The organism is Yinghuangia sp. YIM S10712, from assembly GCF_051388935.1.
In the GTDB taxonomy this organism is placed as follows: domain Bacteria; phylum Actinomycetota; class Actinomycetes; order Streptomycetales; family Streptomycetaceae; genus Yinghuangia.
The window spans coordinates 347,237-388,992 of sequence record NZ_JBPKBI010000002.1 but is presented as its reverse complement, the minus strand read 5'-3'; the positions used below and the strand labels follow the sequence as shown (position 1 = coordinate 388,992).

Here is a 41,756-nt window from a genome sequence, read left to right as displayed (position 1 = left end):
CCCCCCCCCCCCCCCCCGGCCGCGGGCTCCTCGGCACGCGAACTCCCACCTTGCACGGCGTGGCAGAATGCACGCTCCCAGACGGATGGCCCGGTCCGTCCGGTACGCGGTGTGTTGCACCGTGTGTGCACCGGTGTCATCGAGGAGTGGGCGCGTGGCGATAGAAGGCATGGCGGCGTTGTTGAGACACTCCCGACCAGACGTCGCCGCCCGGGTCCTGGAGCGCTGCGCGCCGGGCACGCGGCGACGGCTGCTCGGGCGGCTGTCCGACATCACGCCGCTGATCGACCGGATCCTCACCGACGGCGACCACCGCGACCACGTCGCCCTGGCCGGCGACGACCGGGTGCCCCGCCGCGTCCTGGAGCGCTTCGTCGCACTCGGCTCGGCCGAGGTGAACCGTCGCGTCTTCACCAACTCGCGCGCCGACACCCGCCTGCGCCGCCGCATCCTGGTCGAGGGCCCCGAACTGCACCCGGCGCTGTACGAGGAACTGCTCACCACCCGGGCCCGCCCCTATGTGCTGGCCCTTGCGTACGCCCGCGACGTCGAACTGGTCCGGCACAGCTTGTCGATCCTGGGCGAGCTCCCCAACAAGCCCCACGTCGAACACGCACGGCTCCGGGCGTTCGCCTCGCTGTGGCGGCTCGCGGGGGCCGACGCGGTACGCGTGGCGCTGGGCATCGGCCGGTATCGCACGCGCGTCATCGGTCCGGTCGTACGCGCCGCGCTGGAGTCGGACGACGGGTTGGCGGTGCTGGAGGCGGCGGTCTCGCCGGGACCGGACACCGACGAACTCATCCGGTCGCTACGCGCGGACGGCCTGCGGCGCAACGAGGTCCGCCATGTGCTCGGGACCGTTGCCGGAGCCCCCGACTGGAAGGCGGTCGCGGCCGCGCACCAGAGCACGCCGTTCAGCCCCGAGGTGTCGGCGGGGCTCGCGGGCGCGGAGGGGTGCCCGCTGGATGTCACGGTCCTGTTGGCCTCCTCGGCCTCCCACTCCACCCTTCCGTTGGAACAGGCCCTGATCAACGGCGTGGTGACGGCCGGTCGGTTCGTCGACGAGGGTCGTCCCGCGTGGCACGTCCTGAGCGCGGTGGACCGTTTCCGCATGCGCTTGGAGGGCGGCACCGTCTTCGAGCAACCGTTGGACAAGCTCCGCCGTCTGCTTCCCGACGACGTCGACGGCTGGCTCCGCCTGGCCGCCCTCGGCCCCGAGTACCCCGGAACGATCCGCGAACTCGTCGAGGCCGCAAGGGAGTCGGACGTGGCCGGGCCTCACCCGCCGACCGACTCTGCTTCCGAACGCCCGTTCGCACCGCTTCTCAACCTGGCTCCCCCGCAACTGCGCGCACGCATCGCGTCGGCACTCGGCACGTCGGACGAACCACGCGACGCCCTCACGGCCCGGCACTCGTCATCCCCGGCCGACCCGATCCCCGAGGCGGCACTGCGGCGGCTCTTGGCGAAGCGCCTCGTCGGCCCCGACGAAATCCTGCGCGACACCCGGCCCGCGGCCGTCGCACTCGCCGTCGCCGGCGCCTTTGCCGGAGACCTCGCACACAAGCACCTGGCCGACGACGCCGACGCCTGGACCGCCGCGGTGACCCTGCTGCCCGGCTTCACCGGAACCGCGACGGAGCTCTTGGAAACGGCCGCCGCGATGACGGCGTGACGTTCGCACCGCTTCGGCTGTCGCCCGTCAGGCGACCGGCACCGAGAGCCGGGCGATCGCGTCGTCGTCGCACGTGGCCCAGAAGGCCCCGACGACGTCTTCGAGGTGGTCCATGGACTCCGCGCGGAACAGGACGTCCTGGTAGTGGGTGATGTCGTACGTCGTGGTGCCCATCGCGGCCAGGTCGAGGGGCCTGATGTCCATGTCCCGGAACGCGCGGATCTCGCCGTACGAGGAGAGGATCCCGGCGCCGTAGGCCTTCAGCTCGCCGCCTTCGGCCATGACGCCGAATTCGAGGGTGAACCAGAAGACCTTGGAGACGAACTCCAGCGCGTCACGGCTCTCCACCCGGCGTGCGGCCTCGCCGGCCAGGCGGTAGAGGGCGGCGAAGCGGTCGCTCGCCAGGGCGTTGGCGTGGCCGATGACCTCGTGGACGACATCCGGCTCGGGGGTGTAGAGCGGCACACTGTGGTGCCGGATGTACTGCGTCGAATGGAAGTACGAGTCGGCCAGGGTGCCGTAGAACTCGCGCAGCTCCACAAGCCCGGCGGCGGGCAGGTAGCGGAAGCCGGTGAGCGGCGCCAGCCGGTCGCTGACCTCCTGGAGCTGGGGGATGTGGTCCGCGGGCAGGGAAAGGCGCTCGCATCCGCGGAGGTATTCGGCGACGGCGAGCTCCGCATGCGCCACCGCCAGCTCGGCGGAGACGATCCGCCAGACCTCGTGCTCCTCGGGCGTGTAGTCGACCTCGGGGATCGGCTCGCCGGGCGTGTGCCGCAGCGCGAGCTCGGCGATCCGGTTGCGCCGTTCGCGGTACACGGGGTCGGCGAAACCGGGGTGGCTCCGCGACAGCTCGACCTCGATGCTGCCGTCGGCCTTCCGGGTGACCGGGGCCAGATACTGCGCTTCCTCGAACATCGCCGCCTCCTCCGGGGCCGACTGGACCGGTCGACGAGGGAGACCGCGCACACACCGCGCACGGCCGCGCGACGGTGGCCGCCCGGCCCACTTTGCCCAGTATGCGCCGCCAAGCCGTGGGTGACGGCTCGTGCGGCAGCGGCCCCGGACACTGCGGTACGCCTGCGAGGGATCGCCTCGACTCTGTCCGAGGCATACCCGGCTGACGGTTTGCGAGCCATGCCCGAGACCAACGGTCGTACGGACCCGGAACGGCGGGACGGGGGGCTCAAGGCCGCGACGACCCGGCGACGGCCGGGGCCTGCGGTCGGCGGCGGGTGGTCCGCGAAGCCCGCGGTCGCAACGGGGACGACCGGGCCCGCCGGCCGCGCTTGCAAGGCGAACGGCGGGCGGGCCCGGAGGAGCGCGAGGGTCAGGCAAGAGCCTCCGTCGGGGCGAGACGGGCTGCCCGTACCGCCGGATAGAGCCCGGCCACCACGCCGATCACCAGGGTCGCGGCGACCCCTCCGGCCATCGCCCAGGGCGGGACCACGGTGGGCCAGCCCTGGTGCGTTGCGTATCCCGTCGTGGCAGCCATGCCGAGAAAGACTCCGCCGACGCCGCCCAGCAGCGAAAGCAGCAGCGACTCGGCGAGGAACTGCACGCGGATGTGCCCCCGGGTGGCGCCGAGGGCGCGGCGCAGGCCGATCTCGGCGCGGCGTTCCAAGACCGAGATGACCATGGTGTTGGCCACGCCCACCCCGCCGACCAGGAGGGCGGTCGCGCCCAGGCCGAGAAACAGGCCGTTGAGCGTGTCGTCGGTGGCTTCCTGCGCGGCCAGGGCGTCGGACGGTCGGGAGACTTCGACTTCGTTCGGCTCCGCAGGGTTCGCGGTCGCGCCGAGGACGGCTTGGACGTCGAGGACAGCGGAGTCCTCCGTCCGCGTGTACACGGTGGTCGGGTGGCCGTCGAAGCCGAGCTCGCGTTCGGCCGCGGGCCAGCCGACCAGCGCGGCCGCGTCGAGCTCGGGTGCCAGCGGATTGGCGGCCAGGATGCCCACCACGGTGAACCACCGCTCGCCGAGCCACAGTTGCACCTGTGGCCCCGGGGTGTGGACGCCGAGCCGTTCCGCGGCCTTGGGGCCGAGGACGACCGCCGGATAGGTGTGCGTCGCGGCGTTGAGCCAGGTACCGCGCGTGACAACGGCGCCGACCGTGTCGAGGAGGTCGAGCCGGGCGGCGTACACCCCGATGCCGCCGGACTCCGCTTCCGGTATTCGGTCGCTGCGGTAGACCTTCGCTGCGGTCTTGCCGATCGCCGATGCGGCTTCGACGGGTCCGATCCGGCCGATCATGGCCACCGCGTCGGCCGGCAGGCTCGCCGCGGCCCCGCCCAGCGACTTGCCGGGCGAGACGGTGAGCAGGTCGGTGCCGAGCGCGTCGAGGCGGCGGTCCAAGTCCTCTCGCCCGGAGGCCGAGACGCCGATCACCGCGATCATCGCCGCGATGCCGATGGCGATCCCGAGGGCCGACAGGAAGACGCGCGTGGGGCGGGCGCGCAGCCCTGCGGCCCCGACTCGGGCCATGTCGGCCGCGCGCATGCGGGCCGGCCGCGGCGGGCTCGGCCGGGGACTCCGGCGTTTGCCGGGAAAGCGCCGTACGGTCACGAGTCCTCCTCGCGGCGGCCTGGATGCCGCGGACCGATCGCGTCGGGCCGTACGAACTGCCCGTTGCTCCGGTGGTGTTCGGGGTCTGTCACGGGCGTGTCCGGCCGCGCCGGGGCCTCCTGGGCGACTGCGGGGACCGGTGCGGCGCAGGCACTGTCGTACTCGATGCGGCCGTCCCTGAGCCGGACTTCGCGTGGCAGGGATGCGGCGATGTCGGGGTTGTGGGTGATGACGATCACCGCGGTGCCGGCTCGGTGCAGTTCGTACAGTGCCTCCATGACGACCGCGCCGGCATGCGAATCCAGCGCGCCGGTCGGCTCGTCGGCCAACAGCAGCGGCGGGTCGCCGAGAACCGCTCGGGCGATGGCGACGCGCTGCTTCTCACCTCCCGACAGTTGGTGTGTGTCGTGGCCGAGGCGATGCCCCAACCCCAGACGGTGCAGGACCTGTTCGGCGAGCGCTCGGCGCCGGCGCCGCGGTGTGCCCTGGTAGAGGAGGCCGTCGGCCACGGCGTCCAGGACCGGCCCGGGACCCAGATGGAACTGCTGGAAGACGAACCCGATCGTCGCGGCGCGCAGCGCGGCGAGTTCGCGGTCCCGCAGATCGTCGAGGTCGTGGCCCGCGACTCGGACTGTCCCGGAAGTCGGGCGGCTGAGCGTTCCCATGATGGTGAGCAGCGTGGACTTGCCGGACCCCGAGGGCCCGACGACGGCGGCCAACTCCCCCACGCGCACGGTCAAGTGGGCGTCACGCAGTGCGAGGACTCCGCCGTATTCCTTCGCGACGCCGACCAGTTCGACCAGCGGACGCGCCGTCATCGGGGTACTCCGACGGTGAGGCCCTCGGTGATCCCCGGCCCGGAGATTTCCACACGTCCGTTGACGAACATGCCCAAGGTGACCGCGCGGTAGTCGGGCCCCGTCGATCCCGGGGCGGAAGCAGCCGGGTCGACGACCTCGACCGCGTAGCCGCCTTCGCGCAGTGCCACGAGCGCGTTCACCGGCACCGCAAGGACTCCTTCACGGGTTTCGGCGACGAACGTGACCTCGACGGGCGCGGCCTGGTAGCGGCCCAGTTTCCCCTGGTCCGACACGGCCAGTTCGACCGGAAGTGTGGCCCCCTCGCTGTCCTGGGAAGCCGCTTGTGGACCCTGGCCGTCGGCGCCTCCGCCGACGGACGGCGCCGCGGTTGCGACGCTGCCCACCCTGGTCACCTCGGCGTCCACGGTGGTGCCGTCCGGCAGTTCGACGGTGGCCTTCGTCCCGGTGTCGACGAGGTCTTCGTACTGCACCTCCAACGCGACGGAGACGCCGCGCGCCGTCCCTGTCCAGTCGAGCACGGGGCCGGACGCGGCGCGGCCGAGAGTCGCGGTGACGCTGTCGACGCGCCGGGCTTCGGGTGCCACGACGGCGTCGCCCGGACCGATCGTCCCGGTTTCGGGGATGCCGAGGGCCTTCTGCCATGCGCGGACGGCGTCGGCGGTCGCGGAGGTGTAGGCGTCGTCCGCGGTGAAGCCCGTGTAGCCGAGGGCGACGAGATTGTTCTCGACGACCGCGACGTCCTGGCCTTCGTCTCCGGGGGCGAGTTCCCGGTACAGCGGTGTCGCGCCGTACAGCAGCGGCACAGGGCGCTCGTCGACGGCGTACACGGGTTGACCGCGCTGGACCAGGGCGCCGACGTCGGGCAGCCAGGTGAGGTGTCCGCCGCCAGGGGTGCCGGGCGCCGCCGGCGTGCCCGTAGCCGTCGCTCCCGTGCCGGGGTGTTCGACGGATGTCGCCGCGCCGTAGCCGAGGGTTCCCGGCACCGTCTGGGACCGCACGAGGCTCACTCGCTCGACCGACGCGGTCGCGGGCGGACCTGCGGGGGTGTGCCCACCGTCCGGCGGGTCGTCGCCGATGACGCCGATGACGCCGGTTGCGACCGCGCCGACCGCGCCCGTCCCGGCGAGCAGGGCGAGGGACACGAGAACGGCACGCAGCCGCCGCCGCGCGGTCATTCCGCCCCCTCGGGACGCAGCGGAGCGGTTTCCTGACACTTCTTCCACGCCTGGGCGAAGCCGGGCGCGCTGGTGGCGAACGAGCCCTTGTCGAATCCGTCCGGGCCCGGATCCTCGATCGCGATCCCGTTCTCGCGCATGCACTTCGCGAACGCGCGCATCGCATCGAGTTGCTTCTCGCTCGGCCCGTTGCGTTCCTTGAACGACTGCGGAGCCTTGTCCCGGCAGGCATCCATGGCCTTGCGCAGGGTTGTGGCGTCGGCGCTCCCGCGCATGTCGCCGATGTCGAGCTTGCCGGTGCCGGGATCCGGGTCCTGCATCGGGACGCCGTTGTCACGCATGCATCGCGCGAACTCCCGGGCACGGGCGGATTCGTCGGCCGCCGTCGCGGCGGATGCTCCGGACGCGCCGCCGTTCACGGTCGCGACTTCCGCGCTCTTGGCGTCACCGCCGCACGCTGTGGCCGGGCCGATGGCCAGCGCCACCGCCGAGGCCGCCGCGAAGCGCCGGATGAAGGCGATCCGGGTCCGGCGCGTGGTCGGTGTCGTCATCGCCGTCGTCCCCGTCACTGCCGTGTCGAACGCCGGGGATTGCGCATGTGATTCGGATGGCATGCATCGCTCCTTGGCCCGGTACGCCGGGGGCAGGCCCCCCGGTCGCACTGCGGCGATGCTCGCCCTCGGACCTCGACGCGATCTGCGGTGCGGCTCAAAGCACGCTGGGAATCAGCCGGGACGCAGGCGCTCAATCCGGCAGCGGCAGCAGCAGCCGGAAGGTGGCTCCGGATGTCCCTGATCGCGCGACGAGTTCGATGCGCCCGTCATGCGCTGCGGCGAGTGCCGCAGCGATGGCCAGTCCGAGCCCCGACCCTCCGCCCTCGGTGCGTGCCGATGGGACGCGGTGGAAGCGGTCGAAGATGCGCTCCGCGTGCTCCGGGGGGACTCCCGCCCCGCTGTCGGCGACTTCGACGACCGCGACCGGTGTATGCGGGTCCATGGTCGAACCGGCTGCCGAAGCCGCGGCGATGAGGTCTTCCGGTGCGGCGACGCCGACGCGGACGGTGATCGACGTGCCCGCCGGAGTGTGCCGTACGGAGTTCGCCAGGAGGTTCGACAGCACTTGGCGCAGGCGCAGTTCGTCGCCCGAGACGGTGACCGGTTCGAACATCGGACTGTCCGTGTCGAGCACGGTGAGCGCGACAGGCCTCCCCGGTTCGCGCAGGTGCAGGTCTCGGACGAGGTCGGCGGCGAGTTCGAGAAGATCGACGGGACTTCGGGTCAGATGGGGGTGTTCGTCGAGCCGGGCGAGTTGGAGCAGGTCGTCGACGAGGACGCCCATGCGGGCCGCCTCGGCCTCGATGCGCGCGAAGGCCTCGTCGGGCACACCGCGTCGGCGCTGGAGTTCCGCGAAGCCTCGGATCGTGGTGAGCGGCGTGCGCAGTTCGTGGGAAACGTCGGAGAGGAATCGGCGCAGGCGTTGCTCGGACGCGCGGCGTGCGGTGATCTCCTCCTCGACGCGGGAGAGCATCGCGTTCATGGCAAGCGCGAGACGCCCCGGTTCTGTGTGGGGGTCGGGGTCCGGAACACGGCGGGCGAAGTCGCCCCCCGCGATCTCGCCGGCGATGGCCTCCATCCGCGTGAGCGGCCGCAGCCCGACCCGGACCATGAGCAGCGCGACGACGCTGAGCAGGGAAAGGACGGCCGCCATGACGATCGCGTCGATCCAGAGCAGGCGTTCGTACGTTGCCTGGACGGACGCGAGTGAGACGGCGGTGACGATGAGGCGGCTACCGTCCGCTTCGGCTCGGACACGCATCCGCCAATCGTTGCCGTCGTCGCCGCCGACGGTGAACAGCGTGCCGACGCGGCGGACGAGTTCCGTGCGGTCCGGCAGCCTCGGCCCGGCGGTGGCGTCGGCCGGCAGCACGCGCGACGAGCCGTCGGCTTCGACGATGTAGATCCTCGACCGGCCGTCGAAACGGTCGGCGAACAGACCTTGGAGCGCCTCGCCGTCACCGTTCTTCGCAGCCGCCTCGCTGCTGAGGCGGTCGATGACCGACGTCACCACGACCGCCCCGGTGCCCGCGGCGTTGAGTTGCTGGTCGACCCGGTCCATGAGGTACGACTTGAGAAGCACGAGCCCCACGCCGTTCGCGACCAGCAGTGCGGCGGCGGTCAGCACGCACACCGTGGCGGCGAGGCGGAAACGCAGGGTCCGGTGCCGTATGGCGGTCATCACGCTCCCCCGCGCGGCAGACGCAGGGAATACCCGACGCCGCGGAGGGTGTGGATGAGCGGCGTGCCGGAGCTGTCGATCTTCTTGCGAAGGTAGTGGACGTAGCTCTCGACGATCCGCCCGTCGCCGCCGAAGTCGTAGCGCCACACGCGCTCAAGGATCTGCGACTTGCTCACCACCCGGCCGGCGTTCTCCATCAGGTAGCGCAGCAGCCGGAATTCGGTCGGAGAGAGATCGACGGCTCGGCCGGCGCGGCGTACTTCGTGGGTGGCCTCGCACAGTTCCAGGTCGGCGTAGCGCAGCACTTCGTCGTCCGCGGTGTCGGCCGGGGCGGCGGCCTGTGTGCGGCGCAGGATGGCACGGATGCGCAACACGACCTCCTCCAGGCTGAAGGGCTTGGTGACGTAGTCGTCGCCGCCTGCGGTGAGCCCGGCGATCCGGTCCTCGACGGCGTCGCGGGCCGTGAGGAAGAGCACCGGAACGTGGTGGCCCTCCGCGCGCAGACGCCTGGTGACCGCGAAGCCGTCGGGGCCGTCGAGCCCGACGTCGAGCACGACGACGTCGGGCATCTCCGCCGCGATCTCGGCGAGCGCGGCCGACCCGTCGGCCACGGCCCGCACGGCGAAGCCGAGCAGGCGGAAGGTCTGGGTGAGCAGGTCGCGGATGTTGGCTTCGTCGTCGACGACGAGGATGGACGCGGTCACGGGGTCATCATCGACCGGCAAGCTCAAAGAAACCTGAATGCGGCGTGGCCGGATGATTCCGGACGGCACCGGACACGTCCCAGCCGGGCCTGCCGCCGGAAGCCCGCAACGTCGTCGAACGCCGCATCGACACGCTCGAACACGTCCGCGGCACCGCCACCCGCGACGACGAAACAGCAACAAGCCGCGAAGCAGCTGTCACCCTCGCCGCCACACTCCTCTGGCTCCGACCAACTTGAGCACAGGACTAGACCTGCTGCTGCATGCGCGCGAGCTTGTCCACCTGGGCGCGCAGGAGTTCTTCGGGGATGGGCACCGTCGCGGTGTCCGGCAGGTTGAGGGTGGACGTGATGACCAGCGCCGAGCCCTTGCGCACGATCGCGTGCGGAACGCGCAGCATGCCGCCCGACGAGTCGACCGTCGCCAGCTCGAAGTACACCGTCGCGTCGCCGAGTTGGGGGCCCTGCCCAGGTGCGACGGCGACTGCGGTGGTGCTGCCGTCGTTCTCGACGATGCCGAAGGACGCGCAGCCCGGCAGTGCCGTCCTCACGGCTTCCAGCAGTGCCGCCGCACCGCCCTCCTCATATTGGTTGATCCCCAGGTGCGAGGCGCCTTCCTCCTCACCGGGCCCGAGCAGGCCGGCGTCCACCTGGCCGGTCGGGGCGACCTTCGCGGAACGGCCGGAGACCATGTCCATCACCGACTGGCACGCGGCCCGGTCCGCCTTGACGATCTCGTCGGCCGTGACCTCCTTGCCGCCGCCGACAAGCTCCCACCCCTGCGGGAGCTCTCCCTGGGTGAGCAGCGCGGCCCGGAGGCTCTTCTCGGAGAGCGCGTCGGGGGCGGTCTTCGGGCCGTCTCCGTCGTCGGAGCACGAAGTGGCGGCGAACAGTGCGGCCAGAGCCACGACGACGGCACCGCGGGCACGGCGGGACCGGGACAAGACGCGCATGAAGTTCCTCGGGCAGGCGGTGGGGACGCCGGTCAGCAGCGTACGACGGGACGGCGTCCGGCGTCGGAGCTCGGGACCGAGGCGCCGCGTGCGGCCCGTGCGCGGAGTGGGCGGGACGGCCGCGAGACAACCCCGCCCGCTTCAGGTCGGCCGCCTGGTTGGGCGACCGCTCAGCCCTTCTGCGCCTCGACGAGCTTGTCGAACTGGGTGCGGATCATGTCTTCGGGCGTCGAGAGAGGGTCGGTGCCCTCGTACACGAAGTCGATGGGCATGGCGCTCAACAGCGCCGAGCCGCTGCGCGTGACGTACCACGACGAGGTGGCCGGCTCACCGTCCATGCCGTAGAGGAACGTCACCGCGTCTTCCCCGAAGGGCAGGGCCGGACCCGCCTTGAAGACATAGTCGGTCCGCGTCCCGTCGGGCTCGGTCCCCGTGAACTGTGCGCACTTCGGCAATGCGGCGGTCGCCTTGGCGAGGAGCTCCGTCGCCTTGGCTTCGTCGAACTGCCCGATTTCCAGCCTGTGCACGGTGGCGGAGGAACCGTCCGTTTTGCTCACCGCAGCAATAGCCGTGCTTGTGGGCCGGGCAGTGAACAGATCAATCAGCGGCTGACATTCGGGTTTGTCGGTCTTCTCCCCCACGCCGTCTGCCTCGCCGTCCCCCTCGGGGTCTCCGGTCTTCACGTCCCAACCGGGGAGGTCCTGGGCGGTCACCAGCGCGGCCTTCAGCTCCGCCTCGGTGAGCGTCTTGCCGGACGGCGCCTTGTCCCCGCCCGCACTTCCGGTCGAGGCCGACGACGAGGCGGCAACGCTCCCGCCCTTGTCGTCGTCCGACCCGCACGCGGTGACAGCCACCATCAACGGCGCGATCACCGCGGTGGCCATCCGAATTCGGGTGTATCGCCCCACAGCACGCATGCAGAAAGCTTCCTTCGCCAGAAGTTTTCGACCGCCGTCCCCATCCCAGGCCCCCGCGGTCTGACAGGCGGTCAGAGTGACGCAAGGACGCGTGCATTGTCCATTCGATTCGCTGTGCGAATACCGGCGCTGTGTGGCCCCCCGACCACCGGCGACGCACGTTGACGCGGGTAACCGGCCACCGTCAGACTGACCCCACTCTGGGGGGGCCATGCACCTGGGTAGAACTGACGGGCCGACCGGAAACCGGTCCGACGACGCTCGCGAAGAGCGGCGTGAAACGATCGAAGCGCTGACCGAGGTCTCCGACCACCTCGACTTCGCGCTGCGTCTGATACGCCGCACGGTCGCGGACCGTGATCGGCTGACGCGCCTGACCGACCGCATCCGGACGGTCGAGGACCGCCTGCGCGACGACCGCTACTACCTCGCGGTCATCGGCGAGTTCTCCGCCGGGAAGAGCACGTTCATCAACGCCCTCCTAGGGCTCGACCTGCTCCCCACCTCCGCGCTGCGGACGACGGCCGCCGCCACGCGGATCACGCACGGGTCGGAGTTCACGCTCCAGGTGCGGTTCCGCAACGACGGGATCCGGTACGTCTATCCCTCCGGTTCCGCCGAAGGGCCCGACAGCCCGCTCGGGCGCATGCTGCTGCACCTCGCGCCGTACTTGCGGGTACCTCGCGCGACCGCGGACATCCTCTCGTTGCTGACCGCCGACGAGCGCATCGCGCCGCACCTGGAGTACCTCGAAGTGCGGCATCCCGCGACGCCGTTGCGCGACGGGCTCGTGATCATCGACACACCCGGGACCAACGCCGAGGTCGGGCACACCGAGATCACCGCGTCGGTGATGCGCGACGAGGCCGACCTGGCGGCCGTGTTGAGCCCGTCGGCGTCGCCGGCGTCGTCCTCGCTCACCGCGTTCCTCACCGACGCGCTCGATCCCGCACTGCTGCGCCGCTGCATCTTCCTCGTGACGAAGATGGACCACGTCGAGGACGACGAGCACGACGATCTCCTCAACCACGTGCGCCGCCGCTTCGCCCGCCTGCTCGGGCTCGACGACGTCGTGGTGGAGGGCGTCGCGGCGGACGCGGTCCTGCGCAGGGCGACCGGTCGGCCGCTGCTCGGGCCCGAACAGGAGTACTGGGCCGACGCCTTCCCCGCGACGCTCGCTTCCCTGCGCGACCAGATGCAGCGTCAGCGGATCATCGCCGTCTCCGACCACCTGCTGCGGCTGCTGGAGGGCCTGCTCGGGGAACTGGGCTCCGAACTGGAAGACGCGCGGCGCCGGCTGGCCGAGGAGGAGGCGGAGCTGCGTGCGGCGCGTATCCCCGACCTCGACGCGTTCACCCTGCGCCACGCGGCGCACGCGCGGACCCTGGTCGACGCGGGCGCCGAGAACGCGCGCCGGGCGACGGGGGTGATGGCCGCGCAGTGGCAGCAGTACACGCGCCGGGCGATCGACGCCGCGATCGACGCCGCGGCGACGCCGGACGACATGCGCCGGGTCATCCGTACCGATGTTCCCGAGCTGATACGCCGTGACCTGCCGCGTATCGGCGATGTCGTGCAGACCGCCGTGACCGCGGCACTCGCGGAGAGTGCCCGGGAGGCCGAGGCGGCCGTCGAAGCGGCGTTCGAGGCGGAGTACGCCAAGCTCGACCAGGAGGTGGTGCGCGTCGCGCGGTCGCGCATCACGGTCGTCAGCGGCACGCAGCTCGCCGACAACGCGCTGCTGGCGTACGAGTCGAACGTCTCCGGTGTCACACAACAGCTACGGGCGGTTCGCCAACAGGCAACGAGATCGGGTCCGATCGGGTCCGGAGTGGACCAGTGGTTCGCCTCGATGCCCCCGCCGACCGGCCCGCTGCGGGGCACGGTGCCGCCCCCTATGCCTCCCCCGTTGCCACGGCATTCCGGGCACTTCGGTCGGGGAATTCCGGACAGACCTCCTGCATATCCTCCCCAATCGCCTCCGACGATTCCGCCGCCTCCCACCCCACAGGCGCGTGGTGGTCTCGGTGGCTTCGCCGCGCGGATCGCCGACTCGATGGCGTCCACGGACATGAACGCGTTGCGGAACCACGCACGGGCCGAAATGCATCAGACACTCCAGACGGTCGCGAACGGCCTCGCGGGACAGATCAGCGAGGCCATCGAGACCGCCACCGAGAACTACGCGGAGACGGTCCGCGAGCACGTGGCGCAGTTTCGGGCCACGTACGCGGCCACCGTCGACGAGTTGGTCACGGAGCACCGCCGCCGGGAGGGAATCCTCGCGGCACGCAGGAACCTGCTGGAGGACGCCGGCAGGCAGACGGAACGGCGCCGCGCGACGGTCAACACGTTGCGCGAACGCCTCTCGACTCGGGGGGGAACCCGAATATGAACGAGCACTACGGCGACGACATGTACACCGAGGCCCCTGAGGACCTCGACCCTTCGTACGACACGACCCTCGGCGAGGAGACGGGCAGCGACGAGCTGCTGTGGGAGACGGAGTCGGCCGACGGCCAGACCCTGGACGCGGCGGGCGACCCCGCCCTCACCGACCCGCTCGACGTTCCGCCGGCGCCTGAACTCCCGGACTACACCGACCCGCTGGAGGTCCCGCAGGGCGGCGACATCCCGGTTCCGGCCGACTACACCGACCCGGCCACCTCGACCGAGGACCCCTACGCGGTTCCGACCGATGTGTCGGAAGACCCGTACGCGGTGCCCACGGACGTCGCCGAGGACCCCTACGCCGTGCCCACCGACGTCGCGGAGGACCCGTACGCGCCGGTCGACCCGAACGACCCGAACGTCGGCCTCGACCCGTCGGACCCGAACTACGACCACTACTACGCCGAGAACGGCCACACCTACGACGGCCCGTCCGACGTCCCGGCGGACGGCACGGTCGACCCGCTGGAGGTCCCGCAGGGCGGCGACCTCCCGGTTCCCGAGGACGACTACAACCCGGACACGTACGTGCCGACCGAGTACACGTACGAAGACCCGTTCGAGCAGCCGGGCTACGACCCGTCGTACGACCCGTACACCGACCCGGGCTACAACCCGTACGCCGAGGACGGCCCGTACTACGGCGACTACGACGTGGTCTACGACCCGTGCTGGGGCGACGTCGCGTACGACCCGTACAACGGCGTGTTCGTGCAGGTGGACGTCACGGTCCAGGGCGACGTGTACGTCGTCGGCGACCAGACTGCGGACGTGTACGTCACCAACGAGGGCGACACCTACGTCGACAACTCCACGACCTACGTGGACAACTCGACCACGTACGTCGACAACTCCGACACGACGGTCGAGTACACCGAGACGACCGTGGTCGGAGACGACAACACCTACTACGGCGGCTACGAGCCCGACTCCGTCGCGCCCTACGAGACGTACGGCCCGATGGACGTCGCGCACTACACCCCCGACTGGACCCCGGCCGACTTCGACGGCGTGGGCGACCCGCTGGGCGACGCCGCGTACTACCACGGTGTGCAGGACCTGGCGCACTCCCCGCTCGCCACCGAGGGCCAGATCATCGAGAAGCTCACCGGCGAGCCGTTCAACGAGGCCGCGCTGGCCGCCGAGGCCGAGAACGCCGGGTTCTTCGACCCGGTCTACGGCATGGACGGCGGCAGCGTCGGCAACCTGCTGGAGCTGCACGGCATCGAGACCGAGACGGTCTACGACGCCGACATGGACACGCTCCTGAACGCGCTGGAGAGCGGCGACCCCGTCATGGCGGTCGTGGACACCAACGAGACCGGTCTGCCGCTGCACGACGTGGTCACGGGCGTGCCGGTCGAGCAGAACCCGCCCGCGCTCTCCTCGGTGTGGGTCACCGGCGTGGACGTCCAGCCCGACGGCTCGGTCTACGTCCTCGTCAACGACCCGAGCTGGCCCGAGGGCCAGACCATGCCGGTCGAGATCTCGGACTTCGCCAACGCGTGGGCGGACAGCGGAAACCAGGCGGTCATCGCGCACCAGCCGGCGTAACCCGCCGACGGCGCAGTCGGTGCGCCGGTGCTCCCCGGTCGTGTCGGGGACCCGGCCGGCGCACCCATCGCCTCCCCCGCGGGCCGGCCGCCCGCCGGCTCCGCGTCTCCCATCCGCTGAGCAAAGAACAGACTTTCCCGAGAGGACAACCTCCGTGACCATCGACCGTGAGGCCGTCAACGCCCGCGTCGCCCAGAACCAGCCGCGCCACCAGACCGGTGTGGCCGGGCTGCTCGGCGGCATCCACCGCAGCCCCGAACTCCGCGGCTGGCTCAAGGGCGCGTCGCTCGCGCTGCCGCCCGTCGCCGAGCGCGTGGCCGGCACCTGGACCCTGACCTCGCTGATCGCCGTCGGCCGCCGCGAGCCGCAGGCGCCCGTCATCCACGTGACCCCTGCGTGGGGCGCGGTGCAGTGGGAGTGGCCGTCGCAGAAGGTGCTCCAGCACATCACGCTGGCCGAGCACCCCGCCGCCGCGGACATGCTGGCCAAGGCGGCCGGCCAGACGACCGGCTGGAACCTGTCCATGCAGGCCGAGGCGCTCGCCGCCCGCGCCCGCTTCTTCCAGACCCTGACCCGCTTTGTCTCCGAGCCGGGCGAGCGCGACCTGAAGCTGCTCACCCGCGCCTACGCCCAGGTGCTGCCGCGTGCGGCGTACGGCGTCTACCACGCCCTCGTCCCGAGCACCCGCACGTGGCTCCAGGTCGCACCCGGCCAGGCCGCAGCCGGTCGTGAGGCGCGCTCGCGTTCGACGGGTGCGGCGAGCTCGCGCAGCTCGTCGGCCGAGGCGGGCGTCGCCGGTCTACCCGGCCCGTCGAGGACCGCGACGCCGCGCCCGGCGGCGTCGGCGGCGGCCCCGGCCGGATCCGCACCGCAGGGGCCGAGGGCCCCGGGGGTCGGAGCCGGACCGTCCTCGGCGGGCGTTCATCCCCGGCGGGCCGCCGCGGCGGCACCTGCGACACCGGCCCGGCGTACCCCCGAACCGCGCCCCGGCAGCGGTCCGAGCCTGGTCAAGTCCGCCGGTGCCGCGCTCAGTTCACCGATCACCGACGCCCGCGAGCTGGCCGAGCGGTTCGGTCTGGAGCAGATCTGCACCGAGATCGACCGCCTGCGGGCGCGGCTGCGGCGGCCGGGCTTCCGGATCGCGGTGGTCGGTGAGTTCGGCCGGGGCAAGTCGTCGCTGGTGAACCGGCTTCTCGGGGCGCAGGTCGTCCCCGAGGGCCGGCACACCCGGGTGCCCGTAGTGATCGCGCCGGGCCCCGAGGCGCGCCTCGAACTCCAGTACGCGGACGGCCGGTCCGAGGTCCGGCCGCCCGGGTCGGCGTCGTGGTCGGACGTCGACGCCGCGGCTGCGCGCGAGGGCGACGACGCGCTGATCGGCGTCCGGGTCCTGGTGGAGGACCCCGAACTGGCCCGGCTCGATGTGGAGATCGTCGACACCCCGGGCGTCAACGCGGGGCTGCGCGGCCACGCGGACGACGGCGACGAGGGTGCCGACGACAAGGCGCAGGACCTCGTCCGCCGTACCGTCGCCGCCAGCGACGCGGTGCTGATGGTCGTGTCGGCGAGCGCCCCGCTGGGCATCTCGGAGACCTCCTTCCTGGAGGAGGAGGTCATCGCACGCCACGTGCCGCGCATCACGGTGGTGGTGTCCAAGCTCGACACCATCGACGAGGACGAGCGCGAGGACATCGTCGACTATCTCACCGGGCGCGTCCGCCGCATCTCGCCGGAACTGGAGGTGCTGCCCGGTCCGCACCGCGAGGACGACGCACCGATCGCAGGGGTGCGCGGACGGCTGGAGGAGTACGCAGTCTCCGGCGGGCGGCGGGCCATGCGCGCCCGGCAGACCGCCGGGCAGCTCCTCGGCCTGCTGGAGGAGATGACCGAACTCGCCCGGCAGGGCGTGGCCGCCGGGGCGCTCGGTGTCGAGGAGCGGCGTCGTGCGGCTGAGGCGGCCGAGGTCGAGATCGACAACATGACCGCCGAGTGGGGCAAGGTCCGCGTCGAGCTGCAGAAGCGGCGCAGCACGACGGCGGAGAAGTTCCGCGAGCACCTGGCGCAGTCGCAGGACGAGCTGCTGGGTGTGCTGCGCTACGAGATGGAGCGCACGCCGGACCCCAAGACGTGGTGGGAGCGCGACCTGCCGTTCCGGTTGCGGCGCGAGCTGACCTCGATGGCGAAGAAGTACGAAGGCCAGTTGCACTCCAGCGTGCAGGCCGACCTCCAGTGGCTCGACGCGCAGATGAAACGGCACTTCGGCAAGGGCACCACGCACAAGGTGGACAAGGCCGAGCAGTTGTCGACCGAGTTCGAGCTGAACGAGGCCGAGGAACTGGGGCTGAAGGACCTCAAGAGCCGCAAACTGGCGTGGCGCATCGGTCCGAGCGGCGTCGCGGTGCTGGGCATGCTGCTGATCCCGCTGACCGGCGGGCTGTCGACGATCCCGATGGGTGCGGGCATGGCCGCTTCGGTCGGCGGCATGGTCCTGGGCGAGGTGAAGTCCGGTTCGCTGACCGAGGGCCAGCGCGTGCACGCCGCCAAGGCGCTCGAACCGGCGATCGAAGAACTGCTCACCGGGTTCTCGCAACAGGTGTCGGACCGGCTGTACTCGCTGTACGCCGGGGTCATGGACGAGGCCGTCCGCGGCCAGAAGGCGTGGCGCACGGACCGGCTCGCGGCGATCGGCGCGCAGGGTCGCGGAGGGCCGGATTGGCAGGAACTGTTCACCCGTACCCAGGAATTGATCTCCGGGGTCAGCGCACTGATCGACGGGGACGGCACGGGGGCGTGACGACGGTCGCGTGACCGTATGATCCGCAAGGACCGTCGGGCCGGGCGCACCAGGCACGGCGGAGGGAGGGAGAGCAGTGGACCAGCACCGGGCGGCCCAGGCCGGAGTCGGCGGTTACAGCGCGTGGCGGGCCCGTCAGGAGACCCTTGTCGAACTGATCGACCGGCTGACGCCCGTCATCTCGGGCCTGTCGATCGGCAGCGGGGTCAAAAAGCTCGCGTCGGTGCGTACGCGGGCTGCCTCCGAGGCGTTCAAGGTGATGATCGTCGGGGAGTTCAAGCGCGGCAAGAGCACCGTGATCAACGCGATGCTCGGCGACAAGGTGCTGCCGTCCTTCGCCCGGCCGTGCACCGCGATCATCAACGAGGTGATGTGGGCCGACCAGCGTTCCGCGCTGATCTACCCGCTGGAACCTGACGGCAGCGCGGGCGACCCCATCCCCGTGGGCGTCGAGGAGATCGTCGACTACGTGACGATCGGCGCGGACGACGACAACACCCCGAACCCGTACCAGCGCGCGGTGGTCCGCTGGCCGCTCGAACTGTGCCGCAACGGTGTCGTCGTGGTCGACTCCCCCGGTCTCAACGAGGCGCCCGAGCGCGAGCGGGTGACGCTGGCGTACCTCGAACAGGCCGATGTGCTGGTCTTCGTCGTCGACTGCCAGGCGGCGATGTCGCGCAGCGAGCAGTTGTTCCTCGACGTGCACGTGAAGGCGCGCGGGCACGAGGACGTGTTCTACGTCGGCAACAAGATCAACCTGGTCGAGGAGGAGGAGCGCGAGGACGTCAAGCGGGAGATCCGCAAGCGCCTCGGCCCGTACGTCTCCCGTCCCGACCGGGTCTTCTTCGTCAACGCCCGGGCCGCGCTCAACGGCCGCCGCAAGGGCGACCCGGACCTGGTCGGCGACTCGGGCATGCCCGAACTGGAGCGCGCGCTGGAGGAGTTCCTCACCCGCGAGCGCGGCCGGGCGAAGATCCTGTCACCGGCCCGCGAGTTGAAGTACCTGCTGATCGAGGCACGCGAGCAGATCGACCGCAAGGAGGCGCTGCTCACGCAGAGCGTCGAGGATCTGCGGGCGACCTACGAGCGCGTGCAGGTGCCGCTGACCAGGCTGGAGCAGAACCGCCGGGTCATCGTCGCGCAGATGGAGGGGCACCTGCGCGAGACGCGCGGCGAAGTCGAGGACGCGGGACGCCGGTTCATGAACCGGGTGATCGGCCAGATCCCCGGCTGGGCGCGCGACTACGACCCGACGAACACGCTCGGCGCCAACCCGTTCAAGGCGCGCGAGAAGATGGAGGCGGCGGTCAAGGAGATCTCCGACCATCTGGCGGGCCGGATCCAGGTCGCGTTCGCCGAGTGGCAGGAGAAGGAGCTCAAGCCGCTGCTGACCCGGCGCGTCGAGGACCTGGAACGCTCGATCGACGACGATGTGAAGCAGTTCGTCACCCGCATCGACGAGATCCGCGCCTCGCTGACCCGCGATGACGCCGAGACGCAGGTGCTGAAGGCCGTCGACAAGACGCAGGCGCCGCTGGAACGCCTGCTCGCCGACGCGGTGTCGTTCGTCCTCGACCCGCGCACGGCGCTGACCGGCGGACGCTTCAGCCTGCGGACGATGCTCACCACGCTGCTGCCGCAGATCGCGGTCGGCGCGATCGCCGTCTTCGTGGGCCTCGGCCCGGTCGCGATTTTCGCGATGCTGCTGGGCGGCAACCTCTTCCGCGGCGCCCTCCAGCTCAACAAGGCGAACCAGCGCATGAAGGAGCAGGTCGCCGAGCAGGTGGTCGAGGAACTGCGGAACCGCTCCGACGCCGACGTGCAGAACCTCGGCGACGAGATCACCAAGCAACTCCGCACGATGCGCGACGCCATCGCGCAGGGCCTGGACGCCGAGATCAAGAGCATCCGCGACGAGGTCGGCGAGGCGCTGCGCACCAAGGAGCAGGGTGAGGCCGACGCCAAGCAGACCAGCGCGGACCTGCGCCGCTTCGCGGGGGAACTCAACCGCATCGACGAGCAGTTGGCTGATCTGATCATGGACGTGGCGCTGTAGGCGGAGCCGGGCTCGGGCCCGGCTCCGCCTACCTGCCCGCGGCGTCAGTCGACGAGGTCGCGGACGACCGCGTCGGCCAGGAGACGGCCCTTCAACGTCAGGACCGCGTGCCGGGTGTCGAAGGACCCAGGGTCCAACAGGCCCTCGGCCACGGCGCGTTCGGCCGCGGCGAGGCCCTTGTCGTGGAGCAGGGACAGCGGGCAGCCGTCCTTGAGGCGCAGCTCCAGCAGGATGCGTTCGATGCGGCGGTCCTCGTCGGTGAGGATCTCGCGGGCCTGAGCGGGGGATCGCCCGGCGGTCAGGCGCTCCGCGTAGGCCGCCGGGTGTTTGACGTTCCACCAGCGCACGCCGCCGACGTGGCTGTGTGCTCCGGGGCCGGCGCCCCACCAGTCGGCTCCGGTCCAGTAGAGCTCGTTGTGGTGGCAGCGGGCCTCGTACGACGCGGCCCAGTTGCTCACCTCGTACCAGCCGAGTCCCGCACCCGTGAGCGTCGCGTCGGCCATCAGGTAGCGGTCGGCGAGCAGGTCGTCGTCGGGCAGCGGGAGTTCGCCGCGGTCGATGCGGCCCGCGATGCGGGTGCCCTGTTCGACGATCAGGGAGTAGGCGGAGACGTGGTCCGGCCCGGCGGCCACGGCCGCGTCGAGGGACGACTGCCAGTCTTCGTCGGACTCTCCCGGCGTGCCGTAGATGAGGTCCAGGTTGACGTGGTCGAAGCCGGCCGCGCGGGCCTCGGCGACGCATTCCTGGGCGCGGCCGGGGGTGTGCCGGCGGTCGAGCACGGCGAGCACGTGCGAGCGGACGCTCTGCATGCCGAAGGACAGGCGCGTGAAGCCGGCCTCGCGCAGTTGTGCGAGGTAGCGGAGGTCGACGGACTCCGGGTTGGCCTCGGTGGTGACCTCCGCTCCGGGAGCGAGGCCGAACTCGTCGCGGATCGCGGAGAGAATCCGGCCGAGCTCGGCGGCCGGGAGAAGCGTCGGGGTGCCGCCGCCGAAGAAGACCGTGCGGACCGGGCGGTCGACGTCGCCGAGGACCTTCCGCGCGAGGCGGATCTCGGCGACGGCGTCCCCGGCGTACCCCGCCTGCGAGGCGCCGCCGCCCAGTTCCGCGGCGGTGTAGGTGTTGAAGTCGCAGTAGCCGCAGCGCGACGCGCAGTAGGGCACGTGCACGTAGAAGCCGAACGGGCGCGCGGCGGCCTCCGCACCGGCCAGGGCGGATTCGGGCAGGGACCCGTCGAGTGGCGCGGGCACGCCGTCGGGAAGCGCGGAGGGCATCGGCCCAGTCTCCCCCACGGGGCTTCCCCGCCAAAATGGCGTCCTGCCGTACGGCACTACGAGACGAGGCTGTCGTCGTACATCGCGTCCAGCAGCCCGGCGTACTCGCGCTCGACGACGACGCGCTTGACCTTGAGGCTGGGGGTGAGCTCGCCGTGCTCGACGCTCAGGTCGCGCGGCAGGATCGTGAACTTCTTGATCGTCTGCCACCGCTGAAGCTCGGTGTTGAGCTTGTCGACGTAACCCTGGATCAGTGCCCTGACCTGCGCAGTCTCGACCAGTTTCGAGTACGGCAGCTCGGCGAGGCCGCCGCCGGCCTTGGCAGCCCACGCGCCGAGCGCGTCGGCGTCGAGGGTGATGAGAGCGGTGCAGAAGTTGCGGTTGTTGCCGTGGACGACGATGTTGCCGACGAACGGGCACAGGCCCTTGAAGCGGCCTTCGATGTCGGAGGGCGCGACGTACTTGCCGTTGGACGTCTTGATGAGGTCCTTCTTACGGTCGGTGATCCGCAGCGCGCCGTGCTCGTCGATCTCGCCGATGTCGCCGGTGTGCAGCCAGCCGTCCTCGTCGAGGACTTCCGCCGTGGCCTCGGGGTTGTTGTGGTAACCGGCCATGACCGCGGGGCCGCGGAGCAGCACCTCGTTGTCCTCTTCGGCGATCTTGATCTCGGTGCCGGGGAGCGCGAGGCCGACGCTGCCGATGTGGTTGGCCCGGTAGCGGTTGACCGTGCAGCCCGCGCTCGCCTCGGTGAGGCCGTAGCCCTGGAGCACCGGCACGCCGATCGCCTCGAAGAACGACGCGACCTCGTCGGAGAGCGCGGCGCTGCCGGATATGCAGCCCTTCATGCGTCCGCCGAACAACGCGCGCAGCTTCGTCAGGACCAGCTTGTCGGCGACCCGGTGCTGCAACCTCAGCAGCGGGCCTGCCGTACGCCCGCCCCGCGTGGCGTCGGCGTGGCGGTGGCCCACACCGACCGCCCAGGCGATCAGGCGCTGTTTCGCGGCGCTTTCGCCCCTGACACGAGCCTGGATGCCGTTGTACGCCTTCTCGAAGACGCGCGGCGCGGCGGCCATGAACGTCGGCTTCACGACGGGCAGGTTCGCGACCAGCCTGGTGTGCCGGCCGTCGACCGCCGTCGTGTAACCGACGCGCAACTGACCCACCGTCATGACCTTGCCGTAGCAATGCGCGAGCGGCAGCCACAGGTACTGCAGGTCGGTCGCGTCGCTGAGCGCCATCTGCTCCTGCGCCACCGCCTGGTACGCCCACGTGTCGTGGTTGAGGCGAACCCCCTTGGGGCGTCCGGTGGTTCCCGAGGTGTAGATCAGGGTCGCGAGCTGGTCGCGGCGGATTCCCGCGACCAGCCGCTCGACGAGATCGGGGTCCTTCCCCAGGAGCGCGCGGCCGTTCTCCTCAAGTTCACCGAGCGTGATGACCCAGTCGTCGTCGGCGGTGCCGTCGAAGGTGACGATCTTCCGTACCGCGCCGAGGCGTACGCGCTGGGTGCGCAGCTTCTCGATCTGCCGGTCGTTCTCGGCGAACACGATCGTGCTGCCGGAATCCTCCAGAATGAACGCGGCTTCGTCGGCGTTGGTCGACGGGTACACGGTCGTGGTCGCGGCACCCGAGCACGCGATGCCGAAGTCCGCGAGGATCCAGTCGATGCGCGTCTCCGAGACGATCGCGACGCGGTCCGCGGGCTCGACGCCGAGCGCGTGCAGGCCGGCGGCGATGGCTTTGACCCGGTCCGCGGCCTGGGCCCAGGTCAGCGACTTCCACTCCTCGCGGCCGTCCGGCAGAGCGAAGGGGAAACGATACGCCTCGGCGTCCGGCGTGGCACGGACGCGTTCCAGGAAGTCGACGGCGAAGGACTCGGAACGGTTCTCGATCGCGGTAGCCATGTCACTCACGACGTCCTCCGGCATCCGGAACTCAAGGGCCGTGGCCTCGACTGCACGAGGACACGCCGGACCACGCGAACCACTTCGGACCACTTCGGACCACGCCGTGTGTCCTGGGTCACGCCTGTTGATGGTCCGTCAACGTAGCCGGACCGGCTGCGCCGCGGTAGAGGATGCGGGCCTTCTCGTGCCCGAAAGTCCGGTATGACAGCAGGTCTGTGGCACGCCAACGGATGGCGGGCCGGGTTCACGGACCGTGCCGCCGCGCCGAGGACGCGCGAGGCGCCCGGCGTCGCGTACGCCGGGCGCCTCGTCCGCACCCTCGGTGGCCTTCGTCCGACCGTGCCCGGCGCGCGGCCGGCACGGTCGGCGGGCTACTTCTTCTTGTCGGCGGCACCGTCCGCGTCGGTGGACAGGGCGGCGATGAACGCCTCCTGCGGCACCTCGACGCGGCCGACCATCTTCATGCGCTTCTTGCCTTCCTTCTGCTTCTCCAGCAGCTTGCGCTTGCGGGAGATGTCGCCGCCGTAGCACTTGGCGAGCACGTCCTTGCGGATCGCGCGGATGTTCTCGCGTGCGATCACCCGCGCCCCGACCGCCGCCTGGATCGGCACCTCGAACTGCTGACGCGGAATCAACTCGCGCAGCTTCTTGGTCATTTCGACGCCGTAGTTGTACGCCTTGTCCTTGTGCACGATGGCGCTGAACGCGTCGACGGCCTCGCCCTGCAACAGGATGTCGACCTTGACGAGGTCCGACATCTGCTCGCCCGTGGGCTCGTAGTCCAGCGACGCGTAGCCGCGCGTCTTCGACTTGAGCTGGTCGAAGAAGTCGAACACGATCTCGGCGAGCGGCAGCGTGTACCGCAGCTCCACACGGTCCTCGGACAGGTAGTCCATGCCGAGCAGGCTGCCGCGCCGCGACTGGCACAGCTCCATGATCGCGCCGATGTACTCGCTCGGCGCGAGGATCGTCGAACGCACGACCGGCTCGTGCACCTCGGCGATCTTGCCGCCCGGGAACTCGCTCGGGTTGGTGACCGTGTGCTCGGTGCCGTCCTCCATGAGGACGCGGTAGACCACACTCGGCGCCGTCGAGATCAGGTCGAGGCCGAACTCCCGCTCCAGGCGCTCACGGATGATCTCCAGGTGCAGCAGCCCGAGGAAGCCGCAGCGGAACCCGAAGCCGAGCGCCGCGGAGGTCTCCGGCTCGTAGACAAGGGCCGCGTCGTTGAGTTGCAGCTTGTCCAACGCGTCACGCAGCTCCGGGTAGTCCGAGCCGTCGAGCGGATACAGGCCGGAGAACACCATCGGACGCGGGTCCTTGTAACCGCCGAGCGGTTCGTCGGCGCCCTTGTTCTGCGATGTGATGGTGTCGCCGACCCGGGACTGCCGGACGTCCTTCACGCCGGTGATGATGTAGCCCACCTCACCGACACCGAGGCCGTCGGCCGGCTTGGGCTCCGGCGAGATGACACCGATTTCGAGCAGTTCGTGGGTCGCCCCGGTCGACATCATCTTGATGCGCTCGCGCTTGGTGAGCCGGCCGTCCACGACACGGACGTACGTCACGACGCCGCGGTACGAGTCGTACACCGAGTCGAAGATCATCGCCCGCGCCGGCGCGTCCTTCACACCGATCGGCGGCGGCACCAGGCGTACGCACTCGTTGAGCAGCTCGGGCACGCCCTCGCCGGTCTTGCCGCTGACCCGCAGCACGTCGTCGGGCTCGCAGCCGATGATGTGCGCAAGCTCCTCGGCGTACTTCTCGGGCTGGGCGGCGGGCAGGTCGATCTTGTTGAGCACCGGGATGATCTGGAGGTCGTTCTCCAGCGCGAGGTACAGGTTCGCCAGCGTCTGCGCCTCGATGCCCTGCGCGGCGTCGACCAGCAGGATGGCGCCTTCGCACGCGGCCAGCGACCGCGACACCTCGTACGTGAAGTCCACGTGCCCCGGGGTGTCGATCATGTTGAGGATGTGGACGCGGCCGTCCTCGGCTGTCCACGGCAGCCGTACCGCCTGGGACTTGATGGTGATGCCGCGCTCACGCTCGATGTCCATGCGGTCGAGGTATTGCGCGCGCATCTGCCGCGCGTCGACGACGCCGGTGATCTGGAGCATCCGGTCGGCGAGCGTGGACTTGCCGTGGTCGATGTGGGCGATGATGCAGAAGTTGCGGATCAGCGCCGGGTCGGTACGGCTGGGCTCCGGCACGTTCACGGGGGTCGCGGGCACGCAGGCTTCCAGGTTCTTAGGGCTCGGTGGACAGGGCAGTGTGTGGTGCGGCGTCAAACCGCGGTCTCGGCACCGCGGGCGGCCCCGGGCGCGAGGCGGCGCACGGGCGGCCACCGCAGTAGACCATCATCGTCCCATGCGCGTGGACTACTGGTCTCTTCCACCCGAACTGCATGCCGCCGTGACCGCCCGCCTGGGCGCCGACGTCGCCTCCGCGGCAACCCAGACGGGCGGCCAGAGCGGCGGCGCGGCAGCGCGCGTGGCCCTCACCGACGGACGCACGGCCTTCCTCAAGGGCTGCTCCGAGGACCACCCGATCGCCGCGCAATACGAGGTCGAAGGCTGGTTCGGGCGCAAGGTCCTCCCGTTCCTCGACGCGGACGCCGCCACCGGGCCCGCGCCGGCAACTCCCGGGATCCCGGGGCGCTTTCCCGCACCCCGGCTGACGGCGGAACTGCGGGTCCTCGGGTGGTACGTCCTGGTCTTCGAGGACATCGACGGCCACGACGCCGCGGTCACCGACCCCGCCGACCTCGCCGCCTGCCTCGCGCTTTTCCGCACGCTCGCGGCCACCACCTACCCCGCCGCGATCGCCCACCGCATACCCCCGGTGTCCGTGACTCTCGGGCACCTGGCATCGGGCTGGCAGCGCATAGCCGGCGACCCTCCCCCCGATCTCGACCCCTGGGCCCGCTCGCACCTGCGGGAACTGTGCGCGCTCGAACGCGGCTGGACCGCGGCGGCCGGCGGCAAAACCGTCGTGCACACCGACCTCCACCCGGGCAACGTGCTGGTCGCGCCCGGGCCCACCGGCTACGCCGTCGACTGGACCCGGCCTTCCTCCGGCGCCGCCTGGGTCGACCCGCTGTTGTTCTGCCTGCGGGACCCGGCGCTGACCGGGCCGAGCGCACCGAACGAACTGCCGGGATGGTTCCGCGAGCGGTACGACCTGCCCGCTCCACTACTCCGCTCCTTCATCGCGGGAGCAGCCGGCCACTGGGCCGACGCCGCCCGGCTGGAGGCCCCCGACTACGCCCCGGGCCTGCGGGCGTACGAACGCGACCGCGCCGCCGCGTCGCTGGCCTGGTTGCGGCGCGAACTGGAACGCTGACGTCTCACCGGCCTCGCGAGCGCATGGGCGCCCCGCCCTCCGGGCGCGGCTTCGGAAGCCCGGAGCGGCCCTGGTAGCCTGTCCCACTGCGTGTGCCACTTGTCTCAGCCACGCAAGTCAACGTTCCACGAGGGCCCTCTCCCCTACGGGAACACAACGTTCCAAAAACGACGAGGCTGTTTTTCGTGGCTAACATCAAGTCCCAGATCAAGCGGATCAAGACGAACGAGAAGGCCCGCCAGCGCAACAAGGCGGTCAAGTCGTCGCTCAAGACCGCGGTGCGCAAGACGCGCGAGGCCGTCGCGGCCGGTGACCTGCAGAAGGCCACCGAGTTGAACCGCGAAGCCGCCCGGAAGCTCGACAAGGCCGTGAGCAAGGGCATCATCCACAAGAACCAGGCCGCCAACAAGAAGTCGGCCCTGGCCAAGCACGTCGCCTCGCTCCAGGGCTGACCCCGGGCTTTTCAGGGCTGCGGCCCCGGCCCGCCTGTCGGCCGCTTGCGCGTATTGAAGGCGCCCTCCTCCTCATGGACGGCGCCTTCAGTGCTGTCGTGGACCGCGCGTCGGTGCGACCCTGCGGCCCCGGAGCTCAGCGCCCGCGCACGGTGGCGACCGTCACCACGGCCTTCTCCAACGCGTACGCCGGGTCCGTTCCGCCGCCCTTGACCGCCGCGTCGGCTTCGGCGACCGCGTGGAGGGCGGCGACGATGCCGTCGGGGGTCCAGCCGCGCATCTGCTGGCGGACACGGTCGATCTTCCACGGCGGCATGCCCAGTTCGCGGGCCAGGTCACCCGGACGGGCGCCGCGCGGGGCGGCTCCCAGACGTGCGACGTTGCGCACGCCTTGGGCGAGCGCACTGGTGACCAGCACCGGGGCCACACCGACCGACAAGGCCCACCGAAGTTGTTCGAGCGCCTCGGCGGCACGGCCTTCGACGGCCTTGTCCGCGACGTCGAAACTCGTCGTCTCGGCGCGGCCGGTGTAGTAGCGGGCGACCGTTTCCTCGTCCACGACGCCGTCGGTATCCGCCGCCAACTGGCTGCACGCCGCGGCGAGTTCGCGCAGGTCGTTGCCGACCGCCTCGACAAGCGCCCGGGCGGCCTCCTCGGTCACGGACCGGCCGGCGGTACGGAACTCCGCCTTGACCAGCGCGACTCGTTCGCCGGCCTTCGACACCTTCGGACAGGCGACCTCCCGGGCACCGGCCTTGCGTACCGCGTCCAGCAGTGCCTTTCCCTTGGGGCCGCCGAGGTGGGTCAGCACCAGCACGACGTCGTCGGCGGGGGCACCCAGGTAGGCCTTGACCTCGCCCGCAAGGTCGGTGCCGAGGTCCTGCGCGGCCCGGACCACGATCACCTTGCGCTCTCCGAACAACGACGGGCTGGCCAGTTCGGTGAGCATGCCCGGTTGCAGCGAGCCGGGGGCGATGTCGCGGATGTCGGTGTCCGGGTCGACCGCCCGGACGGCTCGCGTGACCGCGGACACCGCACGGTCCACGAGAAGTTCCTCCGGACCGACCACGAGGGTCACCGGAGCGAGCGGGTCGTCTGCAGCTTTCCTGGCCATCGCGCACAGCATCGCACGCTCCGGCGACAACACGGGCCCGCCCCCGGCTGCTCACCGACAGATCGGCGGCGGATCCCGCCACCGCGATCGCTCCGTCCCGGTCGGTGCGGACGACACGGGCTCCCATGGCGGCGAGCATGAGTGTCGTCGTCCGTGCCGGGTGGCCGTAAGGGTTCTCGCGGCCCACGGAAATCGCCGCGAGACGTGGGCGCAGGCTGTGCAGCAGGGCGGCGTCCTGTCGCGCCGAACCGTGGTGCGGGACCTTCAGGACGTCGACCCGCGTTCCGGCGAGCTCGGTGCGCAGGGCGTACTGGGCGTCCGGCTCCAGGTCGCCGGTGAGCAGGAACCGGACCCCGGACAGCTCGGCGAGCACGGTCAGGCTGGCGTTGTTGGGCACCGAACCGGACTGCCTGCGGGCGGCCTCCGGGTCGCGGGGACCGACGATCCGCCACCGCGCCGAACCGTCATCGGTGGCCCGCTGCTCGCCGTAGCCCGCCGTCCGCAGCGGGACGCCGGCCGCCGCAGCCCACCTTTGGACGCGGCGGACCTCTCCGGGCGGCTCCGGGATCGCGGAGGTCTCGATCCCGCCGACCGCGCGACCGTGGAGGACCCCGGGCAGGCCCTCGACGTGGTCGGCGTGGAAGTGGCTGAGGATGACCAACGGCACGCGGTTCACTCCGAGTTCGCGCAGGCAGCGGTCGACCGCGCTCGGATCCGGGCCGGCGTCGACGACGACTCCGGTGCCGTCGCCGGTGTTGAGCACGAGCGCGTCGCCCTGCCCCACATCGCACATCACGGCGAGCCAGCCGGGCGGGGGCCAGCCCGTCAGCGGGCGCGTGAGCGAGGGCGGTCGCATCAGGGCCACCGCCAGCACGAGGGCCAGTGCACACAGCACGAGCGGACGCCGGAACGCGGCACGCATCAGCGGCAGACACGCCACCGTCGACGCCGCGAGTGCGAGGCCGCCGAACCATCCGCCCGGCCATGCCACGGTCGCGCCGGGCACGTCCGCCCCGATACGTGCGACCGCGATGATCCACGCGGCCGGCAGCGCCGCGACGTGCACGAGTGCGACAGCGACCGGCGGGCACAACGACGCCGCGAGCAGTGCGAGGAATCCGAGCACGGTCGCCGGGGCGACGGCGAGTTCGGCCAGCAGGTTGCAGGGCACGGCGACGAGGCTGACCCGTGCGGTGAACGTGACGACGACCGGCGCACAGACCGCCTGGGCGGCGCACGGAAGCGCGACCGCGACCGCGAGTGCGCGTGGCCAGCCCCGGCGCACGAGGGCGTCCGCCCAGCGCGGAGCGAGCAGCAGCAACGCGGCGGTCGCGAGCACCGACAGGATGAAGCCGAAGCTCCGGGCCAGGTGCGGGGCGAACAGGATCAGGACGAGGGCCGCTGCCGCCAGCGCGGACGGGCCGTGCCGTCGACGCCCGAAGAACAGGGCGGCGAGCGTGACGAGGCCCATGAGCGCGGCCCGCAGCACACTCGGCTCCGGACGTGCCAGGACGACGAAGCCGAGAACCGCCACGACGCCCGCTACCGGCAGCGCACGACCACGAACTCCCGCATGGCGCAGGGCGAGCAACGCGGCACCCAGCAGAATCGTCACGTTGGTTCCGCTCACCGCCAGCAGGTGCGTGAGCTCCGTCGTCTTGAAGTCCCGGATGAGGTCCGGGGGCAGTCGGCCGGTGTCCCCGACGACCAGGCCGGGCAGGAGGCCGCGCGGCCCGGCCGGGAGACCCGCACACGCGTCGCGCAGTCGAGCGCGGAGATGCCCCGCCCACTTCTGGTATGGGGACGCGTCGCCGACCACGCGGGGCGCGGACTCGGTGATGAACAACGCGGCCGTGGGATCACCGGGCTTCGCGGGCACCAGACGGCCGGTTGCTTCAAGACGCGTGGAAGGCAACAGGTGCTGCCACGCATGTGCTTCGCGACCGGTGGCCAGCAACAGCACGGAGGTACGCAGGCGTTGCGCGGCAAAGGGCTGCACGGAACGCACGCCCACCAGCACATCGATGCGTGCCGGCACACGAACCGCCCCGGTGCCCAGGGATGTTCCCCGCACCTTCGGAGCGACCGGACTCGGATCGCCGACCACCGTGACGCGGGCGGTGACGGTCGCAGCATGTGCGGCGAGGGCCGGAACCGGCCCGGCACGTCCTGCCTGCGCGGCTGCGGACGCCGCCGCGGCCGCAGCGCAGACCAGCGCCATAGCGCAAGTGGTCCGCACGACAGCCCGCGGCCCCGGTCGGACCGGAGTCTCCGAGGGCCCCAGCGGCCTCCGTTGCCCCGGCAGGTGCCACAGTCTTGGCCGCGCCCATAACCCTCGTAGCCCTCGCACCAGCTGCCCAGGCTGCCCTGGTCTCCGCGGGGCACGGGCGCGGCGCGGGCCTCGAAGCCCGACCAGGGCGGCGGCGCCGAGACCGCATCCGCACGCGAACGTCCAGACGAGCGCGGGGCGCAGGACCGGCGCGAACCACGCAGCGGCCCAAGCGGCGAAGGCTCCCGGCACCAGCCGCAGGTCGATGCGCGCGGGCACACGGACAGAGGCCGTACGCCCGACGCCGATCGCATTCACACCCGCACTTTCCGGCGCAGGTCCGCAAAACGGCTCTCGCCGATTCCGCGGATCTCACGAAGCTGTTCGATCGAGGTGAATCGGCCGTTCTCTCGGCGCCATTCCAGAATGTTCTCCGCCATCACCGGCCCGATACCGGGCAGGGCGTCCAATTGTTCGGCGGTCGCGGTATTGAGGTCGACGACGGTTTGCACGGAGGCCTTCGTACCGGCAGTCGGCCCACCGGGCGCCTGCGGCATTGTCGTTGCTCCGGGGACGCCCACGGGAATCTGCTCCCCGTCGCCCACGACACGCGCGAGGTTGAGGACAGTGAGGTCGGTTCCGGGGAGAACGCCCCCGGCGGCCTTGAGGGCGTCGTCCACCCGGGCCCCGGCAGGCAGAACCAGCACACCGGGGCGCGCGACGCGTCCGACGACGTGGACGGACACCGGCCCGGCGGTGGCGGCAGCGGCCCCGGCAAGGGACTCGTCGGTCACGACGGAACCCGACTTGGAGGATCCCGCACCGAAGGACGGCGGACCCGACGCAGCCGCGTCCGGCGGCGGCACCGCCACCGGCTGCGGGCGCCCCTGCCACCAGCCGACTCCGGCGAACACGATCGCCAGCAGCGCGAGGACCGCCACCGCGGCAACGACTCGGCCGTCCACACCGACCCGGAAAGCCCTCAGTGACAAGGGGATTCGGTCGGAAACCGAACCTGCGAGCCGAGCTGACGCAGGCAGTGGTGCGGGATCTCGGGCGCGCTCCTGTTCAACGTCGACGTGCTGTGTGCCGACATGCGGTGCGTCGACGGGCGCTGCGAGGTCATCGTGGGGTTCAGGCGGGTCGGAGGCGTCAGGGCGGTCGCCACGCCGACCGCGACCGGTGGTGGGATCGTCAAAGAGGTCATGCGCGGGATCGGCCAACGCCCGGCGGTGATCGTCGTCCCAATGATCCACGTCGGGCGGCAACCCCGCAGGTGGCGGTTCCCCGGCCGGTGCACTGAAAGGCGGCGCGGGGTGAAGCCCCACGGCGTGAAGCGGCGCGGAGACCGGCTGTACGGCGTCGTGCGACTCGCCGTCGTGCGGAATGGGGTCCGGTGGGACAAGGTCGGGCGACCGGTTGTCGGGTGCGGACGCCGAAGTACGCGCCGAGTTGCCCTCGCGGGGAAAAAGCGCCGCGAGCCGGGCAATCGTCTGGGGGGTCGGTGATTTCGCCATGCCCCGACGTTAGGCGAGGAAATACGCCGGCAGGCCGACGAGTTCGCAATCTGTGGAAAACCATCGGACTGTGGAAAAGGGATTTGACACGCTCCGGAACCGTTGTCCTCAGCAGGGCGGGATGCGCCGAGGCGCCACAGTATGCGGCACGCCTCGAAATTCCGTCGGGAGCAAAGAGTCGCTCCGGCGAGAAGAACCGCGGCGTCACTTCTCCGGCGCTTGTCTGCCGCTCCGTCGCCGCCCCGAGCTCCGCGACGCCTGACGCGGGACGGCCGCCGCCCGCGCGCGCGGCTCCGCCTACCTGGGCGACACCACGACCGCCAAGAGCCCCGGACCCACATGCGCGCCGATGACCGCTCCGACCTCGCTGACGTACAACTCCCCCACCTGCGGCAGCCGTTCGCGGAGTCGGCCGGCCAAGGCGTCGGCGCGTTCCGGGCTGGCGAGATGGTGCACGGCGACGTCGACCTGTGCCTCGCCGGCGGATTCCAGCGCGATTTCCTCCAGCCGGCTGATCGCCTTGGCGGCCGTACGCACCTTCTCCAACGGCGCGATCCGGCCGTCCGAGACATGCAGCAACGGCTTCACCGCGAGTGCCGCGCCCATCAGGGCCGCCGCCGCGCCGATGCGTCCGCCGCGGCGCAGGTACTCCAGGGTGTCGACATAGAAGAATCCGAACGTCGCGCCCGCGCGCTTTTCCGCCGCGGCGGCGGCGTCCTCCGCCGAGGCACCGTCCGCGATCGCCTCCGCCGCCGCGAGCACCGGGAATCCCATGGCCATCGCGACCGTCCGCGAATCCACGACACGGACCGGTACCGGGACTTCGCGGGCCGCGAGCAACGCGGCGTCGTAGGTGCCGGACAGCTCGGCAGACAAATGCACCGAAACGATCTCGCGCGCGCCGCTCTCGGCCAGCCGCCGGTAGGTCTCGGCGAACGTCTCGGGTGACGGACGCGAGGTGGTCACCACGCGCTTCTGGCGCAACGCGTCCGCGAGGCCCGCAGGGGTCGCCTCGGTTCCTTCGTCGAGCGGGCGCCCGCGCAGGACGACCTTGAGCGGCACCACGACGATGCCGTGCCGCTCGACGACCTCGTCGGGCAGGTAGGCCGTGGAATCGGTAACGATCGCGACTTCGGACGTCATGCGGTTGCAGCTACCCGTCGGCGAAGGGACAAAGAAAGAAAGAAGCGAACAATGACGAACAGGAAGAAAACGATCGACACGAACAGGCGGCGGTTCCGGGAGCAGACCCGCGGCAACGCCGTTCCGTCCCGGCGTCCGCTCCAACCATCGGCGGCCGTGCGCGGCAACGCGCAGCGGGTCAGGGACCCAACGCGTCCTTGGCCGCCTGCGCTGTCTCCCGCAGCGCCGCGACCTCGTGCTCGACATCGCGCCCGAGGCGGTCCAGCTCGTCGTGCGCGAGCACCTGCTCCCGGTCCTGGGCCGCCCAGCGCAGCGAACCCGCGGCATGCTGCACCCGCTCGGCGCGCTCGCGGAGCGCGGGAAGTTCGCGGTCGACACGGACCGGGTCGGGTTCGCGTTCGAGCATCCGCAGATCGGTGTCCAGCCCCTCGGCGAATCGCTCAAGCCGGGCGAGGAGTTGCCGTGCCTCGCCGAGCTGCGCGTCGCGTGCGTAACCGGCGTCGAGGACGCGGCGTGTGTGTTCGAGGGAGCGGCGCACCGACACCCGCAACCGGGCCGCCTCGCCCGTACTGCCCGGCTGGGTGTACGCCCTCGCGCGTGAGGCGGCGTCGTCCACCAGCCCCCGCAACCGGGGCGCGTGCCGGTCGATCCTGCGTCGTACCGCGCGCCGCACCGCCACCGCGATGATCACCACCAGACCGATCAGCACCAAGAGGGCGGCGAACCCGGCTCCCAGGAAGAGGGCGACGGCTTGCGCACCGTCCGAGGCGAGTGACACGGCTGGTCTCCTCCCAGGTCGCCACCTGCGAATCCCTCAACAGTAGCGCCGCGACGGCGTCCGACGATCGCCTCGGGCGAAAACCACCCGTTCCCGGGCGATCGTCACGGCAGGGAAATCATCCGGACACGACGCGGAAACTGCCCGCGAACATGCCGCTACCGGCAGAGACGGACGAGGATCCGGCAAGGTTCCCGCCGTGCCGAGGGCCTCGCGAGGTCCACTCCAAAGATGAGGTCCGCTCCGGATCCACTCGATCGTGGAGCGAACCTCACCCGGACACCGACGCCCGGCAGCCGCCCGGCAGCCGCCCGGCAACCGACCGGCGGGCAACCGCGCGCAATCGTCAAGCGGTCGGCAGGCACGCCTCAGGCGGGCGTCGGGCGGTCGGTCGCCGATCAGTTCGGCACGATGTTGACCAGCTTCGGCGGGCGCACCACGACGATGCGCACGCTCGCCCCGCCCAGCGCGGCCTGCACCGACGCGTCGGCCAGCGCCAGTTCGCGCAGCTCGTCCTCGCCGATCGCCGGAGGAACCTCCAGACGCGCCTTGACCTTGCCCTTGATCTGCACGACACAGGTCACGGTCTCGTCGACGACGTACGCCGGGTCGGCCTCCGGGAACGCGTGGTGCGCCAGCGAGCCTTCGTGGCCCAGCCGCGTCCACAGCTCCTCGGCGATGTGCGGCACCAGCGGCGCGACCATCAGCACCAACTGGTCCGCGATCACGCGCGGGACCGCGTCCAGCTTGGTCAGGTGGTTGTTCAGCTCGATGGCCTTGGCGATGGCCGTGTTGAAGCGCAGACCGTCCATGTCGCGCCGGACACCGTCGATCGCCTTGTGCAGCGCCCGCAGCGTCGCCTCGTCGGGTGCCGTGTCGGCCACGCGCACCTCGCCGGTGTTCTCGTCGACGATGTTGCGCCACAGCCGCTGCAGGAACCGGAACGAACCGACGATCGCGCGGGTGTCCCACGGACGCGAGACCTCCAGCGGCCCCATGGACATCTCGTACAGGCGCAGGGTGTCCGCGCCGTACTCCTCGCACATCTGGTCCGGAGTCACCGAGTTCTTCAGCGACTTGCCCATCTTGCCGTACTCGCGCTTGACCTCCTCGCCGGCGAAGAAGAACTTGCCGTCTTCCTCGGTGACCTCGTCGGCCGGCACGTAGACGCCGCGCGCGTCGGTGTAGGCGTACGCCTGGATGTAGCCCTGGTTGAACAGCTTGTGGAAGGGCTCGAACGAGGAGACATGGCCCAGGTCGAACAGCACCTTGTGCCAGAAACGCGAGTACAGCAGGTGCAGCACGGCATGCTCGACGCCGCCGACGTACAGGTCGACACCGCCGGACGCGCCCGGCGTGCGCGGGCCCATCCAGTAGCGCTCGTTCTCCGGATCGACCAGCGCGTCGTCGTTCGTCGGGTCCAGGTAGCGCAGCTCGTACCAGCACGAACCCGCCCAGTTGGGCATGGTGTTGGTCTCGCGGCGGTAGGTGCGCGGGCCGTCGCCCAGGTCCAGTTCGACGGTCACCCAGTCCTCGCGACGCGACAGGGGCGTCTCGGGCTGCGAGTCGGCGTCGTTCGGGTCGAAGGTGCGCGGCCGGTAGTCGTCGATCTCCGGCAGCTCCACCGGCAGCATCGACTCGGGCAGTTCGCGCGCGACGCCGTCCTCGTCGTACACGATCGGGAACGGCTCGCCCCAGTAGCGCTGGCGGCTGAACAGCCAGTCGCGCAGCTTGTAGGTGACCGTCGGGGCGCCGACGCCGTTGGCGGCCAGGTACTCGTCCATCTTGCGCTTGGCGTCCGTCACCGACAGCCCGTTCAGGCTGATGCCGTCGGCGGCCGAGTTGATGATCGCGGCGGTCTTGGAGGCGAAGGCGTCGTCCCATGTGGCCGGGTCGGTCGAGCGGCCGTCGTCGGGTTCGACGACGCAGATCATCGGCAGCCCGAACTTGCGCGCGAACTCGAAGTCCCGGTGGTCGTGCGCCGGGACCGCCATGATCGCGCCCGTGCCGTAGCCGGCCAGCACGTAGTCGGCGATGAACACCGGGATCAGCGTGCCGCCTGCGGGGTTGACGGCGTACGCGCCGGTGAAGACGCCGGTCTTGTCCTTGCCCTCGGTCTGCCGCTCGACCTCGGTCTTGGCCGCCGCCTGGGCGCGGTACGCCGCGACCGCCTCGGCCGGGGTCGGGGCCCCTCCGGTCCACTGCTCGGGCGTGCCCTCCGGCCAGGCGTCCGGCACGATCGTCTCGACCAGTTCGTGCTCAGGGGCGAGCACCATGTACGTCGCACCGAACAGCGTGTCCTGACGGGTCGTGAAAACCCGTACGCCGGCGCCCTCGTGGCCCGCGAAACGGAAATCGATGTGGGCGCCCTCGGACCGGCCGATCCAGTTGCGCTGCATCAGCTTGATCGGCTCGGGCCAGTCCAGCTTGTCCAGATCGTCCAGCAGCCGGTCGGAGTATGCGGTGATGCGCATCATCCACTGCTTCAGATTGCGCTTGAACACCGGGAAGTTGCCGCGTTCACTGCGCCCTTCGGCGGTGACCTCTTCGTTCGCCAGCACGGTGCCCAGGCCGGGACACCAGTTCACCGGCGCCTCGGACAGGTACGCCAGCCGGAACCCGTCGACGACCTGCGCCTGTTCGGCGCGGCTCAGGTCGGCCCACTCCCGGCCGCCCGGCACCGCGCGCGTACCCTTCTCGAACTGCTCGACCAACTCGCTGATCGGACGCGCGCGGCCGACGCCGCCGTCCACGGTCTCGTCGTACCAGGAGTTGCGGATCTGCAGGAAGATCCACTGCGTCCAGCGGTAGTACTCCGGGTCGGTCGTCGCGATCGAGCGGCGCTTGTCGTGGCCCAGACCCAGGCGACGGAGCTGGCGGCGCATGTTGGCGATGTTCGCCTCGGTCGTGACGCGCGGGTGCGTCCCCGTCTGCACCGCGTACTGCTCGGCGGGCAGGCCGAAGGCGTCGTAGCCCAGCGTGTGCAGCACGTTGTACCCGGTCATGCGCTTGAACCGGGAGAACACGTCGGTCGCGATGAATCCGAGCGGATGGCCGACGTGCAGGCCCGCCCCCGAGGGGTACGGGAACATGTCCATCACGAACATCTTCTCGCGCCCGGCGACCTTGTCGGGCTCGGCCAGCGGGCCGGCCGGGTTGGGGGCCTCGAAGGTGCCCTCCGCCTCCCAGCGGTCCTGCCAGCGCAGCTCGATCTCGCCCGCCTTCGCGGCCGTGTAGCGGTGGGGCTCGGTCGGCTCGGCGGCCTGCGTCGTCTCGGTCATCGTCCTCAGGGCTCCTGGGTACACGCGTAGGCGCATCGCGGTTGCGAAGTCTTGCCGGAAAAACAAAAACCCCTCGCACAGGAGGGGTCGCCGCGCCGAGGGGGGCGATGGTCCTCGTCCGGCACCGAAGATCGGCCTTCGTGGAGGTTGTCGCCCGTCCCGCTCAGCGCGGCCCGGTAAGCAGCAGTACGGCACGCATGCGGACAAGGGTACCGCAGGCCCTCGCCGCCGCCCGGGTGATATCCCGGCCGCTCGCCGCCGCAGCACGCACACGGCGCCCCGGCCGCCCTCCTCAGGTGAGCGAGAGCACGAGCAGGATCTGCGCGAGGTGGTAGGAGACGGCGATCACCACGCGCGCGTAAGGCGTCTGCTCGCGGAACCGGTTCCACCCGGCCAGCGCGTCCGAGCAGTAGAACAAAAACGCACCCGCGACCGCGGTCGGCTGCCCGGTCGCCGACGCCGCGACGACCATCAGCGACAGCGCCCCCGTGTAGGCGACCACGGGCAGTGTCAGGGCGGGGTCCTTCGCCCGCACGCTGAGCAGGAGCCGCACGGCGTACCCCAGCGTCACCACCAGCACCGCGACGATGCCCGCCGCCGCCCACAGCCACGACCAGCCGACCTGCTGGAACCCCACGACATAGGCCACGTGCGCGGCGAACGACGGGACCACCGCACAGCGCCAGTCGCCGCGCAATCCGAGCACGTCCCGGACCAGGGAGAAGCCCAGGGCGACGAGGAAGGCCGCTCGTTGCGCCTCGTCGGCGGGGTCCAGGGCGAAGGCGGTTGCGATGAGCGCGACGGGGACCAGCGGCTTGGCCCGGCGCTCCAGCCGGTCGTCCGCCCGCGAGACCGCGACCCAGTCGACGACCGCGGCTGCGGCGGCCGGCGCGAGCAGGATCCACGCGAGGGAGGTCATGACCGGGGACCATACTGAGGGGTAACCGGTGATTCGGCCCGTCGGACCAGTACGTCACGCAACCGTGATGGGTCCGAGTCCGCGCCGCGTCGTGGCGCGGGCGGTCTCAGGTGGGCAGCGGGGCACCCGCCACCCGGCTCCGGGCGGCTGCGACCAGGGCCGCGAACGGGGCGAGGTCGTCGTCCACTTCCGGGTGCCACTGCACCGCGACGGCGAACGGGTGGCCCGGCATTTCGACGGCCTCGACGATGCCGTCCGGAGCGCGCCCGGTCACCACCAGCCCGGTGCCGAGTGTTTCGACGGCCTGGTGGTGGTGCGTCGCCACGTCGAGTTCGGTGCGCCCGTACACCTGGGCGGTACGACTGCCGGCGACGAGGTGGACCCGGTGCCGCCCGTACTGCCCCGGCCCCGGCGCGTGTCGCTCGTCGCCGCCGAGCCGGTCCGGCAGGTGTTGGATCAGCGTGCCGCCGCGCAGAACGTTGAGCACCTGGAGCCCCCGGCAGATCCCCAACACCGGTATGCGCAGTCCGAACGCGCGTTGTGCGAGGGCGAGTTCGGCCGCATCACGCGCGGGCCGCACGTATCCGGTGCGTTCGTGCGCCACGCTGCGGTAGCGCCCCGGGTCGATGTCGCCGCCGCCCGCGATGATCAGCGCGTCGACCCGGTCGGCGGCCTCCGCGACGTCGGGCACGGACGGCAGCAGGACGGGCAGGCCCCCGGCCCCCGCGACGCGGTCCACATACGCCTGCGGAAGAAGTGTCGCCTGGGTGTCCCACGCCGCCCACCGGGCCTGCTCGCTGTACGCGCTGATGCCGATGACGGGACGTGCCATGGCCGCTACCACCTGTCTCGTGTCCGGGGATGGATCACAGTGGCGTGACGTACGCGCCGGAAATACCGCCGTCGACCAGGAACTCCGAGGCGGTGATGAACGACGCGTCGTCGGACGCGAGGAACGCCACCGCCGCCGCAATCTCTTCCGCCTCCGCGAACCGCCCGACAGGGACGTGCACCAGGCGGCGTGCGGCGCGCTCGGGGTCCTTGGCGAACAGCTCGCGAAGCAGCGGCGTATTCACCGGACCAGGGCACAGCGCGTTGACACGAATACCCTGGCGAGCGAACTGCACACCAAGTTCTCGCGACATCGCCAGCACGCCGCCCTTCGACGCGGTGTAAGAAATTTGCGAGGTCGCCGCACCCATCCGCGCGACGAAACTGGCGGTGTTCACGATCGCGCCCTTGCCCTGGCGCAACATGTGCGGGATCGCGTACTTGCAGCACAGGTAGACCGACGTCAGATTGACCTCCTGCACACGGCGCCACGCATCGATGCCGGTGGTCAGGATCGAGTCGTCCTCCGGCGGTGAGATGCCGGCGTTGTTGAACGCGACGTCCACGCTGCCGTACCTGTCGAACGCGGCCTGGTAGACGGCCTCGACGTCGGACTCGCTGGTGACGTCGGCCTTGACGCAGAGCCCGCCGACCGCTTCCGCCGCGGCTTGGCCCGCCGGTTCGTCGATGTCGACGCACACGACATTGGCGCCCTCGGACGCGAGGCGCCTGGCGGTGGCGAGGCCGATGCCGCTGCCCGCGCCGGTGACGACCGCAGTGCGGCCTTCGAATCGCTTCACGAATCCTCCGTGCTGATGAACACGTTCTTGGTGTCGGTGAAGGCCGCGAGGGCGTCCGGTCCGAGTTCGCGTCCGAGGCCGGACTGCTTGAAGCCCCCGAAGGGCGTCCAATAGCGCACCGACGCATGGGAGTTGACGGACAGGTTCCCCGCCTCGACGCTCCGGCTGACACGCAGCGCTCGTCCGACGTCCCGCGTCCAAAGGGAACCGGCGAGGCCGTACGCGGTGGCGTTGGCGAGGCGTACGGCGTCCGCCTCGTCATCGAACGGGACGACCGCGGCGACCGGCCCGAAGATCTCCTCGGTCACGGTGCGGTCGAGCGGATCGGCGGGGGTGAGGACCGTCGCGGGGTACCAGAAACCTTTGCCCGCGGGCGCTTCCCCGCGGAAGGCGACCGGCGCATCATCCGGTACGAAGCCGCGTACGCGGTCCACTTGCGCGGCCGAGATCAGCGGGCCCATATCGGTCGCCGGGTCGTTCGGGTCGCCCGCACGCAGGGCCATGACGTGTGGTTCCAAGAGCTCAAGGAACCGGTCGTGCACACTGCGCTCGACCAGGATGCGGCTGCGGGCGCAACAATCCTGGCCGGTGTTGTCGCAGAACGACATCGGCGCGGCGCGCGCGGCCTTGTCCAGATCGGCGTCGGCGAACACGATGTTGGCACTCTTGCCGCCGAGTTCGAGAGTGAGACGCTTCACGCCGCGCGCGGCGCGGGCCATGATCTCCTTGCCCACCGCGGTCGAGCCGGTGAAGACGATCTTGCGGACCAGGTCGTGGTCGACGAGCGCGCGGCCCGCATCCGTCCCGCGGCCCGGCAGCACCTGGAAGACGCCCTCGGGAAGGCCCGCTTCGAGTGCCAGCTCGGCAACCCGCAGTGCGGTCAGCGGAGTCTGCTCGGCCGGCTTCGCGACCACCGTGTTGCCCGCCGCGAGCGCCGGGGCGAGCCCCCAGCCCAGGATGGGCAGCGGGAAGTTCCACGGCACGATCAGGCCCACCACCCCCAGGGGTTCGTGGAACGTGACGTCCAAGCCGCCCGCGACCGGGATTTGACGTCCCGTCAGGCGTTCCGGGGCACCCGCGTAGTAGTCCAGGACATCACGCAGGTTGGCGACCTCCCAACGCGCGTTGCCCACCGGGTGCCCCGCCTCGGCGACCTCCAGGGCCACGAGTTCGTCGGCGTGCGCGTCGACGGCATCGGCGAAACGGCGCAGGAGCCGAGCGCGATCGCCGGGCGCGACGGCGCGCCAGCCCGGGTACGCCGCGGCGGCCACACGTACCGCGGCATCAATCTCGGCGGCACCCGCCATGGGAACCCGGGCGAGGATCTCCTCGGTTGCCGGGTTGATCACCTCGAAGGCGTCGTCGGCCATCGCGGCCCTCTCTCGTATCCGGTGTGTCGGCGGCGTGCCTACATCCGCTCGAAGCCGCGGAAGAGCTCCCAGTCGGTGACGGCCGCGTCGTAGGCCGCGAGTTCGACGCGTGCGGCGTTCGCATAATGCGCCTGCACGTCTTCGCCGAACACCTCCCGCGCCAGTTCGCTCTTCTCCCACAAGTCGAGCGCATCGCGCAGCGTCGTCGGCACGGTCTCGGCTCCGGAGGCGTATGCGTTGCCCGTCTGCGGCGCGGGCAGCGGCAGTTCGTTGTCGATGCCGTATTGCCCGGCGGCGATCATGCCGGCCACCGCGAGATAGGGATTGACGTCGCCGCCCGGCACCCGGTTCTCGACGCGCAACGACGGCCCGTGCCCGACGAGGCGCAACGCGCAGGTGCGGTTGTCGACACCCCACTGCACGGCGGTCGGGGCGAAACTGCCGGGCTGAAAACGCTTGTACGAGTTGACGTTCGGCGCGTAGAGCAGCGTGAACTCACGCAGCGCGGCGAGTTGTCCGGCGATGAAGTGCTCACCGGTCTTCGACAGCCCGTACGGCCCGTCGCCGCTCAGCACGGGCCCCGCCGCGCCGTGCAACGACATGTGGATGTGGCACGAATTGCCCTCACGCGCATTGGGTTTCGCCATGAAGGTCAGGCTCATGCCCTCCTGCGCGGCGATCTCCTTCGCGCCGTTCTTGTACACGCTGTGGTTGTCACAGGTACGCACCGCCTCGTCGTAGCGGAACGCGATCTCGTGCTGGCCGAGATTGCACTCGCCTTTTGCCGACTCGACGTACATGCCCGCGGCCGTCATCTCGTTGCGGATCCGGCGCAGCAGCGGCTCGACGCGCGCGGTGCCGAGGACGCTGTAGT

29 protein-coding genes and 1 pseudogene (1 of these 30 cut by a window edge) are annotated in these 41,756 nt (G+C 71.0%); 7 read left to right on the top strand and 23 right to left on the bottom strand.

Annotated features, from left to right (window positions below; translation table 11 throughout):
* Positions 1–154 precede the first annotated feature (154 nt).
* Positions 155–1,675: a hypothetical protein gene (locus ACRX5W_RS07150; protein ID WP_436787088.1), complete on the top strand. Its 1,521-nt coding sequence runs from the start codon at positions 155–157 to the stop codon at positions 1,673–1,675.
* A 27-nt stretch (positions 1,676–1,702) separates the two neighbouring features.
* Here ACRX5W_RS07150 and ACRX5W_RS07145 read toward each other — a convergent pair whose 3' ends face one another.
* From ACRX5W_RS07145 to ACRX5W_RS07105, 9 genes are all read right to left on the bottom strand, one after another.
* Complete coding sequence (locus tag ACRX5W_RS07145) at positions 1,703–2,590, bottom strand: phenylalanine 4-monooxygenase (RefSeq protein ID WP_436787087.1); 888 nt, start codon at positions 2,588–2,590, stop codon at positions 1,703–1,705.
* A gap of 412 nt (positions 2,591–3,002) precedes the next feature.
* On the bottom strand, positions 3,003–4,169 hold the full coding sequence (locus tag ACRX5W_RS07140) for an ABC transporter permease (RefSeq protein WP_436787506.1): 1,167 nt from the start codon (positions 4,167–4,169) through the stop codon (positions 3,003–3,005).
* Between the two features lie 62 nt (positions 4,170–4,231).
* Complete coding sequence (locus tag ACRX5W_RS07135) at positions 4,232–5,053, bottom strand: ABC transporter ATP-binding protein (protein ID WP_436787086.1); 822 nt, start codon at positions 5,051–5,053, stop codon at positions 4,232–4,234.
* Positions 5,050–6,231: a peptidoglycan-binding protein gene (locus ACRX5W_RS07130; protein WP_436787085.1), complete on the bottom strand. Its 1,182-nt coding sequence runs from the start codon at positions 6,229–6,231 to the stop codon at positions 5,050–5,052. Before ACRX5W_RS07130 ends, ACRX5W_RS07135 begins: the two co-directional genes overlap by 4 nt.
* Positions 6,228–6,845: a hypothetical protein gene (locus ACRX5W_RS07125; RefSeq protein ID WP_436787084.1), complete on the bottom strand. Its 618-nt coding sequence runs from the start codon at positions 6,843–6,845 to the stop codon at positions 6,228–6,230. Before ACRX5W_RS07125 ends, ACRX5W_RS07130 begins: the two co-directional genes overlap by 4 nt.
* 130 nt (positions 6,846–6,975) lie before the next feature.
* The gene (locus tag ACRX5W_RS07120; protein ID WP_436787083.1) at positions 6,976–8,466 is read right to left on the bottom strand and encodes an ATP-binding protein; all 1,491 of its coding nucleotides are present in this window, start codon (positions 8,464–8,466) and stop codon (positions 6,976–6,978) included.
* On the bottom strand, positions 8,466–9,170 hold the full coding sequence (locus tag ACRX5W_RS07115) for a response regulator transcription factor (RefSeq protein ID WP_436787082.1): 705 nt from the start codon (positions 9,168–9,170) through the stop codon (positions 8,466–8,468). Before ACRX5W_RS07115 ends, ACRX5W_RS07120 begins: the two co-directional genes overlap by 1 nt.
* A 247-nt stretch (positions 9,171–9,417) precedes the next feature.
* Complete coding sequence (locus ACRX5W_RS07110; protein WP_436787081.1) at positions 9,418–10,122, bottom strand: hypothetical protein; 705 nt, start codon at positions 10,120–10,122, stop codon at positions 9,418–9,420.
* Positions 10,123–10,292: 170 nt separating this feature from the next.
* Positions 10,293–11,039: a hypothetical protein gene (locus ACRX5W_RS07105; protein ID WP_436787080.1), complete on the bottom strand. Its 747-nt coding sequence runs from the start codon at positions 11,037–11,039 to the stop codon at positions 10,293–10,295.
* Between the two features lie 211 nt (positions 11,040–11,250).
* On the opposite strand from ACRX5W_RS07105, the gene ACRX5W_RS07100 reads away from it, so the two are divergent.
* The 4 genes from ACRX5W_RS07100 (at position 11,251) to ACRX5W_RS07085 (ending at position 19,891) form a co-directional block, all read left to right on the top strand.
* Positions 11,251–13,434, top strand: a complete 2,184-nt coding sequence (locus ACRX5W_RS07100; RefSeq protein ID WP_436787079.1) for a dynamin family protein — start codon at positions 11,251–11,253, stop codon at positions 13,432–13,434.
* A complete protein-coding gene (locus tag ACRX5W_RS07095) occupies positions 13,431–15,044 on the top strand; it encodes a hypothetical protein (protein ID WP_436787078.1) in 1,614 nt (537 codons plus the stop codon). Before ACRX5W_RS07100 ends, ACRX5W_RS07095 begins: the two co-directional genes overlap by 4 nt.
* A 154-nt stretch (positions 15,045–15,198) precedes the next feature.
* Positions 15,199–17,835, top strand: a complete 2,637-nt coding sequence (locus tag ACRX5W_RS07090; RefSeq protein WP_436787077.1) for a dynamin family protein — start codon at positions 15,199–15,201, stop codon at positions 17,833–17,835.
* Positions 17,836–17,911: 76 nt separating this feature from the next.
* A complete protein-coding gene (locus ACRX5W_RS07085; RefSeq protein WP_436787076.1) occupies positions 17,912–19,891 on the top strand; it encodes a dynamin family protein in 1,980 nt (659 codons plus the stop codon).
* 44 nt (positions 19,892–19,935) lie between these two features.
* On the opposite strand, the gene hemW is transcribed toward ACRX5W_RS07085, so the two are convergent.
* The 3 genes from hemW to lepA all read right to left on the bottom strand — a co-directional run bounded on the left by hemW (position 19,936) and on the right by lepA (position 25,297).
* Positions 19,936–21,162, bottom strand: coding sequence for a radical SAM family heme chaperone HemW (gene hemW / locus ACRX5W_RS07080; RefSeq protein WP_436787075.1), 1,227 nt, complete (start codon positions 21,160–21,162; stop codon positions 19,936–19,938).
* A gap of 56 nt (positions 21,163–21,218) precedes the next feature.
* Positions 21,219–23,072, bottom strand: coding sequence for an AMP-dependent synthetase/ligase (locus ACRX5W_RS07075; RefSeq protein WP_436787074.1), 1,854 nt, complete (start codon positions 23,070–23,072; stop codon positions 21,219–21,221).
* Positions 23,073–23,437: 365 nt separating this feature from the next.
* Positions 23,438–25,297 (bottom strand): translation elongation factor 4, encoded by a 1,860-nt coding sequence (lepA, locus tag ACRX5W_RS07070; RefSeq protein WP_436787073.1) that lies wholly within the window; start codon positions 25,295–25,297, stop codon positions 23,438–23,440.
* A 136-nt stretch (positions 25,298–25,433) separates the two neighbouring features.
* On the opposite strand from lepA, the gene ACRX5W_RS07065 reads away from it, so the two are divergent.
* Both ACRX5W_RS07065 and rpsT read left to right on the top strand, forming a co-directional pair.
* Positions 25,434–26,408, top strand: coding sequence for a phosphotransferase (locus tag ACRX5W_RS07065; RefSeq protein ID WP_436787072.1), 975 nt, complete (start codon positions 25,434–25,436; stop codon positions 26,406–26,408).
* Positions 26,409–26,593: 185 nt separating this feature from the next.
* Positions 26,594–26,860, top strand: a complete 267-nt coding sequence (gene rpsT / locus ACRX5W_RS07060) for a 30S ribosomal protein S20 (RefSeq protein WP_436787071.1) — start codon at positions 26,594–26,596, stop codon at positions 26,858–26,860.
* A 136-nt stretch (positions 26,861–26,996) separates the two neighbouring features.
* Here rpsT and holA read toward each other — a convergent pair whose 3' ends face one another.
* The 11 genes and pseudogenes from holA to ACRX5W_RS07005 all read right to left on the bottom strand — a co-directional run.
* Positions 26,997–27,974 (bottom strand): DNA polymerase III subunit delta, encoded by a 978-nt coding sequence (holA, locus tag ACRX5W_RS07055; protein WP_436787070.1) that lies wholly within the window; start codon positions 27,972–27,974, stop codon positions 26,997–26,999.
* 280 nt (positions 27,975–28,254) lie between these two features.
* Positions 28,255–30,195 (bottom strand): annotated as a pseudogene (locus ACRX5W_RS07050) (ComEC/Rec2 family competence protein); the annotation flags it as partial.
* Between the two features lie 362 nt (positions 30,196–30,557).
* Complete coding sequence (locus tag ACRX5W_RS07045; RefSeq protein WP_436787069.1) at positions 30,558–31,235, bottom strand: helix-hairpin-helix domain-containing protein; 678 nt, start codon at positions 31,233–31,235, stop codon at positions 30,558–30,560.
* Positions 31,236–32,057: 822 nt separating this feature from the next.
* Entirely contained in the window at positions 32,058–32,903 is an 846-nt protein-coding gene (locus ACRX5W_RS07040; protein WP_436787068.1) for a DegV family protein, read from the bottom strand.
* Positions 32,904–33,081: 178 nt separating this feature from the next.
* Positions 33,082–33,681 (bottom strand): hypothetical protein, encoded by a 600-nt coding sequence (locus tag ACRX5W_RS07035; RefSeq protein WP_436787067.1) that lies wholly within the window; start codon positions 33,679–33,681, stop codon positions 33,082–33,084.
* Positions 33,682–34,079: 398 nt separating this feature from the next.
* Entirely contained in the window at positions 34,080–36,962 is a 2,883-nt protein-coding gene (gene leuS / locus ACRX5W_RS07030; RefSeq protein WP_436787066.1) for a leucine--tRNA ligase, read from the bottom strand.
* A 292-nt stretch (positions 36,963–37,254) separates the two neighbouring features.
* A complete protein-coding gene (locus ACRX5W_RS07025; protein WP_436787065.1) occupies positions 37,255–37,881 on the bottom strand; it encodes a lysoplasmalogenase family protein in 627 nt (208 codons plus the stop codon).
* Between the two features lie 106 nt (positions 37,882–37,987).
* Complete coding sequence (locus ACRX5W_RS07020) at positions 37,988–38,713, bottom strand: gamma-glutamyl-gamma-aminobutyrate hydrolase family protein (RefSeq protein ID WP_436787064.1); 726 nt, start codon at positions 38,711–38,713, stop codon at positions 37,988–37,990.
* 34 nt (positions 38,714–38,747) lie between these two features.
* The gene (locus ACRX5W_RS07015) at positions 38,748–39,512 is read right to left on the bottom strand and encodes a 3-oxoacyl-ACP reductase (RefSeq protein WP_436787063.1); all 765 of its coding nucleotides are present in this window, start codon (positions 39,510–39,512) and stop codon (positions 38,748–38,750) included.
* Positions 39,509–40,882, bottom strand: a complete 1,374-nt coding sequence (locus ACRX5W_RS07010; protein ID WP_436787062.1) for an aldehyde dehydrogenase family protein — start codon at positions 40,880–40,882, stop codon at positions 39,509–39,511. Before ACRX5W_RS07010 ends, ACRX5W_RS07015 begins: the two co-directional genes overlap by 4 nt.
* Positions 40,883–40,920: 38 nt before the next feature.
* Positions 40,921–41,756, bottom strand: partial view of a glutamine synthetase family protein gene (locus ACRX5W_RS07005; protein ID WP_436787061.1) — the 3' portion only. It continues 523 nt past the right edge of the window; 836 of the gene's 1,359 nt are visible here — the last part of the coding sequence; its start codon lies beyond the right edge, outside the window — the gene reads right to left on this strand; its stop codon occupies positions 40,921–40,923.

What these genes read in the sequence shown, in the direction of transcription:
- ACRX5W_RS07145 (WP_436787087.1), bottom strand. Translation starts at nt 2,590, where the DNA reads ATGTTCGAGGAAGCGCAGTATCTGGCCCCGGTCACCCGGAAGGCCGAC.
- ACRX5W_RS07140 (WP_436787506.1), bottom strand. Translation starts at nt 4,169, where the DNA reads ATGCGCGCGGCCGACATGGCCCGAGTCGGGGCCGCAGGGCTGCGCGCC.
- ACRX5W_RS07135 (WP_436787086.1), bottom strand. Translation starts at nt 5,053, where the DNA reads ATGACGGCGCGTCCGCTGGTCGAACTGGTCGGCGTCGCGAAGGAATAC.
- ACRX5W_RS07130 (WP_436787085.1), bottom strand. Translation starts at nt 6,231, where the DNA reads ATGACCGCGCGGCGGCGGCTGCGTGCCGTTCTCGTGTCCCTCGCCCTG.
- ACRX5W_RS07125 (WP_436787084.1), bottom strand. Translation starts at nt 6,845, where the DNA reads ATGCCATCCGAATCACATGCGCAATCCCCGGCGTTCGACACGGCAGTG.
- ACRX5W_RS07120 (WP_436787083.1), bottom strand. Translation starts at nt 8,466, where the DNA reads ATGACCGCCATACGGCACCGGACCCTGCGTTTCCGCCTCGCCGCCACG.
- ACRX5W_RS07110 (WP_436787081.1), bottom strand. Translation starts at nt 10,122, where the DNA reads ATGCGCGTCTTGTCCCGGTCCCGCCGTGCCCGCGGTGCCGTCGTCGTG.
- ACRX5W_RS07105 (WP_436787080.1), bottom strand. Translation starts at nt 11,039, where the DNA reads ATGCGTGCTGTGGGGCGATACACCCGAATTCGGATGGCCACCGCGGTG.
- ACRX5W_RS07100 (WP_436787079.1), top strand. Translation starts at nt 11,251, where the DNA reads ATGCACCTGGGTAGAACTGACGGGCCGACCGGAAACCGGTCCGACGAC.
- ACRX5W_RS07095 (WP_436787078.1), top strand. Translation starts at nt 13,431, where the DNA reads ATGAACGAGCACTACGGCGACGACATGTACACCGAGGCCCCTGAGGAC.
- hemW (WP_436787075.1), bottom strand. Translation starts at nt 21,162, where the DNA reads ATGCCCTCCGCGCTTCCCGACGGCGTGCCCGCGCCACTCGACGGGTCC.
- ACRX5W_RS07065 (WP_436787072.1), top strand. Translation starts at nt 25,434, where the DNA reads ATGCGCGTGGACTACTGGTCTCTTCCACCCGAACTGCATGCCGCCGTG.
- holA (WP_436787070.1), bottom strand. Translation starts at nt 27,974, where the DNA reads ATGGCCAGGAAAGCTGCAGACGACCCGCTCGCTCCGGTGACCCTCGTG.
- ACRX5W_RS07040 (WP_436787068.1), bottom strand. Translation starts at nt 32,903, where the DNA reads ATGACGTCCGAAGTCGCGATCGTTACCGATTCCACGGCCTACCTGCCC.
- leuS (WP_436787066.1), bottom strand. Translation starts at nt 36,962, where the DNA reads ATGACCGAGACGACGCAGGCCGCCGAGCCGACCGAGCCCCACCGCTAC.
- ACRX5W_RS07025 (WP_436787065.1), bottom strand. Translation starts at nt 37,881, where the DNA reads ATGACCTCCCTCGCGTGGATCCTGCTCGCGCCGGCCGCCGCAGCCGCG.
- ACRX5W_RS07020 (WP_436787064.1), bottom strand. Translation starts at nt 38,713, where the DNA reads ATGGCACGTCCCGTCATCGGCATCAGCGCGTACAGCGAGCAGGCCCGG.
- ACRX5W_RS07010 (WP_436787062.1), bottom strand. Translation starts at nt 40,882, where the DNA reads ATGGCCGACGACGCCTTCGAGGTGATCAACCCGGCAACCGAGGAGATC.